General features: G+C 71.6%; 55 protein-coding genes and 1 riboswitch (1 of these 56 cut by a window edge). Of the genes, 21 read left to right on the forward strand and 34 right to left on the reverse strand.

The genetic code is table 11. From position 1 onward, the window contains the following. Positions 1-147: 147 nt before the first annotated feature. Positions 148-1,413, reverse strand: coding sequence for a guanitoxin biosynthesis pre-guanitoxin forming N-methyltransferase GntF (gene gntF / locus AB0J74_RS32915; RefSeq protein ID WP_363455074.1), 1,266 nt, complete (start codon positions 1,411-1,413; stop codon positions 148-150). A 94-nt stretch (positions 1,414-1,507) separates the two neighbouring features. On the opposite strand from gntF, the gene AB0J74_RS32920 reads away from it, so the two are divergent. After that, positions 1,508-3,526, forward strand: coding sequence for an ATP-binding protein (locus AB0J74_RS32920; protein ID WP_363455077.1), 2,019 nt, complete (start codon positions 1,508-1,510; stop codon positions 3,524-3,526). Here the strand turns inward: AB0J74_RS32920 and AB0J74_RS32925 are convergent. Both AB0J74_RS32925 and AB0J74_RS32930 read right to left on the reverse strand, forming a co-directional pair. Further along, the gene (locus tag AB0J74_RS32925) at positions 3,459-4,508 is read right to left on the reverse strand and encodes an NAD-dependent epimerase/dehydratase family protein (protein WP_363455081.1); all 1,050 of its coding nucleotides are present in this window, start codon (positions 4,506-4,508) and stop codon (positions 3,459-3,461) included. The two genes, AB0J74_RS32920 and AB0J74_RS32925, sit on opposite strands and share 68 nt — an antisense overlap. Before the next feature lie 5 nt (positions 4,509-4,513). Next, positions 4,514-5,896 (reverse strand): tryptophan 7-halogenase, encoded by a 1,383-nt coding sequence (locus tag AB0J74_RS32930; RefSeq protein ID WP_363455084.1) that lies wholly within the window; start codon positions 5,894-5,896, stop codon positions 4,514-4,516. A 106-nt stretch (positions 5,897-6,002) separates the two neighbouring features. On the opposite strand from AB0J74_RS32930, the gene AB0J74_RS32935 reads away from it, so the two are divergent. Further along, positions 6,003-7,226, forward strand: a complete 1,224-nt coding sequence (locus AB0J74_RS32935; protein ID WP_363455087.1) for an MFS transporter — start codon at positions 6,003-6,005, stop codon at positions 7,224-7,226. Here AB0J74_RS32935 and AB0J74_RS32940 read toward each other — a convergent pair. From AB0J74_RS32940 to AB0J74_RS32960, 5 genes are all read right to left on the reverse strand, one after another. Next, positions 7,223-8,743 carry a hypothetical protein gene (locus tag AB0J74_RS32940; RefSeq protein WP_363455090.1) on the reverse strand — a complete coding sequence of 507 codons (1,521 nt, stop codon included), beginning with the start codon at positions 8,741-8,743 and terminating at the stop codon, positions 7,223-7,225. The two genes, AB0J74_RS32935 and AB0J74_RS32940, sit on opposite strands and share 4 nt — an antisense overlap. A 1-nt stretch (position 8,744) precedes the next feature. Next, entirely contained in the window at positions 8,745-10,820 is a 2,076-nt protein-coding gene (locus tag AB0J74_RS32945; protein WP_363455092.1) for a hypothetical protein, read from the reverse strand. A gap of 92 nt (positions 10,821-10,912) precedes the next feature. Further along, on the reverse strand, positions 10,913-11,479 hold the full coding sequence (locus tag AB0J74_RS32950) for a dihydrofolate reductase family protein (RefSeq protein WP_363455095.1): 567 nt from the start codon (positions 11,477-11,479) through the stop codon (positions 10,913-10,915). Between the two features lie 59 nt (positions 11,480-11,538). Further along, on the reverse strand, positions 11,539-13,143 hold the full coding sequence (locus tag AB0J74_RS32955; RefSeq protein ID WP_363455098.1) for an amidase: 1,605 nt from the start codon (positions 13,141-13,143) through the stop codon (positions 11,539-11,541). After that, positions 13,140-13,442, reverse strand: a complete 303-nt coding sequence (locus tag AB0J74_RS32960) for a hypothetical protein (RefSeq protein WP_363455100.1) — start codon at positions 13,440-13,442, stop codon at positions 13,140-13,142. The genes AB0J74_RS32955 and AB0J74_RS32960 overlap by 4 nt, the downstream gene beginning before the upstream one ends. Positions 13,443-13,656: 214 nt before the next feature. On the opposite strand from AB0J74_RS32960, the gene AB0J74_RS32965 reads away from it, so the two are divergent. Next, positions 13,657-14,133, forward strand: coding sequence for a hypothetical protein (locus tag AB0J74_RS32965; protein WP_363455103.1), 477 nt, complete (start codon positions 13,657-13,659; stop codon positions 14,131-14,133). Positions 14,134-14,338: 205 nt separating this feature from the next. Here the strand turns inward: AB0J74_RS32965 and AB0J74_RS32970 are convergent, their stop codons facing one another. Continuing rightward, positions 14,339-16,525 carry an MMPL family transporter gene (locus AB0J74_RS32970; protein ID WP_363455105.1) on the reverse strand — a complete coding sequence of 729 codons (2,187 nt, stop codon included), beginning with the start codon at positions 16,523-16,525 and terminating at the stop codon, positions 14,339-14,341. Between the two features lie 92 nt (positions 16,526-16,617). On the opposite strand from AB0J74_RS32970, the gene AB0J74_RS32975 reads away from it, so the two are divergent. After that, complete coding sequence (locus AB0J74_RS32975) at positions 16,618-17,181, forward strand: TetR/AcrR family transcriptional regulator (protein WP_363455108.1); 564 nt, start codon at positions 16,618-16,620, stop codon at positions 17,179-17,181. 74 nt (positions 17,182-17,255) lie between these two features. Here the strand turns inward: AB0J74_RS32975 and AB0J74_RS32980 are convergent, their stop codons facing one another. After that, positions 17,256-18,221, reverse strand: coding sequence for a phosphotransferase (locus AB0J74_RS32980; RefSeq protein WP_363455111.1), 966 nt, complete (start codon positions 18,219-18,221; stop codon positions 17,256-17,258). A gap of 40 nt (positions 18,222-18,261) precedes the next feature. Beyond that, positions 18,262-18,840 (reverse strand): TetR/AcrR family transcriptional regulator, encoded by a 579-nt coding sequence (locus AB0J74_RS32985; RefSeq protein WP_363455114.1) that lies wholly within the window; start codon positions 18,838-18,840, stop codon positions 18,262-18,264. A gap of 87 nt (positions 18,841-18,927) precedes the next feature. Between AB0J74_RS32985 and AB0J74_RS32990 the strand changes: the two genes are divergently transcribed. After that, positions 18,928-19,854: an SDR family NAD(P)-dependent oxidoreductase gene (locus AB0J74_RS32990; protein WP_363455117.1), complete on the forward strand. Its 927-nt coding sequence runs from the start codon at positions 18,928-18,930 to the stop codon at positions 19,852-19,854. Here AB0J74_RS32990 and AB0J74_RS32995 read toward each other — a convergent pair. Continuing rightward, on the reverse strand, positions 19,851-20,450 hold the full coding sequence (locus AB0J74_RS32995; RefSeq protein WP_363455120.1) for an iron transporter: 600 nt from the start codon (positions 20,448-20,450) through the stop codon (positions 19,851-19,853). The genes AB0J74_RS32990 and AB0J74_RS32995 overlap by 4 nt on opposite strands. Before the next feature lie 72 nt (positions 20,451-20,522). Between AB0J74_RS32995 and AB0J74_RS33000 the strand changes: the two genes are divergently transcribed. After that, on the forward strand, positions 20,523-21,146 hold the full coding sequence (locus tag AB0J74_RS33000; RefSeq protein WP_363455123.1) for an NAD(P)-binding domain-containing protein: 624 nt from the start codon (positions 20,523-20,525) through the stop codon (positions 21,144-21,146). A 104-nt stretch (positions 21,147-21,250) separates the two neighbouring features. Here AB0J74_RS33000 and AB0J74_RS33005 read toward each other — a convergent pair whose 3' ends face one another. After that, the gene (locus AB0J74_RS33005) at positions 21,251-22,633 is read right to left on the reverse strand and encodes a glycosyl hydrolase family 18 protein (protein WP_363455127.1); all 1,383 of its coding nucleotides are present in this window, start codon (positions 22,631-22,633) and stop codon (positions 21,251-21,253) included. Between the two features lie 161 nt (positions 22,634-22,794). On the opposite strand from AB0J74_RS33005, the gene AB0J74_RS33010 reads away from it, so the two are divergent. Both AB0J74_RS33010 and AB0J74_RS33015 read left to right on the forward strand, forming a co-directional pair. Continuing rightward, on the forward strand, positions 22,795-23,784 hold the full coding sequence (locus AB0J74_RS33010; protein ID WP_363455128.1) for an NADPH:quinone reductase: 990 nt from the start codon (positions 22,795-22,797) through the stop codon (positions 23,782-23,784). Positions 23,785-23,797: 13 nt separating this feature from the next. Further along, positions 23,798-25,000, forward strand: a complete 1,203-nt coding sequence (locus AB0J74_RS33015; protein ID WP_363455131.1) for a DNA polymerase domain-containing protein — start codon at positions 23,798-23,800, stop codon at positions 24,998-25,000. Here AB0J74_RS33015 and AB0J74_RS33020 read toward each other — a convergent pair. The 5 genes from AB0J74_RS33020 to arfB form a co-directional block, all read right to left on the reverse strand. Then, complete coding sequence (locus AB0J74_RS33020; RefSeq protein WP_363455299.1) at positions 24,997-25,722, reverse strand: enoyl-CoA hydratase/isomerase family protein; 726 nt, start codon at positions 25,720-25,722, stop codon at positions 24,997-24,999. The genes AB0J74_RS33015 and AB0J74_RS33020 overlap by 4 nt on opposite strands. A gap of 47 nt (positions 25,723-25,769) precedes the next feature. Then, positions 25,770-26,411, reverse strand: a complete 642-nt coding sequence (locus tag AB0J74_RS33025; protein WP_363455134.1) for a hypothetical protein — start codon at positions 26,409-26,411, stop codon at positions 25,770-25,772. After that, positions 26,408-27,679 carry a GTPase domain-containing protein gene (locus AB0J74_RS33030; RefSeq protein ID WP_363455137.1) on the reverse strand — a complete coding sequence of 424 codons (1,272 nt, stop codon included), beginning with the start codon at positions 27,677-27,679 and terminating at the stop codon, positions 26,408-26,410. Before AB0J74_RS33030 ends, AB0J74_RS33025 begins: the two co-directional genes overlap by 4 nt. 68 nt (positions 27,680-27,747) lie before the next feature. Then, on the reverse strand, positions 27,748-28,800 hold the full coding sequence (locus AB0J74_RS33035) for an ROK family protein (protein ID WP_363455140.1): 1,053 nt from the start codon (positions 28,798-28,800) through the stop codon (positions 27,748-27,750). Between the two features lie 26 nt (positions 28,801-28,826). Then, a complete protein-coding gene (arfB, locus tag AB0J74_RS33040; protein ID WP_363455143.1) occupies positions 28,827-29,252 on the reverse strand; it encodes an alternative ribosome rescue aminoacyl-tRNA hydrolase ArfB in 426 nt (141 codons plus the stop codon). A gap of 64 nt (positions 29,253-29,316) precedes the next feature. On the opposite strand from arfB, the gene AB0J74_RS33045 reads away from it, so the two are divergent. Together AB0J74_RS33045 and AB0J74_RS33050 are read left to right on the forward strand one after the other, a co-directional pair. Further along, the gene (locus AB0J74_RS33045) at positions 29,317-29,784 is read left to right on the forward strand and encodes a MarR family transcriptional regulator (protein WP_363455146.1); all 468 of its coding nucleotides are present in this window, start codon (positions 29,317-29,319) and stop codon (positions 29,782-29,784) included. Further along, a complete protein-coding gene (locus AB0J74_RS33050) occupies positions 29,781-31,025 on the forward strand; it encodes an MFS transporter (protein WP_363455149.1) in 1,245 nt (414 codons plus the stop codon). The genes AB0J74_RS33045 and AB0J74_RS33050 overlap by 4 nt, the downstream gene beginning before the upstream one ends. On the opposite strand, the gene AB0J74_RS33055 is transcribed toward AB0J74_RS33050, so the two are convergent. Both AB0J74_RS33055 and AB0J74_RS33060 read right to left on the reverse strand, forming a co-directional pair. Next, entirely contained in the window at positions 30,961-31,911 is a 951-nt protein-coding gene (locus tag AB0J74_RS33055) for a hypothetical protein (protein WP_363455302.1), read from the reverse strand. The genes AB0J74_RS33050 and AB0J74_RS33055 overlap by 65 nt on opposite strands. 81 nt (positions 31,912-31,992) lie before the next feature. Beyond that, entirely contained in the window at positions 31,993-32,145 is a 153-nt protein-coding gene (locus AB0J74_RS33060) for a hypothetical protein (RefSeq protein ID WP_363455152.1), read from the reverse strand. Between the two features lie 95 nt (positions 32,146-32,240). On the opposite strand from AB0J74_RS33060, the gene mftR reads away from it, so the two are divergent. Both mftR and AB0J74_RS33070 read left to right on the forward strand, forming a co-directional pair. Next, complete coding sequence (mftR, locus tag AB0J74_RS33065; protein WP_363455155.1) at positions 32,241-32,846, forward strand: mycofactocin system transcriptional regulator; 606 nt, start codon at positions 32,241-32,243, stop codon at positions 32,844-32,846. A 117-nt stretch (positions 32,847-32,963) separates the two neighbouring features. Then, complete coding sequence (locus AB0J74_RS33070) at positions 32,964-34,220, forward strand: M48 family metalloprotease (RefSeq protein WP_363455158.1); 1,257 nt, start codon at positions 32,964-32,966, stop codon at positions 34,218-34,220. Positions 34,221-34,241: 21 nt separating this feature from the next. Here AB0J74_RS33070 and AB0J74_RS33075 read toward each other — a convergent pair whose 3' ends face one another. The 8 genes from AB0J74_RS33075 to AB0J74_RS33110 all read right to left on the reverse strand — a co-directional run bounded on the left by AB0J74_RS33075 (position 34,242) and on the right by AB0J74_RS33110 (position 38,569). After that, positions 34,242-35,129, reverse strand: coding sequence for a hypothetical protein (locus tag AB0J74_RS33075; protein WP_363455161.1), 888 nt, complete (start codon positions 35,127-35,129; stop codon positions 34,242-34,244). 3 nt (positions 35,130-35,132) lie between these two features. Next, positions 35,133-35,582, reverse strand: a complete 450-nt coding sequence (locus tag AB0J74_RS33080) for a hypothetical protein (protein ID WP_363455164.1) — start codon at positions 35,580-35,582, stop codon at positions 35,133-35,135. 51 nt (positions 35,583-35,633) lie between these two features. Then, the gene (locus AB0J74_RS33085) at positions 35,634-36,446 is read right to left on the reverse strand and encodes an alpha/beta hydrolase (RefSeq protein WP_363455167.1); all 813 of its coding nucleotides are present in this window, start codon (positions 36,444-36,446) and stop codon (positions 35,634-35,636) included. A 9-nt stretch (positions 36,447-36,455) separates the two neighbouring features. Continuing rightward, complete coding sequence (locus tag AB0J74_RS33090; protein ID WP_363455171.1) at positions 36,456-36,878, reverse strand: MarR family transcriptional regulator; 423 nt, start codon at positions 36,876-36,878, stop codon at positions 36,456-36,458. Positions 36,879-36,917: 39 nt separating this feature from the next. Beyond that, entirely contained in the window at positions 36,918-37,148 is a 231-nt protein-coding gene (locus AB0J74_RS33095; protein WP_363455174.1) for a hypothetical protein, read from the reverse strand. A 76-nt stretch (positions 37,149-37,224) separates the two neighbouring features. Beyond that, complete coding sequence (locus AB0J74_RS33100; RefSeq protein WP_363455177.1) at positions 37,225-38,013, reverse strand: class I SAM-dependent methyltransferase; 789 nt, start codon at positions 38,011-38,013, stop codon at positions 37,225-37,227. Between the two features lie 81 nt (positions 38,014-38,094). Further along, positions 38,095-38,343 carry a hypothetical protein gene (locus AB0J74_RS33105; RefSeq protein WP_363455180.1) on the reverse strand — a complete coding sequence of 83 codons (249 nt, stop codon included), beginning with the start codon at positions 38,341-38,343 and terminating at the stop codon, positions 38,095-38,097. 10 nt (positions 38,344-38,353) lie between these two features. After that, entirely contained in the window at positions 38,354-38,569 is a 216-nt protein-coding gene (locus tag AB0J74_RS33110) for a hypothetical protein (RefSeq protein WP_363455183.1), read from the reverse strand. A 268-nt stretch (positions 38,570-38,837) separates the two neighbouring features. Here AB0J74_RS33110 and AB0J74_RS33115 point away from each other — a divergent pair, with 268 nt between their 5' ends. Further along, positions 38,838-39,095: a hypothetical protein gene (locus AB0J74_RS33115; protein WP_363455186.1), complete on the forward strand. Its 258-nt coding sequence runs from the start codon at positions 38,838-38,840 to the stop codon at positions 39,093-39,095. Positions 39,096-39,129: 34 nt separating this feature from the next. Next, positions 39,130-40,023: a helix-turn-helix transcriptional regulator gene (locus tag AB0J74_RS33120; RefSeq protein WP_363455189.1), complete on the forward strand. Its 894-nt coding sequence runs from the start codon at positions 39,130-39,132 to the stop codon at positions 40,021-40,023. Positions 40,024-40,115: 92 nt separating this feature from the next. Here AB0J74_RS33120 and AB0J74_RS33125 read toward each other — a convergent pair whose 3' ends face one another. After that, a complete protein-coding gene (locus AB0J74_RS33125; protein ID WP_363455192.1) occupies positions 40,116-43,523 on the reverse strand; it encodes a family 16 glycoside hydrolase in 3,408 nt (1,135 codons plus the stop codon). Between the two features lie 190 nt (positions 43,524-43,713). Continuing rightward, positions 43,714-44,655 carry an aldo/keto reductase gene (locus tag AB0J74_RS33130; RefSeq protein ID WP_363455194.1) on the reverse strand — a complete coding sequence of 314 codons (942 nt, stop codon included), beginning with the start codon at positions 44,653-44,655 and terminating at the stop codon, positions 43,714-43,716. Positions 44,656-44,701: 46 nt separating this feature from the next. Between AB0J74_RS33130 and AB0J74_RS33135 the strand changes: the two genes are divergently transcribed. The 6 genes from AB0J74_RS33135 to AB0J74_RS33160 all read left to right on the forward strand — a co-directional run bounded on the left by AB0J74_RS33135 (position 44,702) and on the right by AB0J74_RS33160 (position 50,148). Further along, the gene (locus tag AB0J74_RS33135; RefSeq protein ID WP_363455197.1) at positions 44,702-46,090 is read left to right on the forward strand and encodes a PLP-dependent aminotransferase family protein; all 1,389 of its coding nucleotides are present in this window, start codon (positions 44,702-44,704) and stop codon (positions 46,088-46,090) included. A gap of 21 nt (positions 46,091-46,111) precedes the next feature. After that, positions 46,112-46,194, forward strand: a riboswitch (ZMP/ZTP riboswitch). A 12-nt stretch (positions 46,195-46,206) separates the two neighbouring features. After that, positions 46,207-47,070 carry a tetrahydrofolate dehydrogenase/cyclohydrolase catalytic domain-containing protein gene (locus AB0J74_RS33140; RefSeq protein WP_363455200.1) on the forward strand — a complete coding sequence of 288 codons (864 nt, stop codon included), beginning with the start codon at positions 46,207-46,209 and terminating at the stop codon, positions 47,068-47,070. A 312-nt stretch (positions 47,071-47,382) separates the two neighbouring features. Then, on the forward strand, positions 47,383-47,826 hold the full coding sequence (locus tag AB0J74_RS33145) for a DUF5709 domain-containing protein (RefSeq protein ID WP_363455203.1): 444 nt from the start codon (positions 47,383-47,385) through the stop codon (positions 47,824-47,826). Between the two features lie 80 nt (positions 47,827-47,906). Further along, a complete protein-coding gene (locus AB0J74_RS33150; RefSeq protein WP_363455205.1) occupies positions 47,907-49,010 on the forward strand; it encodes an LLM class flavin-dependent oxidoreductase in 1,104 nt (367 codons plus the stop codon). Then, a complete protein-coding gene (locus AB0J74_RS33155; RefSeq protein ID WP_363455208.1) occupies positions 49,007-49,621 on the forward strand; it encodes a CE1759 family FMN reductase in 615 nt (204 codons plus the stop codon). Before AB0J74_RS33150 ends, AB0J74_RS33155 begins: the two co-directional genes overlap by 4 nt. Positions 49,622-49,635: 14 nt before the next feature. Then, positions 49,636-50,148 carry an LURP-one-related family protein gene (locus AB0J74_RS33160; protein ID WP_363455211.1) on the forward strand — a complete coding sequence of 171 codons (513 nt, stop codon included), beginning with the start codon at positions 49,636-49,638 and terminating at the stop codon, positions 50,146-50,148. Here AB0J74_RS33160 and AB0J74_RS33165 read toward each other — a convergent pair. Then, on the reverse strand, positions 50,145-50,489 hold the full coding sequence (locus AB0J74_RS33165) for a hypothetical protein (RefSeq protein ID WP_363455214.1): 345 nt from the start codon (positions 50,487-50,489) through the stop codon (positions 50,145-50,147). The genes AB0J74_RS33160 and AB0J74_RS33165 overlap by 4 nt on opposite strands. Before the next feature lie 187 nt (positions 50,490-50,676). Here AB0J74_RS33165 and AB0J74_RS33170 point away from each other — a divergent pair, with 187 nt between their 5' ends. Further along, positions 50,677-52,056, forward strand: coding sequence for a cation:dicarboxylase symporter family transporter (locus AB0J74_RS33170; protein ID WP_363455217.1), 1,380 nt, complete (start codon positions 50,677-50,679; stop codon positions 52,054-52,056). Between the two features lie 73 nt (positions 52,057-52,129). On the opposite strand, the gene AB0J74_RS33175 is transcribed toward AB0J74_RS33170, so the two are convergent. From AB0J74_RS33175 to AB0J74_RS33185, 3 genes are all read right to left on the reverse strand, one after another. Next, positions 52,130-52,339 (reverse strand): hypothetical protein, encoded by a 210-nt coding sequence (locus tag AB0J74_RS33175; protein ID WP_363455220.1) that lies wholly within the window; start codon positions 52,337-52,339, stop codon positions 52,130-52,132. A gap of 11 nt (positions 52,340-52,350) precedes the next feature. Next, positions 52,351-53,415, reverse strand: a complete 1,065-nt coding sequence (locus AB0J74_RS33180; protein WP_363455223.1) for a LacI family DNA-binding transcriptional regulator — start codon at positions 53,413-53,415, stop codon at positions 52,351-52,353. Positions 53,416-53,536: 121 nt separating this feature from the next. After that, a protein-coding gene (locus AB0J74_RS33185; protein WP_363455226.1) for a family 78 glycoside hydrolase catalytic domain crosses the window boundary here: on the reverse strand, positions 53,537-55,565 show its 3' portion. Its footprint extends 1,688 nt past the window's final position; the window shows 2,029 of its 3,717 coding nt (coding positions 1,689-3,717); its start codon lies beyond the right edge, outside the window; the stop codon is at positions 53,537-53,539.

Below are 55,565 nucleotides of genomic sequence, written 5' to 3' on the forward strand. Positions count from 1 at the left end.
ACAGGCCACAAGGCCACAAGGCCACAAGGCCACAAGGCCACAAGGCCACAAGGCCACAAGGCCACAAGGCCACAAGGCCACAAGGCCACAAGGCCACAAGGCCACGCGGCGACGAAGCGATCGTGACCTTTAATCTGCCGCCAGTCATCAGCCGACGGTTGATCCGGCCGCCACCGGGTGGCGGCGGGCTTGGCAGAGGATGACCGCGGCGTACCCGTGGCTGTCGTCCTGGCCCGTCGGGCAGACCTCGACCACCGGATCGAAGTCGCGCCGCAGGATCTCGCGGACGTCCGACTCGGAGACGTTCGCGCTCGGGAAGCGCCGACCACCCACCAGATAGAAGCTGCACCGGTGCAAGGCCGCCGTGACGAACAGGCCGCCCGGGCGGACCAGGCCGGTGATGTTGCGCATCAGCCGGCGCCAGGTCACCAGATCGCCGGTGGCCGAGTCGGCGCAGTACGGGCTGATCACCGTCGCGTACTGACCGGCGATCGGGCGCGGCCGCATCGCGTCGACCCGGATCAGCTGGGTGATCTTCTTTCGGGTGAGGTCTTCGCGGAACGAGACCTCGTCGTCCGACGGCTCCGCGATCCCCTCGCACTTGAGCGTGAAAGAGACGAACGGCCGCCAGTCGTGCGCGCCGGGCGCCCGGTCGATCCAGCGCCGGATCTCGTCCAGATTCGCCGGCAGGTAGTCGCCCAGGTGGATCTCCGACGCGATCTCCGCCGCCGCGAAGACGTGGTGCATCGTCGGGCCTACGCCGAAGAACAGAATCGGTTCGTCGCGGCTGGCCGAGCGTAGCGACGCGACCAGGAAGGCAATCGTCGCGATCTCGTCCGGCTCGACCACCGAGTAGTAGTCGGCCAGATAGCGCCGCGGCACCCAGTCCGCGTCGAAGGACGCGTAGCGGCGGCGGCGGCGAAGAAACAGGCCCGTCAGCCGGCCGAGGCCGTACTCGTACCCGGCCGCCGCCAGGTTCGCACCGGCCAGGAAGACCAGCGCGTCGGTCGACGTGATCGCGTCCGTCGCGGCCGCCGCGCCGAACGCGGCGAGGTAGTAGGGCGTCTCCTTGGCCACCTCGGTGCCGGCGTACGCCACGGCCGCCGCCACGCGCGGCACACCCGCGCGACGCGACCGGCGCCGGGCCACGTCGAACGCCGCCTTCGACAACACGTTCGTGCTCGTCCCGGTCGCCGCCAGCAACGCGCCGTTGGCCCGCAGGTTGGTCCGCAGCCCGACGCCCCAGATCACATAGCTCGCGACCAGACAACCCACCACCCATTCGAGTGCCAGGCCGTCGAGCACACCCACCGCGACGAGAGCGGCGCCGGCCGCCGCGGCGACCACATCCAGTGCGTACGCCGACGCTGCCGTGGCGGCGACGGTGACCGTCCAGGTTCCCCACTGCGACATGACCGCAGGGTCGGCGAGGCCGCCAGTCACCCGCCACGTCAGATAGTTGTTAATCCCTGTCCAAACCCCCGCCCGACGGCGCACAGTGGACCCCGTGGCGACCAGCCTGGGCGAGCTGCTCGACAGCGCGCGGCGCGAGCGATTCGTCGGGCGTCGCGACGAGGTCGCCAGCTTCGACGACGCCCTCGCCGGGCGCACGACGCGCCGCGTGCTGTTCGTGCACGGGCAAGGGGGCATCGGCAAGAGCACGCTGCTCGCCGAGTTCCGGGCCCGGGCCCGCGCCGCCGGGCGAGCCGTCGTGCACGTCGACGGGCGCGAGGTCGACCCGTCGCCGGAAGGGCTGACCACCGCGGTCGGCCAGCGAAGCGGAACCACGGTGTTGCTGATCGACGGCTACGAGGAGCTCCGGCCGATCGACGACTGGCTGCGCGACGAGTTCGTGCCGGGCCTGAGCGCCGACACCGTCGTCGTGCTCGCCGGGCGCGACCAGCCCAGCGCGCCGTGGCGGGCCGATGCGGGCTGGCGGCAGCTCGTCGCCGTACACCATCTTGATCATTTCGATGCGGCCGAGAGCCGGGCGTTGCTGGAACGTGCCGGCGTCGCCCCCGACGTGCGGGCGCACCTCGCGCGGCTCGGCCAGGGGCATCCGCTGACGATCGCCCTGCTGGCCGACCTCGCCGCGACCGGCACGGTGCCCGACGCGCTCGCCGACGCGCCCGACCTGATCTCCGCACTGCTCGAGTCGTTCCTGCGCGACGTCCCCGGCGACGCGCACCTCACCGGGCTCGCGACCTGCGCGATCGCCTGGCTGACGACCGAAGACCTGCTCGGCCGAATGGTTGGCGCCGACGCGCCCGAGGTCTGGCGGTGGCTCGCCGGCCGGCCGTTCGTCACCCGCGGCCCGCGCGGACTCTTCGCCCACGACCTGGCCCGCGACGTGCTCGACGCCGAGTTCGAGCGGCGGATGCCCGAGCGCTACCACGCGCACCGCCGCGAGATCCACGCACACACCGTGACCGGCCTGCGCGCGACCAGCGGGCCCGACCGGCAGCGACATGCCCAGGGGTTGCTCTTCCTGCAGCGCAACAGCCCGTTCGCCAGCGCCTTCACGGCCCTGCGGGCCTACGGTTCCGCCGCGGTGGTGCCGGCCCGCGCCGAAGACCACGTCCAGGTCTGCCGGATCGTCGAGCGGTTCGAGGGCAGCGCCGAGCTCGCGCGGGCCTGGCTCGACGAGCAACCCGAACACCTCTATGTCGTACGTACGCCCGACCGCGGCGTCGCCGGCTTCGCCCATCACCTGTTCTGCCCGAGCGGTTCCACATTGGAGGAACGCGATCCGGTCGTCCGCGCCGTCCTCGACCATGTGGCCAGGCACGGGCCCACCCGGCCCGGCGAGCTGGTCAACATCGTCCGGCACGTCGGCGGTGCCAACGACTATCAGCGCGACCCCTACGCCGCCCTGGCCGCACCCGTCTCCAGCGTGATCGAGTGGCTGACCCGCCCGCTGGCCTGGTCGTTCGGCATCACCAGCGACGCCGAGTTCTGGGCGCCCCGGTTCGACCACGTGGCGTTCGCCCGGTTGGTCGAGGTCGAGGCCGGCGGCCGGCGACACGTGGCGTTCGGCATCGACTGGCGCCGCCTGCCGGTCGACACCTGGCTCGACCTGATGCGCGAGCGCGGGCACTCGGGCGAGAGCGGCCCGGCGCCGGCCGCCCTGCTCCGCCCGCCGCCGCTCGACCGCACCCGGTTCGCCACGGCCGTCAAGGCGTTGCTTCCCGTGCTGCACCGCCCCGACCACGTCGGCGCCAGCCCGCTGATGGGTTCCGCGCTCGCGTCCACCGCCACCGGCCCGACGCCGGAGCAACTGCGCGCCTCGATCGAGGCCGCCGTCGCGAGCCTGGCCGACCGGCCCAAGGGCGATCAGTTGACAGCTGTCCTGCATCGCACCTACCTGCGGCCCGCGCCCACCCAGGAAGCCGCCGCCCAGGTGCTCGACCTGCCGCTGAGCACCTACCGCCGCTACCTGGCCCGCGCCCTCGAACAGCTCACCGATCTACTGTGGACCGTGGAGATCGGCGACGTGCGGCTGCCGCACCGGCCTGACGCGCGTTGAGCTGACCGGTGGCATGCAGCCAACGCACCGTGTCGGCATACGTCTCGGTGAGCGGTCGCGGCTCGACCCCGAGTTCGAGCCGGGCCCGCGAGTCGTCGAAACGGGTGTCGTAGGAGCAGATCAACGCACCCTCGTACTCGATCGGCAGGTGGACCGGCACGAACCGTTGCACCCCGGACACGGCCCAGGCCACCGGGAGGATCATGCCGGCGGGCAGCACCCGGTTCGGCAGCCGCCGCCCGGTCACCGCGCGCAGGGCGGCGAACATCGCCTGACCGTCGACGTGATGGCCCGGCACGACGTAGCGGCGCGGCCCACGCCCGGCGGCCAGCACGGCCGTGTGCACCGCCGCCACCTCGCGCACGTCGACCACGTGCGAACCGCCGGCCGGCCAGACCGGATAGCCGCCACGCAGGATGGTGCGCAACCGGCGGGCCTGGTCACCGTGATGCGGGTCGTGCGGACCGAGCACGCCGCCGGGATGCACGATCACCACCGGCGCACCATCGGCCTGCAGCTCGCGGGCCACCGCCTCGGACGCGACCTTCGATCGGGCGTACGCCGCCCGGGTCGAGGACAGCGGCGAGTCAGGCGTGCAGGTGGCGCCCCGCGCCATCAGCGCCACGAAGCTCGAGACGTGCACGACCGGGTCACACCCGTGGGCCACGGCAGCGCGCAAGACGGTGGCCGCGCCGGCCGCGTTGGTCCGCTCGATCGCCCGATGGGCCCGGGAGTCGAGGTCGTAGACCGCCGCCGCGTGCAGCACCGCGTCGCAGCCGGCCACTGCCCGCTCGACACATCCGGGATCCGTGACGTCGCCGACGACGTGGTCGAGACGCCCGGCCACCCCCAACGGGCGCAGTGCCGGCGCGATCCGTGCCGGCGACCGGACCAGCAACCGCACCGAGTGCCCGGCCTCGATCAGGGCGGCGACGCTGTGCGACCCGACGAAGCCCGTGCCGCCGGTGACGAGTACCCGCATGGCGGTCACCCGCCAGCCGCGGCGAGCAGTTCCCGCCGGCCGGGACCGGGCAGCGGGTAGGACGGCGCGGACGCGCCGAGCCGCATGATCTTCTCCGGCAGCCCCGGCTGGCTGGCCAGGTCGTCGGGCGTGGCCAGCATCGAGGTCAGCGCCTGGTAGGCCCGGGCGCCGTCCGGGTCGACCAGGCTGGCCGCGAAGGTGGCCAGGCTGAACGCCCACCGTTCGTCGTCGGGCCGGTAGGGCACGCCGGCCGCGTCGGCGTCGAGTTCGGCCAGCCGGTGCCGGTCGTACCAGAGGGTGCCGCGATACAGCGGCTCGACCGCGGCGCTGGTCCAGTCGTGGAACCGGCGTACCGCCTTGTCGTCATCGCCGTCCGTCTCCCGCAGCACGTCGCGCAGCCCGATGGCGTGCAGCAGGCCGATCGCCGCACCACGGCCGAGCGACGGGTTGGTGCACGCCCATGCGTCGCCGACCGCGACGACGCCGGTGGCGACGGGCTCACCGTCGACGACGAACCCGCGATGGCGGTCCTCGATGCCGGCGATCACGTCGACGCCCGGGGTGGGCTCGCCGTCGCACCAGTGCGCGGCCAGCGGATAGCCCGCCAGCGCGGCGTCCCAGCGGGCCGGATCGCGCAGGCCACGCAGCGCCTTGTCGCGGGCGCTGACGATCAGCGCGACGCTCCAGGTATCGTTGTCGGCCGGCAGGGTCAGGATCGACACCGACTCGTAGCGCTGGAGCACGGTGGCCCGACCCTCGGGCAGCCGGCCGCGGAAATGCCGGCCGTAGTAGACGAAACCGCAGTCGGCCCGCTCCTCGACCGGCCGCCGGGCGCCGGCGGCGATCAGCCACGACCCGAGCGCCGAGCGGCGGCCGCCACAGTCGACCACGAGGTCGGCCCGCAACGTGTGGCCACCTTCGGCGAGGACGCCGGTGACCCGGGTGCCCTCGGTGACCAGGCCACTGACCGTGACGCCGCGCCGGACGGCCACCCCGGCCGTCTCGGCCGCGGCCGCGGCGAGCACGGATTCGAGCACCGGCCGCCGGGCGGTGACGGTCTCGAACCGCTCGTCGCCGTCGCGCCACTGCCCCCGCCGCTGCTCCGGCAGCAGCCCGAGCAGGTTGGTCCGCAGCCCGCCGGCGGCCTCCAGCGCGTCGAGCACCTCGGGCAGTTCGGCAGCCATCTCGACGCGCCACCGCGGCGCCATGAGGTGCGGCAGGCGGAACTGGTTGACGCCGGGCCGTTGCCACGCCTGCCAGGCATCCGCCGGCGGCGGTGGTTCGGCCGGGTCGCGTTCCAGCACGGTGACCTGGTGGCCGTCACGGGCCAGCAGCATCGCGGACGTCAGGCCGCACAGGCCGGCGCCGAGCACGAGAATCCTTGACAACGGGCACCTCCGGATGCGCGAATCGATGCGCCGAGGATCGACCGGGCAGCCGCTCATCCGCCAGGTCAGTTCGTGGCCAATAGCTGTCCAGCAAGCCGGAGGCCGCGTGTTCCAGGTGCTGCGCCTCCGTGACTTCCGGCTGCTCTTCGCGGCCCGGGTGGTCAGCCAACTCGGCTCGTGGCTGCTGCTGATCGCGGTGCCGGCGCACGTCTTCGCGCTGGCCGGGTCGCTGATGGCCGCCGGGCTCACCCTGGCCGCGGAGTTCGTGCCGGTGCTGCTGCTGGGCCAACTGGCCGGCGTGTTCGTCGACCGGTGGGACCGGCGCACCGTCATGGTCGCGGCCGACCTGGGCCGGGCCGCGGCGGTCGCGTTGCTGCTGTTCGCGCGCCATCCCGACCAGGTCTGGATCGTGTATGTGGCCCTGGCCGCCGAGAGCACCGGTTCCCTGTTCTTCCGGCCGGCCGCGCAGGCCCACACGCCGATCGTGGTCGGCACCGGGCGCGACCTGACCGCGGCCAACTCGCTGAACACGCTGACCGACGGCGTGATGCGGCTGGTCGGCGGCCCGCTCGGCGCCGCGCTGCTGGTACTGCTCGGCTTCCCGGCACTGGTGCTGATCGATGTCGCCAGCTACCTGCTGTCGGGGTTGACCATCGTGCTGATGAGCCGGGTGGCGGCGGTGGCCGAGCGGTCGGCGGCGTCGGTGAGGCAGATCGCCGCCGACCTCCGGGAGGGCCTGCGCGCGGTGCGTCGCGCGCCGGTCGCCCGTGGGCTGCTGCCGATCACCGTGCTGTTCGTGGCGTCGAACGCGGCACTGAGCGCCCTGCTGGTCCCGTTCGGTGTGACCCACTGGGGTGGGCAGGAGGCGGTCGGCTTCGTCGTCTCCGCGCTCGGCGTCGGCTTCCTGCTCGGCGCGCCGGCCCTGCGGCTGCTGGCCGGCCGCACCCAGCCGCGGGCATTGCTCGCCGCCGCGCTGGCGACCACCTGCGCCGGCTTCTACCTGCTCTTCGGCGCCGAAACACTCGCCGGTGCGCTGCCCGCGGCCGTGCTCGTCGGCACCGTCGGCCCGATCATCCTGGTGCTCCCGGCCAGCACGCTCCAGCGGGTGATCCCCAACGCGGTGCTCGGCCGCGTCAGCGCGGTGTTCTTCAGCGGCGAGGCGGTCGCCATGCTGGCCGGCGCCGTCGCCGGACCCCTCGTGGCCGGACACGGCGGCGTCCTGACGATCACGATCGCGTCCTGCACGACGGTCGCCGTCGCGGCGGTCCTCTGCCTGCTGCTCGTGCCGCCCGTCAGCCTGCCGACGGCGGTCGAACCGTCGCCGGCCTAGGTCGTCAGCCAGCGTTCGCGCGGTGACAGGCGGAGGCTTACCCGGCCGGGACCGACCAGGCGCATGTCGGACAGCTGCTCCAGGGTGCGTTCCTGGACCCGCTCGGCGACCTCGTTGAGCACCGCGTGCGCGTCGGCGACGTCACGCGGCGGCTGGGCCAGCAGCACCACGAGCTTGGCCCGGCCGCGCACGACGTCGCCGCGACCGGCGCGGGCCTGCGCGTACGCGATCTCGGTGTGCTCGGCGTAGAGCCCGAGATTCTCCCGCACCATCGTGAGCAGCAGCGGCGACCCGACGGTGCGGTTGGGCAGCTCCCAGCGGAGCCACAAGGGGTACGGGACGCGGCCGGTCACCGAGGCCCCGGTCCGCCGGCTCGACTGCGGGTAGGAGCACTGCATCGGCTGGCTCAGCGCGACCTTGAAGCCGGCGAACGCTCCATGGTCACCGTGGTCGGCGCCGTCGGCGTCGAAGCTGCGACAGCGCTCGGCGATCAGCTTGACCCCGTCGTCCCACGGCCCCGACCAGGCCGGCGTGCCCAGATCGGCGCCCTCACCCATCGGCAGCACCAGGTTGATGAACCCGACCTTGCGCACGCTCGACACCGCCGCGGCCAGGACGCCGACGCCGTTGGCGCGGATCCGCGCGATCACGTCGGCGGCCATCCCGAGCCGGGCGGGGCCGATCACGCTCGCGATCATGGCGTGCTTGGGCAGGTGCATCGGCGTGTCCGGGAACATCCGGGCCCGCACCTGGCGGTAGCGCTCGCGGTCGAAGCCGCGGATCGAGAACCACTCGCCGGGCACCCGGTTGAACCGCCGGTCGTTGAGCTTGAGTCCGAGGCCGTATTCCTCGGCGATCGCGACCAGGCCCTGCTCGAAGTCGAACCGCGCGGTCGGCTCGTGCGGGTTGACCGCGACCGACAGCCGCACGCAGGGGCCGACCGCGTCGCGCAGCCGTTCGTGCGAGCCGTCGCCGCGGGCCGAGACCTGCTGATCGACGAACGGCGCGACCGGGGTGTGCAGGTGCACGATCGGCCCGTGGCCGCGCTCGACGGCCAGCTCACAGATCTGCGCCAGCACCGCGCCGGTGACCAGACAGTCGCGATATGACGGTGCCCAGTGGGTGCTGTTGAGGGTGAGCAGTGCGTCGATCCGGCGGTTGGGCTCGTTGAGGAAGCCGGGAATGGGAACCGAGAAGCCGTCGTACGCGACGGTCTCCGCTCGGTCCGTCGGCTGCGGCGCGCCCACCTCGAAGGGCTCGGTGAACACCGTCGCCGGCGTGGGCCAGGCGCACACCGCCATCGCGAGACCGGCGACGGAGAACAACCAGAAGTCACTCGGCCACTGCGCGAGGTCGTGCAGCGGCGGGTCGAATGCCGGCAGCGGCCTGGTCAGCCCGTCGGGCGCCAAGCCGGCCGGGCCATGGACCAGGCGCAGCCGCACCGAGGACGTGTCGGCACCGGCGGCCTCGGCCGCGATCCGGGCCAGTTCCGACGACCTGCTGGTATGGACGGCCATCTCACACCTCACCGCGGGCGTCGAAGACCGCGTCCGGGGCGCGCGGCCGGCGCGGGCGCCCGGCGGCCACCGACAGCCAGCGCGGCAGGCGCGCACATCGCGGCACAGGACTGCGCCGCCGGGCCCGCCGCGCGACGAACTCGAGCAGGCAGCACAGCAGGATCAGGCCGAGCACCGCCACTCCTGCCTGGAACGCGCGGGTGATCGCGTGATCGGTGTGCACGGCGCCGGCGGCGATGGCCAGGCCGGTCGTCACGACCACGGACGCGATGGCGAGCGACCGCTGGAACTGGCGCAACTGACCGAGCACCGAGTGAGTGCTGGGCAGGTCGAGCCGGGCGATCAGCAGGCCGGGCACGAGCAGCAGCACCGCCACGACGGCGTCGGCCTGCTGGGGTATGGAGTCGGGTGCGATCTGCGCCGAGTAGAGCCACCGCACCCCGCCGGTCAGCAGCGTGCCGATGCCGAGCACGACCAGGGCCAGGCCGGCGACCACCCGGGTGATGCTCTCGATCAGCGCGGGCGCCTCGTCGGCGAGCGAGAGGTAGGCGACCGCACGGACCGGCTCGGTCGAGTGTGGACTGAGGTCGAGGTTGGGTCGCCGCCAATGCGCGTGCGCGCCGTGCTCGCGCGGGTCGTTGTCGGTGGTGATGTCGTGGCCCAGTTGGTGGTGGCGGATGCCGGCGGCGAGCGGCCGCAGCGCGACCCCGGCGAGCGGGCTGCGTGCCAGGTGCCGCATGCCGTCGGCCGAATAGTGCGCCGCGAAGGCGGCCAGCACCGGCACCGAGCAGTCGCCCCGGCCCAGGGCGGCGACGACCTCGTCGCTGGTCATCCCCTCCGCCCGAGAGCCGGCCGCGGTGGCCGCCAGCGACCGGTGCCGCTCGGCGATGTAGCGCCGGTAGTTGGTCAGGTCCGTCAGCCGGCGGCGACCGATCTCCGCCAGCCGCGACGCGATACCCTGCAGTTCGAGTTCGAGCAGCTTGCGGTGCGGCGCCTGCCCCGCGCTGGCCTCGGCGAGCATCTCCACGTCCTGGGTGAGCGTCTGCACGAAGTCGTCGTCGACGTCGCTCGACATCACGAACCGGCGGACGCTCACCTCTTCGTTGACCTCGACGGTGAGGTGGTAGGCGCCGACCGAGCGCGGGATGGCGGTCTCGTATTCGACGACGAACTCGCGGTTGACCGGCAGCACGCTCTGCACGAAGCGCTGCACCGGTGCGCGCGGCCGGTGTGCCGGCAGCAGCGGCGCGTCCCAGCGCAGGAACCGGCGCGGGTGCGCGGAGTCGAGCAGCACGACGAGCATGAACTGGCTGCAGGCCAGCCCGAGCAGGTGGGCGAACGGGAGCCGGGTGTCGAGCGGCCACAACTCTTCGATGCCGGCGAACGCGAGGTCGCGGATCGCGCGGGCATCGACCTCGCGTCCCGGCCCGCCGTCGGCGGGCGCCACCCGCGCGTAGTCGAACGGCGTGCGGATCCCGGTCTCCGGCAAGGACCCCGCGGTGACCAGTTCGGCGATCGCCGCCTCGATCAGCCAGCGCGACCGCTGGTGGGTGTGCCGCAGCTTGTGGACGACCGTGTCGCGCACGGTCACGTCGCGGTGCGCGTCGATCAGCATCGAGAGCAGCCGGACGAACGCGGCGGCGGTCACCCGGTTGGAGTCGCGCTGGGTGAACCGCGGAACGACCACGCCGGTCGAGTCCTTGACCACCACCGGCGCCAGGTCGCTGCGGCTGTAGCGGGACACCGGGATCCACAGCGACGTCCCGCGCCCGGCGTCGGCCGGCGCCATGATCCGCCGGCGCTGGGTGGCCGCGATCGCGTGGAGGTCGACGTCGACGCTGACCGAGCGGGTCATGTGGCCGCGGTCGATCAGCGTGAGGTGCTCGGCCACCCGCGGCACGTGTTCGAGCCGCAGCGAGAGGTCCATCAGCGCCAGCCCGAGGGCCGCCTCCCGCTGGGTGTAGGTAGGCGGCGCCGACGGCACGGGCAACGTCTCGATCAGGGCGCGCAGGTCACGGAACGGGTCGGCGCGGGCGGCCGGGCCCGGACTGCCGGTGAGCCTCCCGCTGACCCGCATGCCTGGCCTCGCCTTCGGTGCGTCTCCGGTCAACCTATGCGACCGGCCCAGCGACGGCCACCAATATCCGCGCCGGCTGTCCGAAAACGGACTCAGCCGACCGCGTAACGCAGGTGGACGACGCCGTTGGCGAAGCGGTGCTCGTCGGCGAGGGTCAGGTTCTGGCGCAGGCCGGCGGGCAGCGCGCGGGTGCCACCGCCGACCACGACGGGGTTGAGGTAGAGGTGGATTTCGTCGACCAGGCCCGCGGCGAGCGCGTGGGCGGCCAGCCCGGGACCGCCGACGGATATGTCCGCGGTCGCGGCTTTCTTCAGCCGGCGTACGCCGTCGGGGTCGAAGGCTCGTTCGATGACGGTGCGCGCGCTCGCCGTCGCGTCCAATGTCGACGAATAAACGATCTTGTCGGCCGCCTGCCAGATCCGCGCGTAGTCCCGGGTTACGGCGGTCTCCTCGTCACCGGTCACAGCGATCTCGGCGGTCTCCCAGTAGACCATCGTCTCGTACATCCGGCGACCGTAGAGATAGGTGCCGACCGACCGTTCGCGGTCGTTGACGAACGCGTGCACCTCGGCGTCGGGCGCCGCCCAGTCGAACTCGCCGTTCTCGTCGGCGGTGTAGCCGTCGAGCGAGGCGATCGCAGAGTAGATCAGGTTGGCCATCGGCTCATCCTGCCACCGGTGGTGACCCGGGCCGTGGTCCCGGCCCGGGTCACCGTCGCTCACTGGGTCAGCAGTGCCACCTCGTCGGCGGTGAGGCGGGCGCGGGCCGGTTCGGCCGCCCGGGCACCGGCGCTGGCCGCGGGCGGGTCGGCCGGCCGGCGGTGGTGCCAGTCGGTCACCGCCTGGTAGGCCGCCGCGATGGAGAGCAGCCGGTCCTCCCCGTAGGGCAGGCCGCCGAGGATCGTGCCGATCGGGACGCCGGCGGCGCTGAAGCCGATCGGGAAGGCGATCTCGGGCAGGCCGAGGATGTCGAAGCCCACGGGCTGCGTCTGGACCACGACGTCACACAGGTCGAAGGTCTGCTCCAGCACGCGTTCCAGCAGCAGCAGCTTGGCCCGCTGCCCGGTCAGGAACTCGTTGCCGCCGAACAGGGCGCCCTGCAGCCACGCGGTCAGCGAGACGCCGAAGCCGCGCAGGTTGTCGCGCAGGTAGGGCATGAACGGCTCGCTGCGTTCCGGGAGCCGCACGTTGTTGAACGTGTTGCCGGTGAGCAGGTCCCACTCGTCGGGCAGCGGCACCTCGACCAGCGTCGCCCCGGGGATGTCGGCCAGCTTGGCCAGGTAGGCCTGCCTCGCCAGCGCGGTCGCCGACATGCCGGTCGCGAAGCCGGGCGTGACGCCGATCCGGGTGTTCCAGCGCAGCTTGAGCTTGCCGCGGAGGTAGACGGGGGTGGCCGCGTCGATCAGGTTCGGAACATCGGGCAATCCCTGCGTACGCGGGTCGTCCGGGTCCTCCCCCGCCATCGCGGTCAGCATGATCGCGGCGTCCTTGGCGTCGCGGGCCAGCGTGCCGGGATGGTCGCGGGTGTAGCTGAGCGGGATGATCCCGTGCAGCGAGACCCGGCCCATCGTCGGCTTGAGGCCCGTCAGGTTCTGCGCGTTCGACGGCGCGGTGATCGAGCCGCCGGTCTGGGTGCCGGTGCCGGCCGTGACCATCCGGCCGGCGACCGCGGTGGCGGTGCCGGTCGACGAGCCGCCGGGGTCGGTGCGCGGGTCGGTCGGTGTCCAGGCGTTGACCGTCGTGACAACACCGTCCGGAGTGGTCGCCCGGGTGGTGGCGAGCGGCCCCATCTGGGTCTTGCCGAGCACGATCGCGCCGGCCGCCTTGAGCCGGGCGACCGCGGTCGCGTCGAACGGCGGGATGAAATCCTGGAAGAGGTAGGAGTTGGCGGTCGTGCGTACATCCTCGGTGTAGTAGTTGTCCTTGATCGCCAACGGGATGCCCTGCAGGGCGCCCCTTCCGGGCCGGCGGCGGGCGGCTTGCCGGGCCTGGTCGGTCAGGACCAGATTGAACGCCTGGTACGTGCTGTCGAACGCGGCGATCCGGGCCAGGTAGGCCTCGAGAAGGTCCTCGGGACGCAGCTTGCCCTCGCGGATCAGCCAGGCGGCCTCGGCGAGGGTGAGTTCGGTCGGGTCGGCGAGCGCCTCGGGCCTTGGCTTGACGAAGGCGTTCGCGGTGTCGAGGTCGGGCTGGTGCCGGCCGGTGGCCTTGGCGATGGCCGGCAGGGCCACCGCGCCGGCGGTGGTGACGGCGGCCAGGGCGGCGGCCCGGGCGAGAAACGCCCGGCGGTCGACGGTGCGGTCGGCGGGTTGCTCGATGGTCATGACTGCCGCCAATGCGTGCTGATCGAGGGGTAGAGAAGCGGCGCCGGCTGTTGCGACAACGCTCGGGCGACGACCGGATCGGTGCCGGCGGGTGCGGGCAGCTGGTACGCGGCGAGGGTCCCGATCGTGCCGCGCACGAACGAGCGCAGCGAGGCGAGCACGGAGTCGCGGCCGGGCGCGCCGGTCTCCGGGTCCGCCGCGGTGCCCGCGGGTAGCTGGTCCAGGTCGATTCCGAGGGAGGCGAGCCGGGCCCGGATGAACACATCCAGCTCGGCGTCGGTCGGCGGGGTGGGCGCCATGGGCACTCCTTGCAACGACGGACAGATGGCTGCCAATCTGCGATCCGTCCATCTCGGAGCGATTACACCAAGATCACGGCGCGGTGAAGACGCCCTGACCAGCACTCATGTGGACAATTGAGCCGATCATTGCCTTGCGGGTGCGATCTTGATCGCACCGGCGGGACCGCTGATGATGATGTTCGGCCGGACATCGGAACTGGGGAGTCAGCTGGTGGGGCGATTCGGCGTGGTCTGCCTCGCGGTCAGCGCGAGTGTGCTGCTCGGCGGCTGCGGCCGGCTGGCCGACGCGGTGTCGGGAAACCCGGCCGCCCGCGACTGCCACCCGGACCCGACGACGGTCGAGGCGCTGCGCCGGGAGCCGGTGTTGACCCGCGTTCCGCCCGGCGCCAGCGCCACACCGGTGAACGAGACGGTCAGTTGCGGTTGGGAGGATTCGTGGCCTCCGCGACCCGGGATGCTCGACAGCGAGGTGAGCGGGGCCGGCGCCGACGACGTCGCCCGCTTCTATGCGGAGGCGGCCGGCGCAAGCGGCTGGCAGGCTTTCGACCAGGGCGACGACGTCTATTCCGGCGTGAAGCCGGACGGGACTGACTGCACGTGGCAGCTCCAGGTGGTGGGGAACGGCGAGCGGACCTACCGCGTGCGGATCACCTACACGCCCCGCGACCTGCGGCCCACCTGCATCTGACCCGCCACCCGCCTGCTTGCGGTGGCACGCAGATCAGCCAATCGCATCAGTGACCGTCAGCGACGGCAGCTCCAGGCCAAGTCGCCTGCCCCACGCCTGTGACGGCACGAGGATCAGTCGGTCGCATCGGTCACCCCGGGACGGTTACCCAGACCAACTCGGGCTGATCCCCACGCCCGTGACGGCGTGGGGCCAGGCGGTTGGATCAGTCGGTGCCGGCACGAGCCGCAAGGGCCAGGTCGGGCTCGGCCGGTGCCGCTGGTGCGGCGTCGGCGTGGCCCGGCCACCAGGCGCGGCGGCCGACCAGGGCAGTGACGCTCGGGACCAGGAACATGGCCATGACGAAGGCGGCTATCAAGATGCCGATCGAGACCGAGAAGCCCATCTCGACCAGGAACGCGATGCCCGCAAGCATCATCGACGCGAAGGTGCCGGCCAGGATCAGGCCCGCCGCTCCGACCGAGGGGCCCGCGTGTTCGACAGCCAGGTCGGCGGCGGTGCGGGGGTCGTTGCCCAACCGCGCCTCTTCGCGGAGGCGCGCGATCATCAGGATGTTGTAGTCGGTGCCGATGGCGACGACGAACAGGTACAGGATGATCGGCAGGGTGAACGACAGGCCGGGGCGGTTGCCGATGCCCTGGAAGGCGATCACCGTGGCGCCGAGGGTGGAGAAGAAGCCGAGCACGACCGCGACGATCAGGTAGATCGGCGCGACCAGGCTGCGCAGCAGCAGGGCCAGGATCAGGGCGATCAGCACGCCCGCGACCGGGAAGATGACCCGCAGGTCGCGGTCGTTGGCGGACTTGACGTCAGCGAAGATCGAGCTCATCCCGCCGACGTAGGCCCGGGTGCCGGGCGGTGCGGCCGCGTGGGCGGCGTCGCGCAGGTCGCCGCCGGCCAGGGCCAGGGACTCGTTGGCGTAGGGGCTGCCGGCCAGCAGCAACTGGACCATCGCGACCGTGCCGTCCTGGCTCAGGGTGGCCGGGCTGCCGTCGGGGCCCGGCATGATGCCGCCTACGCCGGGCACGGCCCGCAGCCGGTCGGCGAAGGCCGTCAGGGACGCCCGGTCGACCTTCGCGCCGTTGTCGGCCCGCACGATCACCTGGGTCGGGGCAAGTGCGCCGGCCGGGAAGCCCGTCTGGAGGTCTTCGAAGCCCTGCGACGACTCGGTGCCGCTGGGCAACTGGGCGTTCTGGTCGTAGTCGGTCTTCATGAACAGGGCCCCGGCCGCGAGCGCGATCATCAGCCCGCCGGAGACCAGCGCGACCACCGCCGGACGGCGGCCGGTGAACCGGCCGAGCCGCTGGAACGCGGTGCCCTTGGGCACCCGCTTCCAGCTCTTCGACGGCCAGAAGACCGCGGTGCCGAGCAGCGAGACGATGGCCGGCACCAGCGTGACGGCGGCCAGGCCCATGATGACGACGGCGATCGCCAGCGCCGGGCCCAGGCTGCGGAACGCGCCGAAGACGGCCAGCAGCAGAGCCAGGAACGCGATGACGATGGCGCCCGCCGCCGACGCGATCACTTCGCCGACGCGGTGGACCGAGGTGACCAGCGCCGGCTTGACCTGGTCGCCGGCCCGCAACCGTTCACGGAAGCGGAACAGCAGGAACACGACGTAGTCGGTGCCGACGCCGTACAGCACGATGGTCAGGATGATCTCGATCGACGGGTCGGCGTCGAGGCCGAACACCTTGGCCATCGTCGCGATCAGGCCGGTCGAGATGACCGTGACGATGCCGACCGTGACGATCGGCAGCAGGGCGGCCAGCGGGCTGCGGTAGATGATCAGAAGCAGCACCAGGATCAGCAGCACGGACGCGAAGGCGACGATCAGGAACGCGTTGTTGAACGCGTCGTCGTTGTCGGCATAGAGCGCCACGTCACCGGTGACGCGACGCTCGAGACCGGTGCCGGCGAGCACGGGATCGCTCGCGGCACGGATGTCTTTGATCGCCGTGACCAGGGCCGGATCCGACGGGTTGTCGCCCAGGCCGACGGTGACGAGTTGCACGAGCTTGTTGGGCGAGACCGCCTGCGGGCCGGTGACCGCACCGGTGACCTTCGCGATGCCGGCGGCGGACAGCGTCGACGCGAGCCGACCGGCAACCGCCTGGTCGGCCTCGGTCAGCTGGCCGCCGTCAGCGCGCTTGACCACGATCGTCGCGGTCGCGCCGTCGGTCCGGCCGAACGCCGCCTGCGTGATCTCGGTCGCCTTCACCGACTCGTAACTGTTGGGCAGGAAGTCTGCCTGGTCCTGTGTGGTGACCAACGACGGCGCGAAAGCGAAAGAAAGAATGGCTGCCGCGAGCCACGCCCCGATGACCCACCAGCGCTTATAAACGACGAATCTGCCCAACCGCTCGAACATCGCTCCCCCAACCTGCCGCACGGTAGAGAGAATCCTACGTGGAGGGGGCGGTCGCGCGCGGCCCGTTATTCTCGCGGGGCCGAGCGCACCGCCGGCCGAGCCGGGAGGTGGCCATGGACGTCGGCGCGACGCGCGACCGGATCCGCGAGCAGGCGTTGGCCCTGTTCAGCGACCGGGGCTACGCCACCGCGAGCCTGCGTGAGATCGCCGACCGGGTGGGCATCACGAAGGCCTCGCTCTACTACCATTACCCGTCTAAACAGGACCTTCTGGTCGCAGTCGTACGCCCGTTGGTCAGCCAATGGCGCGACATCGTGCTGGAGGCCGAGCAAGGCCCGCACACCCCCGACGCCGTGCGGCGGGTCCTGCGGCGCTGCGTCGACACGATGCTGGCCCATCGCGCGATCGCCAACCTGTTCCTGCGCGACGCCGCCGGCATGCTCCCGGCCCTCGCGCCGCTGCTCGACGACCTCGTCGAGACCAACAACCGGCTACGCGACTGGCTGGCCGGCCCGGCACCGTCGCCGGAGGCCCGGATCCGCGCCGTGGCGGTGCAGGAGCTGCTCCGGGCCGCCCTGACCGCCGGTGCGACCCTCGACGACGTGCCCGACGACCTGGTGCGACAGACATTGCTCGAGTCGGCCGAACTCGTGCTCACGACCAGAACGGCGCCCTAGCCAGCCGCTGGCCGAACCGGCGCGGCCCGGCGGTGGCTTCACGATGCATTGCAGCGCGGTCGCGGTGACCGCCGTCAGATGACGTCGGGCTCGGTCAGCTCGCCCAGCCACTCGGCCGGCGCGGTGCGCACGTCGTCGTCGAGCGGCAGGGCCGAGCGGTCGAGGGCCCGTCGCCAGGACAGGGCCCGGCTGACCCGGGTCACCCGGCAGGCCAGCGTGGCCGAGCGGCGCAGCGCCGCCGGGTCGCCCGGCCAGCCGGACAGGTAGGCGTCGCGCAGCCGCAGCAGTTCCGGCGCGCCCGGGTCGAGGCCGAACGTGTAGCCCGCCGACGACAGCGTCACCAGCAGGGTGCCGAACGGGTGGGCCACGCTCGCGTCACCCCAGTCGAAGAAGCGGTAGCTCGCGAACACGTTGCCGTCGTGCAGGTCGTCGTGTTGCAGCGAGGCGCCGAGCCCGTCGGCGGCCAGTTCCGCACACCAGCGGGCCACCTCGGGCGCGAGCGCGCTGACCGCCGCCAGCCGCTCGGCGCCCAGGTCGGCCCGCACCGACGAATCGTCGAGCAGGTCGCCGAGCAGCGCCGGCAGGGCGGCCGGCCGCTGGTCGGGGACGCCGAGTGCCACCATCTCGTCGGCCCGGGCGGCCAGGGTGCGCTGCAACTGCGCGTATTGCTCCAGCAGCGCGGCCCACTGGGCCAGCGTCGGACCGGTCTCGCGCAGGATCGGGCCGGCGTCGGCGGTCAACAGCCAGCCGCGCTCGGCGTGCACGGCCACGGGCGACAGCACCGCCGCCGGCACCCAGCGCGACAGCGCCGACGCGAGCGCGGCCTCGTAGCGGCAGCCGTAGGTGTTGGCCTTGAACCAGTGCCACCCGCCGGCCGTCGGCACCCGGTGGCTCACCGACCAGGGACGCACCCGGGTCTGCTCGATCGGGCCGTCGACGCGCACGCCCGCGGCGGCGAGCCGGTCGGTCACCCAGGCGTCGGCCCCTGACCGCCAGCCGGGGTCGAGCCAGTCGTTTCCATCGACGATCGTGGTCCGCACGCGAGCACTGTAGAGACAGCGCGACCGGCCGGCACACCAATTAGCCGGTCGGACGCGCTCGCAGGCCGTCCATCAGCAGGTCGAGCAGGCGGCCGGCCTGCTCGCGCTGCTCGGGCGAGCCGGCCGCGAGGCTCACGCCGTTGAGCGCGACCAGCACGTCGAGCGGATCGACGCCCGAGCGGATCGTGCCGGCCGCGACGCCCGCGTCGAGCAGCGGCGTGATCGCGGCGAGCAGGCGGCCCCGGCTTTCCGCGTACGGGTCGCCGCCAGAAGCGATCACCGCGCGCAGTGCCGTCGCCATGCCCCGCTTGGTGGCCAGGTAGTCGACGAACCGGTCCATCCACGCCCGCACCGCCCGGTCCGGCGGCAGCGTCGCGCCGAGTTCGGGTGCGGCGTCGCAGAGCCGGCCCAGCTCGTTGCGGTAGGCCGCCTCGACCAGCGACTCGCGGGTCGGGAAATGCCGGTAGAGGGTGCCGATGCCGACCCCGGCCTCCTTGGCGATCGCGTCGAGGGTGGCGTCGGTGTCGCGCGCGAAGGCCGAGACCGCGGCGGCGAGCAGCCGGTCCCGGTTGCGGCGGGCGTCGGCGCGCAGCGCGCGGGGCGGCGGAGTGGCGGACACGACAGCTCCCTTCAGGTGGCAACCGGAGGAACCTCCGGATACGGTTGCGGAGGATCCTCCGGTTCGACGTTACCAAGGAGACAAAGCATGTCTGAACGCTTCGTCACACCGTTCACCGCCGCCTCTACCGCCGCAGAGGTCGTCGACGGCGTCGACCTGACCGGTCGCCGCGCCATCGTCACCGGCGGCGCGTCGGGCATCGGGATCGAGACCGCCCGCGCCCTGGCCGGCGCCGGTGCGGAGGTGACCATCGCGGTGCGCAACCTCGCCGACGGCGCCCGGGTCGCCGACGACCTGATCGCCACGACGGGCAACAAGGCCGTCCACGTCGGCCATCTCGACCTCGCCGACCGCGCCTCGGTCGGCGCCTTCGTCGCGAGCTGGGAGGGCCCGCTGCACATCCTGGTCAACAACGCGGGCGTGATGGCGGCGCCACTGGCGCGTACACCCGAGGGTTGGGAAATGCAGTTCGCCACCAACCATCTCGGCCATTTCGCGCTCGCCACCGGGCTGCACCGCTTCCTCGCGGATGCGCGGGGCGCCCGGGTCGTCGCGGTGAGCTCGTCGGCCCACCTGCGCTCGCCTGTGGTCTTCGAGGACATCCATTTCAACCATCGCGAGTACGAGCCCTGGTCCGCCTACGGCCAGTCGAAGACGGCCAACGTGCTGTTCGCCGTCGAGGGCGGTCGCCGGTGGGCCGACGACGGGATCACCGTCAACGCGCTGCACCCGGGCAGCATCCGGACCAACCTGCAGCGGCACGTGAGCGAGGAAGACATCGATCGCGCCCGGCGGGCCGCGGGCGGCGGCGCGGCGATGTGGCGTACGCCCGAGCACGGAGCCGCCACCTCGGTGCTGCTGGCCGCGTCGCCGCTGGTGGCCGCGGTGACCGGGCGCTACTTCGAGGACTGCGCCGAGGCCGCGCCGAACGTGCCGGGCACCCGGACCGGGGTGGCGCCCTACGCGCTGGACCCGGAAGCGGCCGCCCGGCTGTGGGAGATCTCGCTCTCCTAGGTCGCGGTCGGCGCGTCCTGGCCGCGGGGCGAGCCTTCCGGGCTCTCCTTGCGGCCGTTGGCGAACACCACCTTCTCGAACCGCACGTCCACCCGTTCCCTGTACCGTTTCCCGTTGACCGGATCGTGCCGCATGAACGTCGGCGCCGCGATCCGCACGGTGACGTCGAACGGCCCGGCGTCGGGCACGTTGGCGTTGCCGCCGTAGTGGTAGAGGAACGGGTGCCAGAGGAACGGCAACTCGACGTTGGTCAGGATCGGCTTGCCGTCACGCTCGACGTCGACGTGCACCCGCAGCCCCGGCACGAACCGCCCGTCACCGGCGTCGGCGACCGCGACCTCCAGGTGCACGTTGGCGTCCGGTGCCGCCTCGCGCCAGAGCAGCACGCCGTCCTCCAGCATGTACATGCCCTCGGCGTTCTCGTTGATGAACGCGACCAGGTAGTCACCGGCCCGCGCGGTGGCGGCGCCGTCCTCGTCGGCCATCGCGCCGAGCGCGTGCCCGTAGGCGTCACCCTGTTCCCGCGCGACCCGGAGTTCCTCGCGGGTTGCCTCGTTGCTCTCTTCCATCGGCGGGTAGGTCGGTTCCGTGGTCATGCCTGCGGGTTACCCGCCCGGCTGCCGGGATAACCGGGGAAGATCACCGCTGGCCGTGGCGTTCTGCCTGGTATGGACATCGGAATCATCGGCGCCGGCAACATCGGCGGCACGCTCGCCCGGCGGCTCGGCGCGCTCGGTCACCGGGTCGTGGTGGCCAACTCGCGCGGGCCGGAAACGCACGACGAAGACCTGGTCGCCGCGCCCGGTGTGACGCCCGGCACGGTCGCCCAGGCGGCCGACCACGACGTGGTCGTCGTCTCCATCCCCACGAAAGCGGTCCCGGACCTGCCCGACGGCCTGTTCGCCGGCAAGATCGTGATCGACACCAACAACTACTACCCGCAACGCGACGGCCAGATCGAAGCCATCGCCGCGGGTACGCCGTCGGCGCGCTGGGTCGCCGACCATCTGGCCGGCGCGCGGGTGGTGAAGGCGTTCAACACGATCAACTACCGGCCGCTCGGTGCCGGCGCGCGGCCGGCGGGCGCGCCCGGCCGGATCGCGATCCCGGTCGCCGGCGACGACGCGGCGGCCAAGCAGGTGGTGTCGTCGCTGATCGACGAGCTGGGTTTCGACCCGGTGGACGCGGGCCCGCTCGACGAGAGCTGGCGGCAGGAGCCGGGCACACCGGTGTACGGCGCCGACGCCGACGCGGCCGGCGCGGTCGCTGCCCTGGCGGCCGCCACCCGGTAGGTCCGTTCGCCAGCGTTTGCTCTGCACCCTTCCAGGAAGCACCTCTTCTCACGGGGCGCTTCCTGTAGGGGTGCAGAGCAATGGGGGTCGGCCGTGTCAGGTCGTCAGGGCAGGACCCAGCGCTGGTTGGCGCCGGCGAAGCAGTCCCAGATCTGCAGGCGGGTGCCGTCGGCGGAGCTGTTGTCGCGTACGTCCAGGCACTTGTTCGACTGCGGGTTGCGCAACGTCTGGTTGGACTGTGCCTGCCAGACCTGCGCCCCGCTGCCGTTGCAGTCCCAGAGCTGCACGTTCGCACCGTTGGCGGTCGAGCCGCTGGCCACGTCCATGCACTTGCCCAGCGCCCGCAGCGTGCCGTCGCCGGACACCGTCCAGGTCTGCGCGTTGGTGCCGTTGCAGGTGTAGAGCTGGACGGCGGTACCGTTGGCGGTGCTCGCAGCGGCCACGTCGACGCACTTGCCGGCCAGGCCGGTGATCCGGCCGGTGCGCCCGGTCGGCGGGTTGGTCGGGCCGCCGCCACCGGTCGCGACCGTGTAGATCGCGCTGACCAGCGAGTTGGCGTTGTTGGGGTCCTGGGACAGCTCCCAGTTCATGATCCCGCCCGCGTTGGACATCGCCCACTGGGTCTTGCTGCGGATGGTCGGCAGGCCGTTGTAGCACTGCTGGGCGCCGTTGATGGTGGCGCAATCCTGATTGGCGTACGCCGCGTTCATCGCCACGATCTGGTTGTAGGGAATGCCGCCCGGGCGGCTGTAGAACGGCACGCCGACGATCGCCTTGCTGGCCGGCAGGCCGCGCGCCTTCCAGCCGTTGATGTTGTCGATCGTCCAGTTGTAGTTGGCGTGGGGCGTACCGCCGTCGTAGGTCATGATGTTGAGGTAGTCGACGTAGCCGAACACGGCCGGCTGCACGCCCTGCGCGGTGCCGCCACCGCTGACGACCGCGGCGGAGAGCAGCTTGCCGCGACTGTGCATGGCCGAGCTGAGCTGCGACATCAGCGCGGTGAAGTTGTCGCCCGAGGTGCCCGGGTCGGGGTATTCCCAGTCGATGTCGACGCCGTCGAGGCCGTACTGGTTGACCAGGTTGACCACGTTGTTGACGAACGTGCCGCGGGCGCCGGAGTTGGCGGCCATCTGTTCGAAGCCCGAGTCGTTGCCGTCGTTCCAGCCGCCGATGGCGATCAGCACCTTGGTGTTGGCGGCGTGGCCGAGGCTGACGATCTGCTGGAGCTTGCTCGGGTTGTCGACCGCGGTGATGCTGCCGTTGGCGTTGGGCAGCACGAACGCGTAGTTGATGTGGGTCAGCTTGGAATACTGGATCGCGGTCGCGCTGCCGGCCCAGGAGGGCATGTAGCCGATGCTCTTGAAACCGTTGGGCAGGACGGCGGCGGAGGCGGCGGTCGACGCGGTGACGCCGGCCAGCGTGCCGGCGACTACGGTGGCCGTGGCGAGCGCGGCCGCGGCGAACGGCGATCTCTTGCGGATGGTCATGGGCGGACCTTTCGGACGCACGCTTGTTCGTGGAGCCGGGACGGGTGAACGCGGTGCTGGCGGAGGGGTGTCCCGCCGGTGGTCCTCGAGGTGGCCAAAAGCTTAGGAAACTTTACTATTCAAGTCAATGGATGTCTGACCCCATCGCTAAGCTGACCACCATGCGCGCTGCTGTTTACCGTGAGCACGGCCCGGCCGCCGACGTGCTGCGGATCGAAGAGATCGAGACGCCCAGCCCCGGGCCGGGCGAGGTGCGGGTGCGGGTCGCCTACTCGGGCGTCAACCCGACCGACTGGAAGTCCCGCTCCGGCACCGTGCCGCTGCCCCGGTCGACCGACTTCCAGGTGCCCGACCAAGACGGTTCCGGCGTGATCGACGAGGTCGGCCCGGGCGTCGATCCGGCCCGCGTCGGCGAGCGGGTCTGGCTCTACATGGCCGCCTACCGCCGCCCCTACGGCAGCGCCGCCGAGTTCACCGTCATCCCGTCCGACCAGGCGGTTCCGTTGCCCGACAACGCGTCGATGCGACTCGGCGCCAGCCTGGGCGTGCCGGCCGTGACCGCGCACCGCTGCCTGTTCGCCGACGGCCCGATCGACGGCAAGACGGTGCTGGTCGCCGGTGGCGCCGGCGCGGTCGGCCATTTCGCCATCCAGCAGGCCCTCGCCGCCGGGGCCACGGTGATCACCACCGTGTCCGGCGACGCGAAGATGGCACTGGCCCGCGACGCCGGCGCCCGGCACGTGGTCAACTACCGCGCGCCCGACGCCGCCGACCAGATCCGCGCCGTCGCGCCCGAGGGCGTCGACCGCTTCATCGAGGTGGCGCCGGCCAGCAACCTGCGTCTCGACCTCGACGTCGCCGCGCCCAACGCGATCATCTGCTGCTACGCCGCCGAGCCGCAGCCGCTCCAGTTGGTCGTCCGCGAGCTGATGAGCCGCAACCTGGTGCTGCGCTTCGTGCTGCTCTACACGATGCCCGACCTCGCGTTCCGCGACGCGGCCGCCGACATCACCAGCGCCCTCACCGCCGGCCTGCTGACGTCCCTGCCGACGACGGTCTTCCCGCTGGAGGAGACCGCCGCCGCCCACGACGCCGTCGAAGGCGGCGCCGTCGGCAAGGTCCTGATCGCCGTCGACCCCGACCTCGCCTGACTAGGGTGGAGCTGTGGCGTCGAAAACCCTGGAGGTCGCCGGGCGCGAGGTGACGATCACCAACCCCGACCGGGTGGTGTTCCCCGAGGCCGGCCACACGAAGCTCGACCTGGTCCGCTACTACCTGACCGTGGCCGAGGGTGCGCTGCGCGGCGTGGCCGGGCGGCCGATGGTGCTCAAGCGCTTCGTCAAGGGCCTGACCGAAGAGGCGATCTGGCAGAAACGCGCGCCGGCCAAGCGACCCGACTGGATCGAGGTGGCCGAGTTGCACTACCGGTCGGGCACCTCGGCCGCGGAGACCGTGGTCCGCGACGCCGCCGGGCTGGCCTGGGTGGTCAACCTCGGCTGTGTCGACCTCAACCCGCACCCGGTCCGCGCGGAAGACCTCGACCGGCCCGACGAGCTGCGGATCGACCTCGACCCGATGCCGGGCGTCGAGTGGGGGCAGATCGTCGACGTCGCGCTGGTCGCCCGCGAGGTGCTCGAAGACCACGGCCTGACGGCGTGGCCGAAGACGTCCGGTTCCCGGGGCTTCCACATCTACGCCCGCATCGAGCCGAAGTGGAGCTACCGCGACGTGCGCCTGGCCGCCGAGACGGTGGCCCGCGAGGTCGAGATCCGGGTGCCCGACCTGGCCACCGCCCGCTGGTGGAAAGAGGAGCGGGAAGGCGTGTTCGTCGACTTCAACCAGAACGCCAAGGACCGCACGGTTGCCTCGGCCTACTCTGTGCGCCCGGTCCCCGACGCCCGCGTGTCGACGCCGCTGACCTGGGCCGAGGTGCCCGACTGCCGGCCGGCCGACTTCACCGTGCCCACCGTGCTCGACCGCTGGGTCGAGGTGGGCGACCCGTGGGCGGGCATCGACTCGTCGAGCGGTTCGCTGGAGCCGCTGCTCGACCTGGCCCGCCGGCTGGGCCCGGCGGAGAAACCGCCGAAGGGCGAAGGCCGCCGGCAGTCGACCATGCCACTGATCGAGATCGCGCGGTCGAAGACGAAGGACGAGTCGCTGGCCGGCCTCGAGCGCTGGAAGGCCAGGCACGCCGCCATCGTCGGCTATCTCCAGCCGGCCGACGTGCTGGTCGACGGCATGCGCGGGCGCAGTTCGATCTGGTACCGGATCCGGGTCAACCTCCAGCACGTCCCCGAGGCCGAGCGGCCCGAGCAGGAGCCGCTGGAGGTCGACTACAACCCCTGGGCGCCGGGCGCGGGTTCTTAGCGTCTGGCCAGCCGCTCCAGATAGCCGCTGATCGCGGCGCGGACGGGCGCACTGTTCCAGACCTCGATCACCCCGTCGATGTCGTCGGCCGCCATCAGCCGGCGCGCGTCGGCCCGCAGCGCGGCCTTCGTCATCGTGAAGCTGGCCGCGGGGATCGCGGCGAACGCCTCGGCCCGGGCGAGCGCGGCGTCCAGCAACGCGTCGGGCTCGACCACCTCGTCGACCAGCCCGACCGCGAGCGCGTCGCTCGGCTTCAGCGTCCGGCCGGTGAGCACGAGCGCCGCGGTGCGGGGGCCGGCGACGAACCGGATCGCCTCCAGCGCGGTGGCCGGGAACGGCACGCCGACGAGCAGTTCGGCGACGCCGATCGTGCCGGCCGACATGAACCGGTAGTCGCAGCCCGCGGCGATGACGCAGCCGCCCGCGATCGCATGCCCGTTGACGGCGGCGACCAGCGGCCGGGGATGCTCGAACACCGTGCGGAACACGCCGCCGAGGGCGAGCAGGAACTCGCGCGTGTACGACTCGCCGCCGTCGAGCAGCAGCTTGAGGTCGACGCCCGCGGAGAACGCCCGCCCGGCACCGGTGAGCACGACCGCGGGTGCTTCGGTCAGGCCGTCCAGGGTCGCCGCCAGCTCCCGCAGGGTGTCCAGGCCGAGCACGTTGACCGGCCCGTTCTCGATCCGTACGACGGACACCGCACCGCGTTCCTCGACCGCCATCACCGGGTGATCATCGCACCGTCGCCGCGGCCGGTCCAGGCACCGCCCTACCGGCCCGGCTTCCCGGTCGTCGGCGGGCAGGTCGCCGGTGCCGGTGATGCCACGACCACCGCGGTCGCGGGCGCGCACGGCGCTGTCTCACCGCCCGATCGCAGGAAGAACCACCCGACGAGCGCGACCAGCACGACCAGCGCCGCCGCGACGCCGGCCCGACCGAACCGGCGGTCCCGGGCGGGGGTCGCCGCCGGCACGCCGCCTGGCCAGTCGACCGGGACAGCCCGGGACGGGAGGGCGCGGAACGCCTCCTCGCCGGCCAGGAAGTGCCGGTAGGCGGCGAGCGCGACCCGCCGCGCACCGTCCAGATCGGACTCTCGCGGCGGCGTGCTGGTGGTGCCGGCGCGCACCAGGCCGCACATCATCAGCAGGGGTCTGCTCTGTTCGTCGCGCAGCGGGCGCGGGGCGCCCGGCTCGCCCAGGTCGGCCGTGGTCAGGGCGTGCGTGACGTAGGCGACGGTGAAGCGCCCGCCGCCCAGCGTGCGCAGCCGCGGCGGCCCGCCGACCGGGCCGGGGCTGAGCGCCTCGACAAGCACGCCGTAGCCGTCGGCGAGCACGTCCGGCGCCAGCACCGTGCTGTAGTCGCGCCGCCGGCCCGCGGCGACCGCCGCCGGCCACGCGTCGGTGGCGGTCACGGCGTGCCACCGAGGCGCGAGCTGGACAGGCGGCCTTCGAGCACGTCGACCCGGCTGCGGAACTCGCGGATCACCTTGCGCTGGGCGAGTTGGAACTCCTCGATGTGCGACTCGGCGTCGTCGAGCAGCCGGCTCACGTTGGCCTCGTGCGCCGCCGCGGTCTGCTCCTGGCGCCGGATCAGGTCGGCCGCGGCCAGGCCGACCAGCGAGGAGTAGATCGGGTTGAGCGCGCCGATCACCCGGTTGGTCGAGCGGATCAGCGTGGCGCCGAGGTCGGCGAACGCCTCGCCGGGCGGCCGGCGGGTCTGCCGCCGCAACCGGTCGAACTCGGCCGCCAGCTTGGCCTGGTCGAGGCGGAGCATGATCTGCTCGAACACGTCCGGCACGACGGCCGCGATAGGCACGTCCACATTGGTGGGTTCGAGCAGCCCGTCGGGCAGCTTGGTCATCGCGCCCGACTCGTCGAGTTCGGCGAACGCCGGGCCGACGGCCGAGACCGGCACCAGCCGCACCACCCGGCGGCCGCTGTGCTCCTGCACCAGGTCGCGGAAACCCTGGTTCGACATCAACAGCTTGCGCACGGTACGCAGCCGGCTGTCCTCGTCGACGTCGATGTCGCGCAGCAGGTCCCACTTGGTGATCACGAAGGTGACCGGCTTCTCGACCACCAGCATCCGGCTGATCATGGCGGTCAGCGCGTGCTGCAGGCCCATCCGGCCTTCGCGCTTGCCGTCGATCCACTGGCGTACCCGATGGCCGTCGATGACCGCGACCAGTGCGTCGGCCGCCTCGATGCGGTCGTCGAGGTCCTTCCAGAGCGTCGAGCCGGGCTCCGGCGGCTGGGTCAGCAGCGCGCCCGCGTAGTCGAGGTAGACCAGCTTGAGCACGGTGTGCAGGCCGCCGGACCCGCCCCGGGTGCGCACGTCGAAGGCGAACTCGCGGGTGTCGGCGGTCGCGGTGCCGGCCGGCCAGTCCCGGCCCGGGTCCTCGACCTCGGTGAACCAGTGGTTGAGCAGCGCCACCTGCTCGCGCGGCGCGGCCAGGAAGTAGCCGCGGCCACCCCAGGTCTGCATCTGGTGGTACATGCTGGCGAGCAGCAGCGTCTTGCCCGAACCGCGCGGGCCGAGCGTGACGACCCGGAAGGTGGGCACGCCGTCGTCGCCGCGCGGCGGTGCGGCGGCCGGCTTCGACGGCCGGCGGCCGCGCCGGACCAGCACGACGACCGCCATCACGGCGACCGCGACAAGGGCCAGTGCGATGAGATCCATGCCAGACGGAGTACGGGTGCTCCGCCGTGATACGTCCCCAGGCCGTGTCCTGATCGGCAGGACGCGGGTCAGGTGGTGCTGCGGGGCAGCGCCTGGCGGGCGGCGAGGGCGGCGCCGCGGGCGCCGGCCATGTCGAGGTCGGGCACCAGCGCGAACGCGGCGACCTTCTGCTGCTCCGCGCGCAGGTGGGTGTGCTGGCGGACCACGTCGAGGAACCACTGCCCGAAAGCCGCCGACGCCTGCACCACGCCGCCGCCGACGAAGTACGCGTCCGGGTCGGTGAAGTTGGCCGCGATCGTGAAGAGCCGCCCGATCGCGGTCGCCTGCTGCTCGAAGATCTTGATCGCCAGCGGGTCGCCGGCCTCGCCCAGACCGCGGACCAGCTTGGCCGCCGTCGCCAGCGAGCCCTCGGCCGCGAGCGGGTGGTCGGGGTATCTGGCCAGCCAGTGCGGCAACAGGTTGCGCTCGATGCCGGTCAACGAGGCAACGCTCTCGGCGTCGCCGAAGAAGCCGCAGTTGCAACTCGGCAGCGGTTGGTCACCGTCGAGCAACCCCTCCATGGGGATGTGCACGTGGCCGAGTTCGCCGGCCATGCCGGCGGCGCCGGAGACGATCCGGCCGGCCTCGATCACGCCGCCGCCGAGCCCGGTGCCGACGATCGCCGAGACCGACGACCGGCTCGACCCCAAGAGCCCGAAATGGACGTGATGCGCGTAGAGCGCGGCCGCGTTGCCGTCGTTGTTGTAGACCACCGGCAGGCCGAGCCGCTCTTCGAGCGCGCCGCGCACGTCGAAGCCGCGCCAGGCCGGGTCGACGAAGTTGGTCGAACCCTTGGCCGAGATCACGCCGTCGGCACTGGCCGGCCCGGGCGTGTCGAGCCCGACGGCCCGGACCGCGGCGCGCGGCACGCCGGTCGCGGCGAGCACGTTCTCGAACGCCTCGGCGAGCGACTCGACGGCGATGGTCGGGCCCTCCTTCACCCGACTCGGGCTCTCCAGCAGGCCCTCGACGAGAAAGTCACCGGCCGAGTCGAGCACGGTCGCGTTGTTGGCATTGCCGCCGTTGTCGAGGCCGACGACCACCCAGCGATCACCCTCGACCGCCCGCACGCTCTCGCTCATGAAAACGATCCTGCCACGGTGGTCGCTCAGCCGCCGTCGTCCGGACGCCGGAGCCGTTTGATCTCGCCTCGGCGTTTCTTGGCGGCGATGCGGCGCTCCTTCGCGCCGCGCGACGGCCGGGTGGCGCGGCGTGGCGGTGGCGGTGGTTCGATCGCCCGGGCGACCAGGTCGGCCAGCCGGGCCAGGGCCGCCTCCCGGTTGCGCAGTTGGGCGCGGTGCTCGGACGCGACGACCGTGACCACGCCGTCGACCAGGCGGCTGGCCAGCCGCTCGCGGGCGCGTTCCTTGAGCGTCGGGCCGATCGCGGTGGTCGCGTCGAGATCCCAGGAGAGCTCGACCCGGGAGTCGGTGGTGTTGACCCCCTGGCCGCCGGGGCCGGAGGAGCGGGAGAAGCGCCACCGCAGCTCGGCCTCGGGGATCTCCACGCCGGGTCTGATCGTCAGGGGCGCCATGCGGCCAGGATAGATCCGGTTCGGGTTTGACAGCACTTATATAAGTGCTGTTACATCGGTCCTCGTGGACCTTCTCGACAGCAGCCACTGGGGCCCGGTCTGGGCGCTCCTGCACGACCTCGACCGCGACATCGCCGCGCTCTACGCGGAGGCCGGCATCGCGGACGTGCGTACCCGGTATGTCGGACCGCTCATCCAGCTCTCCCGGCACGAGCCGTCGACCATCCAGGAACTGGCCACCCGGGTCGCGGTGACGCACTCGGCGATGAGCCAGACGGTGGCCGCGATGCGCCGGGCCGGCCTGGTCGACGACGCCGACAACGTCGACGGGCGTACCCGGCGGATCAAGCTCTCCGCCCGCGGCCGCGAACTGGTGCCGTTCCTGGCGGCCGAGTGGCGAGCCACCGAGACGAGCGTGCGCGAGCTCGAGGCCGAGTTGCCCTACCCGCTGACCCGGGTGGTCGACGACATCCGGCGGGCGCTGGAGCGGCGGTCGTTCCGGGACCGGCTACGCGCCAACTTCGAGCGATGAGGGGCGCCCTTCTCGACCTGCGCCCGCTGCGGGAACACCCGACCTTCCGCCGGCTGTGGCTGGGCACGACGCTGTCCGGCTTCGGCGGCCAGTTCGGCGGGTTCGCCGTCGTCTTCTACGTCTGGGACCGCAGCCACAACCCGACCCTGGTCGGGCTGATCGGCCTGGTCACGGCCGTGCCGCTGGTGGCGGTGGCGCTGCTCGGCAGTGCCTTCGTCGACCACGTCGACCGCCGGCGCCTTGCCACCCGGGCGACCTGGGGCCTGCTGGCGACCAGCCTGCTGATGGCGGTGACGGCGGTGACCGCCGGCCCGGTCTGGCTGATGCTGATCCTGGCGGCGCTGCACTCCGCGATGTCGGCCCTGTCCTACCCAGCGCTACGCGCGTTCACCCCGGTGCTGCTGCCGCCGCCACGGCTGGCCGCGGGTCTCGCCCTCAACCATCTGTCGTTTCAACTCGCCATGCTGCTGGGACCGGCCGCGGCCGGTCTGCTCACCGCGGTGTCCGGCACGACCGCGTGCTTCGTGGTGGACGCCGTCTCGTTCGGCGCGGCGCTGGTCGGCATCGCCGGCCTGCCGCGGGTGACCGGATCGCCGGGCGGCGCGGCCGGCGTTCGGGCGGTCCGCGACGGCATCCGCTTCGCGGTCAGCACCCGCCCCGTCGCCGGGGCGCTGCTGGCCGACCTGTGCGCGACCCTGCTCGCCATGCCGGTCGCCGTCTTCCCGGTCGTCAACCAGGAGAAGTTCGGCGGCTCACCGAAGACCCTCGGGCTGTTCCTGACCGCGATCGGCGTCGGCGGCGCGCTCGCTTCGCTGTTCTCCGGCCTGTCCACCCGGCACGCCCGGCCCGGCCTGCTGCTCCTGGCCTGCGGCGGAGTCTGGGGCTTGGGCCTGTCGCTGGCCGGGTTCGTCGCCACATTGCCCGCGGTGCTCGGCTGCCTCGCGCTCGCGGGTGCCGCCGACACCTGGGCGGTGGTGGCGCGGGGCACGGTCGTGCAGTCGGCAACGCCCGAGGCCTACCTGGGTCGGGTGGCCGCCCTCGAACACGTCGTCGGCGTGGCCGGGCCGGAGGTCGGCAACCTGCGGGCGGGCCTGGTGGCCTCGGCCACGTCGGGCAGCGCGGCCCTGGTGATCGGCGGCCTCACCTGCGTCGCCGGTACGGCGCTGCTCGCCACCCTCATCCGGCCGCTGCGCACAGCAGCTGTCCCAGCGCCAGCGGTGGCCGCCCGGCCAGCACCGTGAACCCACGCAACGCGTCCCGGACGGCGAGGGTGAGCGCGGCGTCGTCGAAGACGTCACCGGCCAGCACGACCACGTCGAGCCCGGTCTCTCCCCCACAGCGCCGCGCCTGCTCGGCGACCAGGGCGGCGACAGTGCCGCGCACCCGAGCGGCGACGCTCTCCGCCGGCACGCCGCCGCGGACGTCGTCGACGACCGCCCGAACCAGGGGCCCAGGATCCAACCCGTCCATCGGGTACGCGTCGCCGAGCGCGACGTGCGCCGCCGGGCCGGATCCCTCGCCCCGACCGACCAGCGAACCGATGGCATCGAGAAGCTGGCCCAGGCTCGAGGTGGTGGTGCAGCCGTAGCCGGTTTCCAACTGCCGGGCCAGCACCCGCCGCTCGCGGTTGGAGCAGGCGCGGACCGGGAGGAGGTCGAGGTCCCAGGGAATGCCCGCATGGCGGAGGTGCGCGAGCGCCGCGCGGTGAGGCCGGTCGGGGGCGGTGCCGGCGCAGCGGACGTAGCCGAGGTGCGCGAAACGGCGGGCCCCCTTGTAGCCGGCGACGAGCACCTCGCCGCCCCAGGTGGCGCCGTCGGGACCGTAGCCGCCGCGGTCGAAGGCGAACCCGATCGCCTGCTCGTCCGGGCCAAGGCCGTGCGCGGCCAGGACCGCCGCGACCAGGGCGTGGTGCTGGGCCACCGCGCGGACCGGCAGGCCCGACCTGGCCGCCCACACCCGGGCCGGGTCGCCGGGATGCAGATCCACCGCGACGAGTTCGGGGAAAACCCCGCCGAGGGAGCGCAGAGCCGCGTCCGGCGAGGGTCCCGACCACGCGTGCCGGCCGGCGCCCAGGAGGCTGACCCCGGCGCCGGCGGCGAGGGTCGGCGCCACCGGCCAGGGCAGCATGATCACCACACGGGAATTCTTCCGACCCCACGCGGGTGAGGTGTGGCTTATTAACGCTTATCTCAGTCGCGCCGCGGGCGGTCATGGCTTCCGCACCGTGGGCGGCAGCCGCCGCGGATGGGGCGTCCCCTGCGGATCCGTCGATGTTCCATAGTGGAAGCCGGCGAGCGACGATCGGCGGTTGATTTCCGCGGCCTTGAGCCACTCGTCTATGACGGTCGATGCGTCGCTCATGGCATGCTCCTGTGGGGTCGCCATAGGACGGGTGTCGGCTCCGCCAGCGGAGCCGGACTTCTGGCACCGGCGCCGAAACAGAAGGGCGGCGACCTGTGGGTTCCTGGGACGACCCGGCGGCGGGGACCCGCCTCGGTCGGCGGCGCTCGACGTCGCGGGCCGAGCTGAGCCTCATCGCCCTGCGCCTGTTCGCCGAGCGCGGGTTCGAGGCGACCACCGTCGACGACGTGGCGGCGGCCGCGGGCATCGGGCGGCGTACCCTGTTCCGCTATTTCCCGTCGAAGAACGACCTGCCCTGGGGCGACTTCGACGAGCAACTGGAGCACATGCGGGCCCACCTCGACGAGACACCCGACGGCGTGCCGCTGATGGACACGCTGCGGCGCGCGGTGGTGGAGTTCAACCGCCTCCCACCGGAAGAGGTCCCCTGGCACCGGCAGCGGATGCGGCTGCTGCTCGACGTGCCGGCGCTGCAGGCCCATTCCACCCTGCGCTACCAGGCCTGGCGCGACGTGGTCGCCGAATATGCCGCCCGCCGCCTGGGTGTGCCGGCCGACAGCCCGGCGCCGAGCGCGATCGCGTGGGCGCTCCTGGGTGTCGCGCTGTCCGCCTACGAGCAGTGGCTGCGGCACGACGACGCCGATCTGACCGAGCTGCTGGAGACCTCGCTGGCCATGCTGGACAACGGTTTCCGCCCGTGACGCCGTCGGCCGGACGATCCACCCCACCCGGCCGGAGTTCGCGCATCATCGACAGTGACGAACTCCTAGGCCCTTCGGCCGATTGATCCATGATCATCTGGCGGTCAGACTTCGCCGGTGACCGATACCTGCCCTGCCTGTGCCGTGCCGCTGGCCGTCGAGGAGGACCAGCCGCCATGGTGCGAGCGCTGCGAGTGGAATCTCGACGCGCTCGCTCCGCTCGAGCGGGCCACCTGGTTCTATCGTTCCATCCGCACCCGTGACCACCGGGCCGGCTTCCGGGCCGACCGGCTGCTGGCCACCGGCGAACCGGTCCGCCCGGGCCGGGGTCGGGCGTTCGTGCTGCTCGTCGGCATCTCGGCGGTGCTCGTCGCGGTGCCGGCGGCGACGTTGCTGGCAGCCCTCTGGCTCCTCATCGCCGGCCCGGTCGCGCTGGGTCTGCTGCTGCTCGTCGTCGTGCTCGCCGTGCGCCCGCGGCTGGGCCGGGTCAAGAAGGTCCTCAAGGGACACTATCGGCTCGCTCCCGACCGGGCACCGGCGCTGCACGCGCTGATCGAGCGGGTCGCGACCGCCGCCGGCGCGCCCCGTCCCGACCTCGTCGGCGTCGACGCCGATCTCTGGGGCGCGTGGACCACGGTGGCCGGCGTCCGCCAGCGGCGCATCCTCGTCCTCGGCATCCCGCTGGTGGCCAGCATCGACCGGGCGGAGCTGATCGCCCTGCTGGGCCACGAGTTCGGGCACTTCGTCAACCGGGACTCGTGGCGGCGGACGCTGACCCGACCGGCCCGGGTCACCTTCGGACACATCGCGAGCGGGTTGCGGCCCAGCCGGGTGTCCGGCTTCGAGCGTGAATTCCTCGGTCTCTACCTGATCGTCTACGAGCTGTGGCGCCTGCTCACCGGCCTGCTGTCCTGGCTGTTCTTCGCGGTGCACGCCGCGATCAGCGTGGTCGCCGCCCGCGAGGACCGGCGCGCGGAGCAACAGGCCGACCTGCTCGCCGTGCGGGTCGCCGGACGGACGGCGACGCTGGGGCTCCTGGACGCCACCGCGTCCCTGCCGCTCTACCGGGGCGTGGTGAGCGGCGCGACGCGCAAGGGCTACGCACTGCGGGACTGGCAGGAACGCATCACCCAGAACCGCGCCCGCAACGACGGCGTCCAGACCGCCCGGCTGCGCCAGCTCACCATCCGCACCGAGGCGTCGCTGTTCAGCAGCCACCCGTCGACCGGCCGCCGGCACCAGTTCGTGTCGACGCTGGCGAGCACACCGGCGACGGTGACGGTGAGCGACGCCGAGTGGGCGACGATCGTGCGGGAACTGGCGCCCTACGCCGAGGTGCTGCGCAACGAACTCGCCGAGCAGTACGAGATGTGAGGGCGCCAGCGTCCGCAACCGTCAGAACGCCGAGACCGGCGTCGCGTACACCATCCGTTGGCCTGGGTGTTCGGTCACGCTGAACAGCACGTCGCCGAACGTCATGAAGCCCGACCAGTAGGAGAGGTCCTCGGGGCCGACCGGGGCGGTGCGCCGCACCGGCGTGCCGAGCACGCCCGTCGTGCCGCTCGGCGCGGTCGACCTCAGCAGGTCACCGTTGTCGTTCTGGGTCGCGACGTCCTCACCGTGGCTGCGGTTGACGTAGTAGGTGCTGCCGTGCGCGACGACACCCTGCACGTTGGGCACCGGCAGGCGGTAGGCGCTGGTCGCCTTCCAGCGCCCGTCGCTGGAGATCGCGGGCAGCCCGTTGAGCCCGTCGAGCGGCCAGTTCGCGACCCGGCCGTACCTGTCGGGGTCGTTGCCGTTGGCCGCGCCGTCGCAGTATTCGCCGGTCGTCAGGTGGTCGACACCGGTGCGGTCGAGGCCGACGAAGGAGAAGTGCGGCGAGCCGTCGACCGTGCAGGTGCTCGCGTCGCCGACCTCACCGGCGTTGCTCGTCCAGGCGCCGACCTCGGGCATCACGTAGCGGTAGCCGTGCCCGTAGAACACCCCGTTCTGCCGGCCGATCTTCGTCTTGTCGGTGGTGTTGCCCTTCGCGCCGGCGGCCTGCAGGTCGAAGATGTAGCGCAGGTCGAAGACCCGGAAGCCGCGCCGGGTGTCGGCCACGTAGAGATAGTTGCCATACCAGGCCAGTCCGCCCGCGTGCAGCGAGCCGCCGGTGGAGTCCTGCTTGTTGCGCAGGCTCATGTAGGTGGCGTTGCCGGAGTCGTTCTGGAACGGGTAGGCCAGCAGCACGTGCTGGTAGGCGCCGCTCCACGGGTCGATGAACGTGACCCGGGTGCCTTTCACCTGCTAGGAGTCGTCGTTGTACCAACTCACGACCAGCGGCTGGGCCGAGCCCCAGGCCTGGTCTTCCTGCGCGTCGGCGACCGTGGTGATGCCCTGCGGCGTCCATTCGACGTTGCCGCCGTTGGTGCCGCTGTCGGCCGCGTCGAAGCAGAAGCTGTAGACGGCGTTGAGGTTGCGTTCCTTGCTGTCGACCGCGCCGGGGTTGCAGATCGCGCCCTGCCCCGACATCGCGTTGCCGTCGCGGCTGGCCTGCGCCAGGATATTCTGCACACCCAGCTTCGGTAGCTCCGCGTCGAGCTCCTGCACCCGCTGCGTCAGCGCGATCGCGTTGGACGCCGGCCGCAGGTCGAAGTCACTGAGCCGCGGCGCGCCGGCCGCCACCGCCGGCGTCACGGCGACGGCCGTCGAGGCGACAAGCAGCGCCGCGGTCAGGGTTATCCGCCGAAACCACACGTAAGGCCTCCCCAGGGTACGTGGTATCGAAGGCTCTGAGTGTAGGCGCCGTCAGTCGAGAAGAAACGCGGCCACCGTAGCGGCCACCTCGGCCGGGCCGCGCTGGTCGGGGCCGAAGTGGTCGAGCTTCGGGAACGTGTGCACCCGTGCGGCGGGCAGCACCTCGGTGAGCCGCTCGAAGGCCGCGTCCATATAGGGCAGCTTGCTCTTGCCGCCGGCCAGCAGCAGGACGTCCGCGGACACCTCGCGATAGTTGGGGTAGCTGTCGTGGAGCCGGCCGACCTCCTGGTGCTCGCGCAGGTTGGCGTCGAGCAAGCGGAACACCTTCGCCCGGTGCTCGCCGCGGAAAACGATGCGCAGGATGGCCGACATGAGCCAGCGCGGGTTGCGCCGGGCGGCCGCCGGCCCGGTGGCGATCGCGAAGGTGGCGAACGCGTCCATCGGCCGGCCCTGCTCGATGAACCGCCGGTAGGCGGGGATCCAGTCCATCGGTACGCCGCCGTCGACGCTGACGCCCGGCTCGTACACCGCGAGCTTTTTGATCTCAGGGTCCCGGCGCGCCGCTTCGAGCGCGACCAGGCCGCCGAAGCTGTGCCCGAAGACGAACCGGGAATCGGTGGCCGCGCGGACGGCCGAGAGGTCGGCGCACTCGGTCTCGATGCTGTAGTCGTCGCCCTGCGGCCCGCTGCCGCCCCGGCCGCGACGCTCGATCGTGTGCACGGTGAAGGTGGGTGCGAGCGCGTCGGCCAGCGCGGCGTAGTCGCTGGCATCGTTGAGCGCGCCGGGAACGACGACGACGCCCGGGCCGGTCCCCTTGGTGACGTAGGTGATCCGGGTGCCGTCGGGTGCGAGTGTGGTGGGCATGATGCCGTCCTAAGAGGTGGTGTCGGTCAGCGCGGCGTTGAGCCGCTGGGTGTGCGCGAAGTAGGTGTCGAACGGCACGCCGGTCGACTCGACGAACGTGGTGAGCCGCTGGACGAGGTCGGAGCCGGCCCGGTCGACGAGGTGCCGGCCGGCGTCGGTGAGGGCGATCCGGCGCCGGTTGCCGCCCGCGGGGTCGGGCAACACGCTCAGTAGTCCGCTGTCGGCGAGGGTGCCGACCATCCGGCTCACGGAGGGTTCGGTGACGCCGAGCCCGTCGGCGAGCGCGCGCTGGGTGGACGCGCCCAGTTCGCCGACCATGACGAGAACCATGAAGCGGCGGTACGACAGCCCGTGGTCGGCTCGCATGATCCGGTCGCCGGCCTGCTCAAGGCGGGACACCAACGTGTGCAGTTCGAGTCCGAGGTTCTTCACGGACCCATCTTAGCTTGTTAAGTTAGGAATGCAAGTTACTCACATCGGTTCGGCGACGAGGTCGCCCCGCGCGGCCGTTACCCGCGTGCCGTCGGCGAGGATGACATCGACGCGGCCCTGGTCGTCGGCGGCGCTGACCCCGAAGACGGGCACGCCGGCCTCGGGCGAGCGGCGGTTCCTCGGCGGCCGGTAAACCCAACGGATCTCACTCGCCTGCATGGTGCCCCGCCCCCGTTCACTGCCCGGCGCCGCCGGATGCCGTACCCCCATTTGACCGGATTTTGCCCCTGGCCACGAACCGGCGCGCGGTGCGGTCTCGAATGGTGGAGCGGCGGTATCGCGTGGCTCAGCCGGCGGCGCCGCGGACCGTCCAGGCGCGGGCGGTGAGCCGGATCGAGCCGTCCGGCGCGACCGGCAGCCGGGAACGCAACAGGTCGCGCAGGCGGTTGCGGTCGGTGGGTTCGAGCCGGGCGACGAAACCCGGCGCCGGGCCCTGCCCGCCGAGGAACGGTGTCCAGAAGTCGTCGAACCCGGTGAATGTGGTGGCGGTGGAAACGGCGTCGACGGTCACCCCGGTCAGCCCCGCCTGGTTCCACAGGGTCCGCAGGCGATCGGGCCGGCAGACGGCCGCGAAGCGGTCGAGTTCGTCGGGCGCGGCCGGGTCGATCTTTGTGGCGGCGGACCAGAAATACCGCAGCATCTCCATCCCCTCGCCGTAGTCCCACACGTAGGCGGCGACCGTGCCGCCGGCGGCGGTGACCCGCGCCATCTCGGCGACCGCCCGCGACGGGTCGCTCACGAAGTTGAGCGCGAGCCCGCTCACCGCGACATCGACCTCGCCGTCGCCCATCGGCAGCGCGGTGGCGTCACCGACCTGGAACCGGACCCGGGGGTCGGCGACCCGCTCGGCGGCCGCGGTGACGAACTCCGCCGACCTGTCGAACCCGGTCACCGCGACCGGCGCCGCGGTGTCGAGCACCGTACCGCTCAGCGCCCCGGTGCCACACCCGACATCGACCCACCGCTGCCGCATGGGCGCGGCGAGCCAGCGCAGGAACAACGGAGCCACCCGCCTGCTCCAGCGGCCCATGTAGGCCTCGTAGGCGTCCCGCTCAGACCATCGTTCCGGCACCACGCCGGCAACAGTATCCGCTGACCACCATCGATCACCCCTCGTTCGGGTGAACGACTCTCGCATCCGTCACCCACCCGACTCTCACCGACCGGCGAGGGCGTCCCGCGTACGAGTGGTGCGGCGCGCCACCATCGCGATCCACAGCGCCTGACCGACCCGCAGCCGCCGGGACCCGTCGGCGGCCCCGACAAGCTCGGCCAGCCCGGCCCGCTCATGCGGCGGCACGAACGCCAGGATGATCACCACCGGCAACACCGCGGCGGCGAGTTCGACCAGCACGACAAACCCGATGAACGAGCCGACCGTGGCAATGAGCGCGATGTGTTCCATACCAACCTCCTCAGACTCCACTCACGACGGCGGCGACGACCACGACGAACACCATGCCGAAGGCGAACGCGACACCGACGACGGCCGCCAGCGCTTGCACGACGGGCCCGATCGGCGCGAAGGCGCGCCGCAACCACCGTAGGGCGATGAGCGCGACCAGCACGGCGAAGGCCAGATAGAGGTAGCGATGGTCGCTGAGCGAGTTCCACAGATCCGCAAGACTCACGATGATCACCCCACATCGCTGGGCCGAGCGTGCGCGATGGATTCACTATTCATGATCAAGATTCAAGGTCACATGCATTATTCATAGGGCGCGAATTCAAGCGCTCAAAGCAGACCTAGAGTGCCATATGGCTGAGTGGTATCGTCCATCTCGCACACTGGCAGACCGCTTCATCCACAGTGGCGGTCCCGCAGGACGGTCTCGAAAGGATGACGAAGGAGCGGCGTTGCTTGACGATGCCGGCTAGGTGAATCAAGAATCAGGGCCCGTGAATAGGCCCAAAAACACGACAAATGCCGACCCGTCAGGTCAAATTCCGTCTCACGGCGACCTGAGGCTGCAGACGATAGCCGCGCTGTGCAGCACCGGCTCCTGCCCGACCATCTACCGAAGTGATCGCGGCACGGTGGTTGTCCAGGGTTATGCGGTGACCGCCGAGCGCGCCGGCATGGTTCTGCCCGAGGGCGAACTGCTCGTGGAGATTCCCGCCGAGCTCCTGGCAAACGTAGCCCGCACCGTCTCCTGACGACGTCCCGTCCCAAACGACGAGGGGGCGCCGCATGGCCATCACATCCGGCGCCTCCGATCCAGAAGACTCCCTGGGCGCCACGCTCGCCCGCATGCGCCGCTCGATGAATCTGACCGGTCGCCAGCTCGCCAAGCGGGTCGGGATGAGCCAGCCGAAGATCTCGCGGCTGGAGAACGGTGTCGGGCTGCCCGATCCCGCCGACGTGGCGCGCATCGCGCGGGAACTCGACGCTCCCGACGACGTCGTCGTTCGCCTGACCGAGCTGGCCGAGCAGGCACACAATCAGATGACCGACTGGCGCCCGATGTCACCCTCGCTGGCCATCCGGCAACGAGACGTCGCGGATATGGAAGCCGAGGTCCGCACATTGCGGGTCTTCCAGCCGACGGTCATCCCCGGGCTGCTCCAGACCAGCGACTACATCCAAGCGGTGCTGACGCCGATGCAGCGGCTCATCCTCGCCGACGGGGCCGCCCCGTCGGCCGCCGCGATCCTCGAAGCCGTTTCGGCACGGGTAACGCGTCAAGAGATCCTCGCCGACCCGACCCGCACCTTCCACTTCATCATCACCGAGACGGTGCTCAGCAATCGGTTCCTGGCACCGGAATACATGCCCGCACAGATCCAACGACTGCGTGATGCCGCCAAACAAGACAATGTGACTCTGGGTCTGATCCCAGCCGACGCGGACATCATCGTTCCTCCGGTGCACGGTTTCGTCCTGGCCGACGACGTGTCCGTCGAGATAGACCTGTTCAACACCGCGATCTCCACCCAGGGCCGCAGAGACACCGCCTTCTACCGGCAGGTCTTCGACGAGTACGAGCGGGAGTCCACCACCGACATCGAGCCGATTCTCGAGCGGCATCTCGAGCACTACCTGGACCGCCTGCGTGGACGGCACCCTGGCCCTGACCCCGCTTGACCGCTGTTACGAGAGCGTTCCGGAGTCGGCTGTGGAAATGCTGCGGGACCGGTGGGCGCCGGGTCCAGTGAACCCGGCGCCCGACACTTCGGTTACGCCGGTTCGATCCAGATGTTGCGGTAGCGGACCGGGTTGGTGTGGTCCTGTAGGCGGATCGGGCCCGGGGTGTTGGCCTCGGCCGCTCCCCCGCCTGTCGGGCCGTCGACGGCCACGTTGTTGTGCACCGTGACGCCGTTCCAGACCACGGTCATGCGGGCGTTCTCGGTCTTGGTGGTGCCGTTGTAGCGGGCCGCGCGGAAGGTGACCTCGTACGTCTGCCACGTCTGCGGGGCGGTCGCGGCGTTCACGTCCGCCGCTTTCTTCTGGTAGATCGACGCTGCCTCGTCGTTGCCGAGCGAGGTGTCGCCGAACGAGTCCAGGACCTGCAGCTCGTAGCGGTCCTGTTGGTAGACCCCGCTGTTGGCGCGGGCCTGGCCCGTCACCTCCGGGCCGTACTGCGGCAGCCAGAACTCCACGTGCAGCTTGTAGTCGCCGTAGCTGGCCCGGGTCCGGATGTCACCGCCGTTGACCTGCATGCCGCCGCCGGTGATGGTCCAGGTCGGGGTGCGGCCGTCGGTGTGTTGCCAGTTCGCCGTCATCGACGCCGCGGTGCCGTCGAACAAGACCGTGCGGGTCGGGGCCGACGACGAGCCGTACACCTCCACCTCGTAGATCCGCGCCGCCGCGTTGCCGTCGCTGGCCGGGGTCTGCACGTTCAGCCGCACATAACGGGCCTGGACCGCGGTGAACGTGTGGGTCGTCGTCGCCGCCGTGTTGGCCGTCACAGTTGCCACCGTTGACCACGACGTGCCGTTCGTCGCGACCTGCAGGGTGAAGTCGCGGGTGTTCCAGGCGGCGTTCTCGCCACCGGTTGCCGCGTGCTTGACAACGATTCGGTTGACCGTTGCGGCAACACCCAGGTCGACCTGCATCCACCTGGTCGCGCCGAGCGAGCACCACTTGTCGGTGTTGCCACCGGTGACGCTGCCGTTGACCGCCTTGGCCGGGCCCTCGTCGGCGTTGCAGGAACTGTCGGCCGTCGCCGGCTTGTTCAGGGCAAGGTTGACGCCCGGGCCACCGGTGACCGAGATGTTGTCCAGGTTGACGTTGCCGATGTCACCGGCGTCGTAGCGGTACGCGATCGTGTTCGTGCCGGCGTTGAGCGTCACCGTCTCGGTCTTGACCGCCCACGTGTCCCAGTTGTTGGTGAACGGCAACTGCGTCTGGCGCAGCTTGGTGCCGTTGACGTAGAGCGACACCGTCTTCGTACCCGTGCCGCCGTTCGGACCGTTCGAGTAGCGCAGGTTGACGTCGTAGGAACCCGCGGCGGCCGCGGGCACCGAGAACGTCGTCGTCGCGCCCTGGGTGCCATAGCCCGCGACGAAGCCGGAGCCCGTGTAACCCAGATGGTCGGTGGCCACCGCCGCGCCGCCCGAGAGCACGGCCGACTCCGCCTCGAGCACGTCACCTGGCTGCTGCGGCCCGCCGACCGGAGCGTTGAGCGTGTACCAGGCCTCGGTGCTCCACAACGACTGGCCGTTCGCGGCGGAGAACGGGCGCGGCGAGCGCACGTACACCACGCGACCGGATTGCAGGCCGTTGATCTTGAGGGTGACCTTGCGGCCGTCGGTCGACGCGGTCGCCGAGGAGACCGTCAGCGTCTGCTCGTCGACCTTCGGGCCGCCGTAGTTCTGGGTCGGGACATAGCGCCACTGCTTCACCGTGAACTCGGTCGCCAGCGAGGCGATCGTCGCGGCCGACAGCGGCTGCGTGTATTCCATCTCGAACCCGCCGGCGATCGCCCGCATCGCGAGGATGTCGAACGCGTTGCCGCCGTTGGGGGTCAGCTTCTGCAGGCCGTACTTCAGCTTGCCCTCCTGCCCCCAGTTGCCGTCGGCGCCGAGACCGCCGACGTAGATGGCGCCGTCCGGACCGATCGAGGTGCGCAGCACGCCCATCTCCAGGCCCTGGGTGTGCCGGAACAGCGCGCCCTGGTATTCGCCGTTGATCTTCTCCAGGAACGCCCGCTGCAGGCCGCCGTAGGTCACGTCACCGATCAGCATCTGTCCGGCGAACGGACCCGACTGCACCATGACCGGCGTGCTCGGCGAGTTGGCGATCTCGTTCTGCGGCATCCACAGCACCGGCTGGGTGACGGGCTGGCTCTGGAACGGGCCGGGCGGGTTCATGTTGAGGTTGAAGAACCGGTCCTGCTTGATGTGCACCAGCTTCGACGACGGCAGCCAGTCACCCTGGTTGTCGGTGACGAAGATGCCACCCTCCGGACCCCAACCGATGCCATCGGGCGTACGCAGGCCGCCGGCCACGTAGTGCACCGCGCCCGTGTTCTTGTCGACCCGGATCGTCGTGCCGCGGTTGGGCGCCGGCTGCGGGTTGGTCGTGGCGCCGCCGTAGTTGATCGAGATCGACAGGTTCAGGTAGAAGTAGGGCGCCTGGTAGAGCAGGCCGAAGGCGAACTCGTGGAAGTTGCCGCCCCAGGGCCAGGTCGCCACCTGCCGGTAGTTGTCGGTGACCCAGTCGCCGTTGGTGTCGTTCAGCTCGACCAGCCGGTGCTTCTCCGACACGTACAGCTTGCCGTCGACGTACTTGATGCCCATCGGCTCGCGCAGGCCGGTCGCGATCCGTTGGTAGGTCACCTGCGCGGGCGAGGTCGCACCGGTCACATTGGACAGCAGATAGACCTCGCCGACGACGGTGTCGCTGCCACCCCAGGTGGTGATGGCGAGCCGGCCGTCGGGCAGCCAGTCCATCGCCGACACCTGTGGCTGGAAACCGCTCGGCCGCAGGTTGGTCAGCGTGTAGTTTGGGTGCACGGCGTTGAGCGGCAGCCCGTCGCCGGGCGCATCGGTGATGCCCTCGCACTCCTTGCGGCCCGGCGCGGTCACCCGCACCACACCGGCGTCGGTCGACAGCACGCTGTTGGGCACCAGAACAAAGGCCGACGACCCGGGGGTACGCCAGTCCAGCGTGATCTGCTGGTCGACGGCGCGCTCGAAGTGGTCGATCCGCAGCGAGTGGTAGCCCGTGCTGAGGCTGATGGTGCCTTCCTTGGGCGGGCTGGCGCTGTGCAGCCCGTCATGGTCGACCACCACGGTGCTGTCGATCGTGAGCCGGGAGCCGTCGTCGCTGCTGAGCCGGAACGTGTAGCTGCCGGCCGTCGCGATGTTGATGTTGCCGATCACCTGGCTGACGAAGTTGTCGCTGAACCCTCCGAAGTCGGTGGTCGACGTCCAGTTGATGGTGGGCATTAGCTTGTCCACATTGGGCGTCTGGCCGGGCTTCAGGACACAGATCTTGTCGAGGGGCACCTGCACGTCGAATACGCGCAGGGTGACACCGGGCTCTTGGGGAGGGATGGCGGCCGCGGCAGCGGCCGGCGCGACGAGCACGCCGGCCAACAGGACGGTGGCCGCGAAAAGGGTGCGTAAACGGGAGCTCACTGTTCCTCCGGGACGGTAGAGGGACGAGCGGGTTGCGGACACGGTAGGTGGCTTCCGGCCAGCTGTCCATATCTATCCGTCAATGCGGCCGAACTTCTGTCCGATTCAGCAGAAGTACATATGCCGCCACCGAAAGAGTTGCCGCGGGTCACCAAACTCAGGGATAGTCATCGATATGCGTGCTGTCTTACTAGACGGCCTTGTCCAGCAGGGACCGCTGTTCGGGGCTCAGGCGCAGCTCCATGGCCGCGATCGCCTCGTCGAGTTGGGCGACCGAGCTCGGTCCGACGATCGGCATGGCCGCGGGGCAGCCCCCGGTGAGCCAGGCCAGCACGACGTGGTTGCGGGTGGTGCCGGTCTCGGCCGCGACCGTGTCCAGCGCCGCCAGCCGCGCGGCCGTGCCCGGGTGGTCGTACTCCGGTGCCAGCGGCTTGTCGGCCCGCGTGTAGGAGCCGGACAGCAGCGGTGTGTAGGACCAGATCGCCATGTCGTCGTGGCTCTCCACATAGGAACGCACCTCGTCGCTCAGGTGGCCGAACCGGTGCACCACCGACGGCCGGGTCCCGGGCCGCGGTTGCAGGTAGGTCAGGTGCTGCTGCACCGCCGTGTAGCCGGCCACACCGAGGTCGGCCGCGAACCGCCGGGCCCGCTCCAGCCGCCACACCGCGAAGTTGGAGCAGCCGAGCCGCCCGACCAGGCCGGCCGAGACCAACTCACCGAACGCGCCGACGGACTCCTCGATCGGCGTACGACGGTTGTCGCGGTGCGCCCAGTACATCTCGACGTGGTCGGTGCCGAGCCGGCGCAGGCTCGCCTCGATCGCGCTCTTGATGGTCTCCGGCGCCAGCCCTTCGGCCGTCTCCGGGTACCGGTTCGCCTCCAGCGGCTCGCAGCCGACCTTCGTGCTGATCGCGACCCGGTCGCGTACTCCGGGCCGGCGGGCCAGCCAGCGGCCGAGCAGGGCCTCGCTCTGCCCGCCGAAGCCGCTCGGATCGGCCCAGAAGGCGTAGCAGTTGGCCGTGTCGATCCAGGTGCCGCCCGCGTCGACGAAGCGGTCGAGGATGGCGAACGCGCGCTTCTCGTCGACGGTGGTGCCGAACATCATGGCGCCGAGTACCAGGTTATCCATCATGGGATCGACGATAGTAACGATCGGTCAGGCCGTACGCTCCAATGTCGTGGCACTTTCCCAGACCAATCTGGCGTGGGCGACGCTGCTCGACCCAACCGGCCGCGGCCCGGCGCACCAGCGCCTGGCCCGGGCGCTGCGGGCGGCGATCCGCTCCGGTCGGCTGCCGACCGGCTCGGCGGTGCCGCCCAGCCGCGCACTCGCGGAGGAACTGGGTTGCTCGCGCTGGGTGGTCACCGAGGCCTACGGCCAACTGGTCACCGAGGGCTACCTGGCGGCCCGGGTCGGGTCGGCGACCCGCGTGGCGTGGACCCCCGACGACGCACCACGGGGCCGGGTCCCGCGGCCGCGGCCGACGCCGCCCTCGCCCCGCTACGACCTTTCGCCAGGCCTGCCTGACCTACGCGCCTTCCCCCGCCGCCGGTGGGCCGACGCGGTCGCGGCGGTCACCGGCGCCGTCTCCGTCGACGACCTCGGCCCGCCCGACCCGCGCGGCCACCCGACGGCCCGCCGCACCATCGCGGAATACCTGCAGCGGTCCCGCGGCGCCGTCGCGACCGCCGACACCGTCACGGTCTGCGCCGGCATCACCGACGGCCTCACCCGGCTCGCCCGGGCGTTGCGCCGCGTCGGCGTCCAGAGCGTCGCGGTCGAGGAACCCGGCTGGCTACGGCTGCGCGCGGCGGTCACCAGCGCCGGCCTGTCGGCCCGCCCGGTGCCTGTCGACGGCGACGGCCTACGGGTCGACGCCCTGTCGGATGTCCGCGCCGTCGTCGTCGGCGCCGCACACCAGTTCCCCAGCGGCGCGGTCCTCTCCCCCGCCCGGCGCGCCGCGCTGGTGCGCTGGGCCCGGTCGGTCGAAGGCTTCGTGATCGAAGACGACTACGACGCCGAGTTCCGCTACGACCGCCGCCCGATCGCCGCCATGCAGGGGCTGGACCCGGCCCGGGTGGCGCTGCTCGGCTCGGTGAGCAAGACGCTCTCGCCCGCGCTCGGCCTCGGCTGGCTGCTGGCACCGCGCATGCTGTCCGCCGCAGCCGACCCGGTGACCGCGGCGCCACCGGTGCTCGACCAACTGGCGCTGGCCACGTTCGTCGACCGCGGCTGGTACGACGCCCATCTCCGCGCCGCCCGCCGCCGCTTCCGTGCCCGCCGCGACCGGTTGCTGGCCGCGCTCGCCGAGACGATCCCGGAGGCCACCGTCGAAGGCACCGCCGCCGGCCTGCACGTGCTCCTCCAACTCCCCGACGGCACCGACGCCGGCGCCGTGGTCCGCGAGGCCGCCCGCGCCGGCCTGCGCCTGGTCGACCTGGACACCTACCGGGCCGAGAAGCCCGCCACGCCGACCCCGGTGCTGGTCCTCGGCTACGGCAACCTCGCCGACGGCGAGATCGCCCCCGCGGTGGCCCGGCTCAGGACGACCCTCGACCGGGTCTAGCCCGGAGCGCTCTGGCATGCTGGAGGTGAGCGCGACTGGCGGCACAGGATGGCACTGACCATCGGGGAGCCCGCCCGTGAGCATCGACCGCCTGGGTGCCCACGGTCGAGGGGGAAATGACGATGTCCGCACGCCTGCTGCCCGGCGGTCCGGTCGCCGAGAGCATCCTGGCCGACGTCTCCGACCGCGTCCGCGTGCTGCGCGACAAGGGCGTCACGCCAGCGCTGGCCACGATCCTGGTCGGCGACGACGACGCCAGCGCGGGCTACATCCGGATCAAGCAACGACAGGCCGCCGACCTCGGCTTCGTCTCACCGCACGCGCACCTGCCGGCCGACAGCACCCAGGCCGACCTCGAACGGGTGATCGCCGAGTTCAGCACCGACCCCGCGGTGCACGGTCTCCTCGTGCAACACCCGGTGCCCGGCCACCTCGACTACGACCAGGCCCTGAGCGTCATGGACCCGGACAAGGACGTCGACGGGATGCACCCGGTCAACATGGGCCGCCTCGCGCTCGGCCTGCCCGGCCCCCTGCCCTGCACACCGGCCGGCATCGAGGCGATCCTGGCGCACTACGACATCCCGGTAGCCGGCCACGAGGTCGTCATCCTCGGCCGCGGCGCGACGCTGGGCCGCCCGTTGGCGATGCTGCTCGCGCAGAAGCGCCCCACCGCCAACGCCGCCGTCACCGTCGTACACACCGGCGTCAAAGACTGGCCGCGCTACACCTTGCGGGCCGACATCCTGATCGCGGCCGCCGGCGTGCCCGGCATCATCCAGCCGGAACACGTCCGCCCCGGCTCGACGGTGATCGGCGGCGGCGTCCGCTACGAGGGCCGCCGCCTCCTCCCCGACGTCGACGAATCCTGCGCCGAGGTGGCGGGCGCGATCACACCGCGCGTCGGTGGCGTCGGGCCGACGACGGTCGCGATGCTGTTCCGCAACGCGGTCAGCGCGGCCGAGCGGGCGACAAGCTAGACACCGAGCATGGCCGGGCGCCGGTAGGTGTCCTGGCGCGTACATGTTCTCGCATGTGGCCACATGCGAGAACATGTACGCCCGAAGAGACCCCACCCGACTCGTCGGCGCCGGCCCCGACCCGCGGCGACCGCGCGGGCCACACCGATCCCGAGCGGGAGGGGCGATCGGCGCGGTACCGCACCAGAACGGGTAGCCCTCGCATTGCTCGCGAAAGCGGACGTATCGCTCGGGCCATTAGGGCCGGCTGGCCCGCTGACGGGCGGGTCTTAGGCTTGCACGCGACTGTGGCCCGAGTGGAATGAGGAAGCGATGAGTCAGGACCCGGATTTCGAGGTGCTTGAAGACGACGGGGTGCTCGACGCCTCCGACACGCTCGACGACGACCGCGTCGCCGACCCGTTGGACGTCGGCATCGCCCCGGCCGACCGGTGGAGCGGTGCCAACCGCTTCGGCACGACGGCGGCCGAGGAGCGCGCGGGCGAGTCGCTCGAGCAACTGCTGGCGCAGGAGGAGCCCGACGTCGACCCGGACGCGGACCCGGCCGACGACGAAGACGAGATCAGCCGCCGCGGTTACGAGCAGGACCCCCGCGCCGGCCGGCTGGTCGAGGACGACCAGGGATTCGGCGAGGACGACCAGGCCGACTCGGTAGCGTGGGATGCCGGGATCGATGCCGGCGGTGCCAGCGCCGAAGAGGCCGCGGTGCACGTGGTCGACGGCCCCGACGACGATGGTGACGGACCTCTCCGCTGAGCCACCGCACCAGCCGGGCCTACCGGAATAGTTGCGGCGTCAAATAAGTTGACGGTGGCTGACGAACCGAGGTGTTTGACATGCAATTCGGGCTATTCTCCGTCGGCGACGTGACGCCGGACCCGACCAACCGCACCACCCCCAGTGAGCACGACCGCATCAAGGCCATGATCGCGATCGCGCTCAAGGCCGAAGAGGTCGGTCTCGATGTCTTCGCGACCGGTGAGCACCACAATCCGCCGTTCGTGCCGTCGTCGCCCACCACGATGCTGGGCTACATCGCGGCGCGCACGGAGCGGTTGCTGCTCTCCACCGCGACGACGCTGATCACCACCAGCGACCCGGTGAAGATCGCCGAAGACTTCGCGATGCTCCAGCACGTGGCCGACGGCCGGGTCGACCTGATGCTCGGCCGCGGCAACACCGGGCCGGTCTATCCCTGGTTCGGGCAGGACATCCGCAACGGCATCCCGCTGGCCATCGAGAACTACGCGCTACTGCACCAGTTGTGGCGTGAAGAGGTGGTCGACTGGAAGGGCCGGTTCCGCACGCCCCTGCAGTCGTTCACCTCGACGCCGCGCCCGCTCGACGGCGTGCCGCCGTTCGTCTGGCACGGCTCGATCCGCAGCCCGGAGATCGCCGAGCAGGCCGCCTACTACGGTGACGGCTTCTTCGCCAACCACATCTTCTGGCCCAAGGAGCACACCCAGCGCATGATCGGGCTCTACCGGGAGCGCTTCGCCCACTACGGGCACGGCACCCCGGAGCAGGCCATCGTCGGCCTCGGCGGTCAGGTCTTCATGCGCAAAAACAGTCAGGACGCCGTACGCGAGTTCCGGCCCTACTTCGACGAGGCCCCCGTCTACGGGCACGGCCCGTCGCTGGAGGAGTTCACCCGGGAGACGCCGCTGACGGTCGGCAGCCCGCAGCAGGTGATCGACCGCACACTCGGTTTCCGCGAGTACGTCGGCGACTACCAGCGCCAGCTCTTCCTGATGGACCACGCCGGCCTGCCGCTGAAGACGGTGCTCGAGCAGCTCGACCTGCTGGGCGAAGAGGTCGTGCCCGTGCTGCGCAAGGAGTTCGCCAAGGACCGCCCGGCCAACGTGCCGGACGCGCCGACGCACGAGTCGCTGGTCGCAGCGGCGACGGCTTCGGCGGAGGCCGACGAGGTCGCGGCATGACCGAGCGCACCATCGCGGTGGTCGCCGGCGGGCTGCGCCAGCCCTCGTCGACGCGGCTGCTGGCCGACAAGCTGGCAGCCGCGGCGGGCGAGGAGCTCACCCGGCTCGGGGTCACCCCGAAGATCGAGGTGATCGAGCTGCGCGACCACGCCCACGAGATCGTCGACAACCTGCTGACCGGCTTCCCGGCGAGCAGCTTCACCAAGGTGGTCGAGACGGTCGCCGGCGCCGACGGGTTGATCGCGGTGTCTCCGATCTTCACGGCTTCGTACAGCGGCCTGTTCAAGTCCTTTGTCGACCTGCTGCCCGACGGCACGCTGGCCGGCAAGCCGGTGCTGATCGGCGCGACGGGCGGCACCGCCCGGCACTCACTCGCGCTCGACCACGCCATGCGGCCGCTGTTCGCGTACACCCGCTCGGTCGTCATGCCGACCGGTGTGTTCGCGGCGCCCGAGGACTGGGGCGGCGACGAGGGCGGCGGCCGGCTCGACAAGCGGGTCCGGCGCGCGGCCGGGGAGCTGGCGGCCGAGGTGGCCCGGCGCGAGCCGGCCGTCGCGGTCGACCCGTTCGCGCTGCGCACGTCCTTCGAGGAGCTGCTGGCCGGCGAATGAGCGAGGATGGGGTCATGTACCTCATCCGGGAGAAGATCTTCGACATCGGCGACGACTTCGACATCACCGACGACGCGGGCAACAGGGTGTTCCACGTCGACGGCAAGGTGCTGAGCCTGCGCGACAAGCTCGTCATCGAGGACCCGTCGGGTCGCGAGGTGGCCGCGGTGCACCGCAAGCTGATCGCGCTGCGGCCGACGTACGCGATCAGCATCGGTGGTGAAGAGGCCGCCGAGATGCGCAAGAAGCTGTTCACGCCGTTCCGCGACAAGTACACGATCGACGTGCCGGGCCCCGACGACCTGGAGATGAAGGGCGACCTGCTCGACCACGAGTACGAGGTCGAGCTGGGCGGCGAGCGGGTCGCCACGGTCTCCAAGAAGTGGTTCTCGATCCGCGACACATACGCGGTCGACGTCGCGCCGGGGCAGAACGACCTGCTCATCCTCGCGGGTGTGCTGGCCCTCGACCTGGCCGAGTCCCGTGCGGAGCGCAAGCGGGCGGAGGAAGCGGGTCGCGACGACTAGCAGGCCGTCGGCTCGTCCCAGTGCACCTTGGCCCGGCCGAAGGGGATCACTCCCTTGGGCACGCTGCGCGGGATGGCGACGTCTCCGCTGACGACGTACCAGGAACTGCCGCAGGTGTCGGGTTCCACGGTGGTGAAGGTCCAGCGCGGGTTGGCGCGGTCGAGGTAATGGGTCCCTGACCGGAAGAGCTTCGAGCTGCCGTCGGCGGCCCGCTCGTAGGTGACCCAGGTGACCTTGATCCGCTCTCCCGGGCAGATCTGGCTCTCGGCCTTCGTGCGGGCAGCGACCGTGATCTTGCCGTAGGTGTAGGGGCCGGGCACGTCGACGACGCCTACTCGCATGCAGGACGGCGTCTTCGTGGCCGGCGTCGTCGGGTCGCGGTCGGGGTGGCGCTGGCGGTCGGGCTCGGCGTCGGGACGCTTGTCTCGCCGGCGTCCGCGGTGGCTTCCGGGTCGGTGGCGGTGGCCTCCGCGGCGATGGCCCGAGTGTCGGGTGTGAGGACGGTCACAGGTGGGCATGAATGGCCACATGTCGATCGCCGAGAAGCCCCGGTCGGCGGACGCGCCGCGGCGCGACCGGACCGCGTACCTCTATCTGGCTGTTGTGGTGGCCGTGCTGGCCGGCATCCTGGTCGGGCTGCTGGCCCCCGGGGTCGGTGAGTCGCTGAAACCGCTGGGCACCGGGTTCGTCAACCTGATCAAGATGATGATCAGTCCGATCATCTTCTGCACGATCGTGCTGGGGATCGGGTCGGTGCGGCAGGCCGCCAAGGTGGGCAGGGTCGGCGGTCTGGCGCTCGGCTACTTCCTCGTCATCTCGACGGTGGCGCTGGCGATCGGCCTGGTGGTCGGCAACATCCTGCACCCCGGCAGCGGCCTGGACCTCAGCGGCGGCAAGCCGCCGGACACGAGCGGATCCGAGGGTACGGTCGACTTCCTGCTGGGCATCATCCCGACCACGCTGTTCTCGGCACTGACCAACTCGCAGGTGCTGCAGACGCTGCTGGTCGCGCTGCTGGTCGGCTTCGCGATCCAGGCGATGGGCCCGACCGGCGAGCCGATCCTGCGGGCCGTCGGTTTCCTGCAGCGCCTGGTCTTCCGGGTGCTGGCCATGGTCATGTGGGTGGCGCCGATCGGCGCGTTCGGCGCGATCGCGGCGGTGGTCGGCGAGACCGGGTGGAAGGCGCTCGCCGGGCTGCTGCAGATCATGCTGGGCTTCTACCTGACCTGTGCCATCTTCGTCTTCATCGTGCTCGGCCTGCTGCTCAAGCTGGTCACCGGGCTCAACATCTTCTCGATGCTGCGTTATCTCGGCCGCGAGTTCCTGCTCATCCTCTCGACGTCGTCGTCGGAGTCGGCGCTGCCCCGGCTGATCGCGAAGATGGAGCACGTCGGGGTGTCCCGCACGGTGGTCGGCATCACGGTGCCGACCGGCTACTCGTTCAACCTGGACGGCACGGCGATCTACCTGACGATGGCCTCGATCTTCGTGGCCGACGCGCTCAACAAGCCATTGGCGGTGAGCGAACAGATCGGCCTGCTGCTCTTCATGATCGTCGCCTCGAAGGGCGCGGCCGGGGTGACCGGTGCGGGCCTGGCCACGCTGGCCGGCGGTCTGCAATCGCACCGGCCCGACCTGGTCGACGGGGTCGGCCTGATCGTCGGCATCGACCGCTTCATGTCCGAGGCGCGGGCCCTGACCAACTTCGCCGGCAACGCGGTCGCCACGCTGCTGGTCGGCCAGTGGTCGGGCGAGTTCGACAAGGCCCGCGCCGACCTGGTCCTGCGCGGCGACGACCCGTTCGACGAGGCGACGATGCTCGACGACGAGGCCGCGGTGGAGGACCGGGAGCCGGTGGTGGCCGCACAGCGCGGCGCGCCGGCGGACCGCGAATCTGAACCGATCTAGTTCGACGCTCGCGGGCGCCGCGGCTCGTCCCGCCACCCGCGCTGGGGCAGGTGGCGGGGCGAGGAGGGAGCCGTCAGGCCGCAGCCGCGGAGCACGGCCGGGGCCGGTGGGGTTCGACGCGGTCGGCCCAGCGCCGCAACAGGGCCGCCGCACTCCGCCGGAAGGGGTCACCTCGCCCCTGGACGCGTTCGCGGTCATGGACGACCGGCGCCTGCGGGCGGGCCGAGTTGACGTGTTCGCGGGTGTTGTTGATGGCCTGGACGAAGGCCGACGGATCGATCATGACAGGTCCTCTCAGGATGGTGCCGGGCCGGTGGACGCGCGGACGACGAGCTTCGTCGGCAACACGACCGTGCGGTCGGCGGGGTCGGTGGGCGGGTCGAGCAGCAGTTGACCCGAGCGCCGCCCGCGCTCGGCCGCCGGCTGGTGGACGGTGGTCAGGCCGTCGGCCGCCGCCTCGGGGATGTCGTCGAAACCGACGACGGACACGTCGTGCCCGGGGCGCAGGCCGCGCTCCCGCAGTGCGTCCAGCACGCCGAGAGCGAGGATGTCGCTCAAGGCCGCGATCGCGGTCGGGCGGGGCGCCCGGTCGAGCAGGTAGCCCGCTGCCTCGGCACCGTCGGCACGGCCGTTGCCGGCCACGTTGACCGTGCTGATCGACGACCACCCGACGCCGGCGGCGGCGAGCGCCTCCTGGTAGCCGCGCAGGCGCTCCCGGCTGGTGTAGTAGCCGATGTCGGCGGGCGACGCCAGCCGCGCGGGGCCGGTCACCCGCGCGACGCTCAGGTCGTCGCCGACGATCGCGACCCGGCGGTGGCCGAGCGCGACCAGGTGCTCTCCCGCGGACCGGGTGGCGGCCGCCTCGTCGATGCCGACGAACGCGTTGAGCGGGCCGTCGCCCTCACGCCGCTGCCCGCTGGCCACCGGCAGGCCCCGGGCCTGCACGGCGTCGAGCGCGGGATGCCAGTCGGGCATGCAGTAGACGCAGAAGCCGTCGACCACCGCGTCGTTGACCGCGCCGACCGCGGCCGCCTCGTCGTCGATCGACAGCGGCAGCAGCAGCAACCCGGTGCGGGCCTGCTCGGCGCTGCCCGCGAGGCCACGCAGGAACTGGACCGCGTAGGGGTCGGTGAACGCGTAGGACAGGGTCGCCGTGAACAGCACGCCGATCGCGCCGGCCCGCCGCTTGCGCAACGAGCGGGCCGCCGGATCGGGACCGGCGTAGCCGAGCGCCGTCGCCGCGGCCAGGATGCGGGCCCGCAGCTCAGGGGACAGCTGGTCGGGCCGGCTGTAGGCATTGGAGACGGTGCTCCGCGACACCCCGACGGTGTCGGCCACGGTCTGCAACGTCGGTCGCACCGCCGCGCCTCCTCTGCATCGATCCAGAACGGTTCTAAATCGATACAGTACGCCGCCCGTGCCGAAACGCAAGAGGAAAATGTGGCGGCGCCCCGCCGACCGGGGCGCCGCCGCGGAACCGCTAGGCCGGAGCGGTGAAGGTGTAGGAACCGGCCGCCAACTGGAAGACGGCGGCGCCGGAGGCGTACCCCATCGAGACCGCCTGCGGTGGCGCGGTGACCGCCGCCGACGACGATGCCGGCACCCGGACGGTGGCCGTGCTGTTGACCGGCACCTCGACCCGCAAGGTCAGCACCCCGCCGGCCACCGACCAGTCCGACAGCGCCCGGCCATAGGGCGTTTGCAGGTCCGACCGCCCGGAGGTCAGCCCACCACCGGGCCGCGGCGCGATGACCAGGCGGTGGTAGCCCGGGTCCCGCGGATCAGGCCCGACGCCGCCGACCGACCGGTAGAGGAAGTCGCCGACCGAGCCCAGTCCATAGTGGTTGAACGAGTTCATCCCCGGGTCCTGGAACGAGCCGTCCGTGCGGATCCCGTCCCAGCGTTCCCACACCGTCGTGCCGCCGCGGGCGCTCATGTAGCCCCAGCCGGGATAGTCCGGCTGCAACAGCACCTGGTACGCCGTGGCCAGGTGGCCGTTGTCGGCCAGCACGGGCAACAGGTTCTCCACGCCCAGGAAGCCGACGCTCAGGTGCCCGCTGCGCGACGCCACCTTGGCCGCGAGCTTGTCGGCCACCGCCTGCACCCGGTTGGCCGGCACGAGACCGAACGAGAGTGCGAGCACGTACCCCGTCTGGGTGTTGCCCGAGACCGTGCCGTCCGCGGCGACGAACCGCGCGGTGAACGCGGCCGCGACCTGGTCGGCGAGCGTGCCGTAGGAGGTCGCCTCCGCCGTGCGCCCGGTCGCCGCCGCCACCCGGGACACCAGCCGTGCGGTGTAGCCGAAGTACGCGGTCGAGATGAGGTCGTTGGCCGTGTTGTCGCCCACGTTGAGCCAGTCACCGTACGTCGACTGGTTGCGGATCAGGTCGGCGCCCGAGGTGGCCCGGGAAAAGTCGACCCAGCGCCGCATCGCCTCGAAGTTCTCGTCGACCACGCGCAGATCGCCGTAACGCTGCCAGATCGTGTACGGCACGATCACGCCGGCGTCGCCCCAGCCGGCCGTCCCCGCGCCGCAGCAGACCGCGGGCGCCACGTCGGTGAAGGCGCCGTCGGCGCGCTGCGCGTCGGTCAGGTCGTCGGTGAACTTGTCGAGCAGGCCGTGGACGTCCATGTTGAACGTCGACGTGGCGACGAACGCGGCGATGTCGCCGGTCCAGCCGAGCCGCTCGTCCCGCTGCGGGCAGTCGGTGGGTATGGTCAGCATGTTGGAGCGCTGGCCCCACAGGATGTTGCGCTGCACCTGGTTGACCAGCGCGTTCGAGGTGCTGAAGGTGCCGCTCGCGGCCCCGTTGGTCCACGCCGCGAGGCCGGTCACGGCCGCCGTCGTCGGGGTGCCGGGGAAGCCGGTCAGCTCGACGTAGCGGTAGCCGTGCACGGTGAACCGCGGTTCGTAGACCTCGTCGGCGCCGGTGCCGGCCAGGGTGAACCGGTCGGTGGCCCGGGCCGCGCGCAGGTTGGCGGTGTAAATCGTGCCGTCCGGGTTGAGCACCTCGGCGTGCCGCATCGTCACCGTCACGCCGGCCGGGCCGCGCACCCGCAAGCGGTTCCAGCCCGCGAAGTTCTGCCCGAGGTCGAACACCCAGACGCCCGGCTTCGGCTGGGTCACCGAGACGGCCGGCAGGGTCGCCTGCACCGCCACACCGGGGTCGACGGCCGAGACCAGGTTGGGTTTGGTGCCGCCGCGCACCGCCACGGCCGCCCAGCCCGCGTCGTTGAAGCTGGGCTGGTCCCAGCCGGCCTGCGTGACCCGGGCGTCGTACTCCTCGCCGTGGTAGATGTCGTCGAAGCGGATCGGGCTCGGCGCGGTCTTCCAGGTGCTGTCGGTGCGCACGGTCGCGCTCGTGCCGTCGGTGTAGCGCACCACCAGGTCGGCCGAGTACCACGGCTGGGTGCCGTAGCGCTGGTTGCCGCCCATGCCGAGCGAACCGGAGAACCAACCGTTGCCGAGGTAGGCACCGATCGCGTTGTCGCCCTGCCGCACCTGGGAC

The organism is Asanoa sp. NPDC049573, assembly GCF_040676615.1.
Classification (GTDB): domain Bacteria; phylum Actinomycetota; class Actinomycetes; order Mycobacteriales; family Micromonosporaceae; genus Asanoa.

Coding starts and splice junctions, on each gene's coding strand:
- AB0J74_RS33175 (WP_363455220.1), bottom strand. CDS start 52,339: ATGATCGATCCGTCGGCCTTCGTCCAGGCCATCAACAACACCCGCGAA.
- AB0J74_RS32960 (WP_363455100.1), bottom strand. CDS start 13,442: ATGGCGCCCACCCCGCCGACCGACGCCGAGCTGGATGTGTTCATCCGG.
- AB0J74_RS32950 (WP_363455095.1), bottom strand. CDS start 11,479: ATGGCCAACCTGATCTACTCTGCGATCGCCTCGCTCGACGGCTACACC.
- AB0J74_RS33050 (WP_363455149.1), top strand. CDS start 29,781: ATGAGGGGCGCCCTTCTCGACCTGCGCCCGCTGCGGGAACACCCGACC.
- AB0J74_RS33035 (WP_363455140.1), bottom strand. CDS start 28,800: ATGAGCGAGAGCGTGCGGGCGGTCGAGGGTGATCGCTGGGTGGTCGTC.
- AB0J74_RS32940 (WP_363455090.1), bottom strand. CDS start 8,743: ATGGCCGTCCATACCAGCAGGTCGTCGGAACTGGCCCGGATCGCGGCC.
- AB0J74_RS32955 (WP_363455098.1), bottom strand. CDS start 13,143: ATGACCATCGAGCAACCCGCCGACCGCACCGTCGACCGCCGGGCGTTT.
- AB0J74_RS32925 (WP_363455081.1), bottom strand. CDS start 4,508: ATGCGGGTACTCGTCACCGGCGGCACGGGCTTCGTCGGGTCGCACAGC.
- AB0J74_RS33145 (WP_363455203.1), top strand. CDS start 47,383: ATGAGTCAGGACCCGGATTTCGAGGTGCTTGAAGACGACGGGGTGCTC.
- AB0J74_RS33085 (WP_363455167.1), bottom strand. CDS start 36,446: ATGCCCACCACACTCGCACCCGACGGCACCCGGATCACCTACGTCACC.
- AB0J74_RS33020 (WP_363455299.1), bottom strand. CDS start 25,722: ATGGCGGTCGAGGAACGCGGTGCGGTGTCCGTCGTACGGATCGAGAAC.
- AB0J74_RS33000 (WP_363455123.1), top strand. CDS start 20,523: ATGGACATCGGAATCATCGGCGCCGGCAACATCGGCGGCACGCTCGCC.
- AB0J74_RS33155 (WP_363455208.1), top strand. CDS start 49,007: ATGACCGAGCGCACCATCGCGGTGGTCGCCGGCGGGCTGCGCCAGCCC.
- AB0J74_RS33130 (WP_363455194.1), bottom strand. CDS start 44,655: ATGATGGATAACCTGGTACTCGGCGCCATGATGTTCGGCACCACCGTC.
- AB0J74_RS33030 (WP_363455137.1), bottom strand. CDS start 27,679: ATGGATCTCATCGCACTGGCCCTTGTCGCGGTCGCCGTGATGGCGGTC.
- AB0J74_RS32945 (WP_363455092.1), bottom strand. CDS start 10,820: ATGCGGGTCAGCGGGAGGCTCACCGGCAGTCCGGGCCCGGCCGCCCGC.
- AB0J74_RS33165 (WP_363455214.1), bottom strand. CDS start 50,489: ATGCGAGTAGGCGTCGTCGACGTGCCCGGCCCCTACACCTACGGCAAG.
- AB0J74_RS33120 (WP_363455189.1), top strand. CDS start 39,130: ATGGCCATCACATCCGGCGCCTCCGATCCAGAAGACTCCCTGGGCGCC.
- AB0J74_RS33060 (WP_363455152.1), bottom strand. CDS start 32,145: ATGAGCGACGCATCGACCGTCATAGACGAGTGGCTCAAGGCCGCGGAA.
- AB0J74_RS33005 (WP_363455127.1), bottom strand. CDS start 22,633: ATGACCATCCGCAAGAGATCGCCGTTCGCCGCGGCCGCGCTCGCCACG.
- AB0J74_RS32975 (WP_363455108.1), top strand. CDS start 16,618: ATGGACGTCGGCGCGACGCGCGACCGGATCCGCGAGCAGGCGTTGGCC.
- AB0J74_RS33105 (WP_363455180.1), bottom strand. CDS start 38,343: ATGGAACACATCGCGCTCATTGCCACGGTCGGCTCGTTCATCGGGTTT.
- AB0J74_RS33170 (WP_363455217.1), top strand. CDS start 50,677: ATGTCGATCGCCGAGAAGCCCCGGTCGGCGGACGCGCCGCGGCGCGAC.
- AB0J74_RS33160 (WP_363455211.1), top strand. CDS start 49,636: ATGTACCTCATCCGGGAGAAGATCTTCGACATCGGCGACGACTTCGAC.
- AB0J74_RS33095 (WP_363455174.1), bottom strand. CDS start 37,148: ATGGGGGTACGGCATCCGGCGGCGCCGGGCAGTGAACGGGGGCGGGGC.
- AB0J74_RS33150 (WP_363455205.1), top strand. CDS start 47,907: ATGCAATTCGGGCTATTCTCCGTCGGCGACGTGACGCCGGACCCGACC.
- arfB (WP_363455143.1), bottom strand. CDS start 29,252: ATGGCGCCCCTGACGATCAGACCCGGCGTGGAGATCCCCGAGGCCGAG.
- AB0J74_RS33055 (WP_363455302.1), bottom strand. CDS start 31,911: ATGCTGCCCTGGCCGGTGGCGCCGACCCTCGCCGCCGGCGCCGGGGTC.
- AB0J74_RS33140 (WP_363455200.1), top strand. CDS start 46,207: ATGACGATGTCCGCACGCCTGCTGCCCGGCGGTCCGGTCGCCGAGAGC.
- AB0J74_RS32995 (WP_363455120.1), bottom strand. CDS start 20,450: ATGACCACGGAACCGACCTACCCGCCGATGGAAGAGAGCAACGAGGCA.
- gntF (WP_363455074.1), bottom strand. CDS start 1,413: ATGTCGCAGTGGGGAACCTGGACGGTCACCGTCGCCGCCACGGCAGCG.
- AB0J74_RS32990 (WP_363455117.1), top strand. CDS start 18,928: ATGTCTGAACGCTTCGTCACACCGTTCACCGCCGCCTCTACCGCCGCA.
- AB0J74_RS33010 (WP_363455128.1), top strand. CDS start 22,795: ATGCGCGCTGCTGTTTACCGTGAGCACGGCCCGGCCGCCGACGTGCTG.